The 57671-nt window shown below is 44.3% G+C and carries 55 protein-coding genes and 1 pseudogene (1 of these 56 running past the window's edge); 14 read left to right on the forward strand and 42 right to left on the reverse strand.

Translation table 11 applies throughout. From position 1 onward, the window contains the following. A pseudogene (locus AB5170_RS11355) lies at positions 1-644 on the forward strand (aspartate--ammonia ligase); the annotation flags it as partial. Positions 645-664: 20 nt separating this feature from the next. Then, the gene (locus AB5170_RS11360; protein ID WP_148461119.1) at positions 665-1075 is read left to right on the forward strand and encodes a CBS domain-containing protein; all 411 of its coding nucleotides are present in this window, start codon (positions 665-667) and stop codon (positions 1073-1075) included. A gap of 86 nt (positions 1076-1161) precedes the next feature. Here the strand turns inward: AB5170_RS11360 and AB5170_RS11365 are convergent, their stop codons facing one another. From AB5170_RS11365 to AB5170_RS11375, 3 genes are all read right to left on the reverse strand, one after another. Further along, positions 1162-1884 carry an amino acid ABC transporter ATP-binding protein gene (locus AB5170_RS11365; RefSeq protein ID WP_148461325.1) on the reverse strand — a complete coding sequence of 241 codons (723 nt, stop codon included), beginning with the start codon at positions 1882-1884 and terminating at the stop codon, positions 1162-1164. Between the two features lie 13 nt (positions 1885-1897). Further along, complete coding sequence (locus AB5170_RS11370) at positions 1898-2590, reverse strand: amino acid ABC transporter permease (protein ID WP_118578179.1); 693 nt, start codon at positions 2588-2590, stop codon at positions 1898-1900. 241 nt (positions 2591-2831) lie between these two features. After that, positions 2832-3611 carry a transporter substrate-binding domain-containing protein gene (locus tag AB5170_RS11375; RefSeq protein WP_148461118.1) on the reverse strand — a complete coding sequence of 260 codons (780 nt, stop codon included), beginning with the start codon at positions 3609-3611 and terminating at the stop codon, positions 2832-2834. A gap of 336 nt (positions 3612-3947) precedes the next feature. Here AB5170_RS11375 and dapF point away from each other — a divergent pair, with 336 nt between their 5' ends. After that, a complete protein-coding gene (dapF, locus tag AB5170_RS11380; RefSeq protein ID WP_148461117.1) occupies positions 3948-4802 on the forward strand; it encodes a diaminopimelate epimerase in 855 nt (284 codons plus the stop codon). A 43-nt stretch (positions 4803-4845) separates the two neighbouring features. On the opposite strand, the gene AB5170_RS11385 is transcribed toward dapF, so the two are convergent. The 8 genes from AB5170_RS11385 to yedE all read right to left on the reverse strand — a co-directional run bounded on the left by AB5170_RS11385 (position 4846) and on the right by yedE (position 11332). Then, on the reverse strand, positions 4846-5163 hold the full coding sequence (locus tag AB5170_RS11385; RefSeq protein ID WP_118578176.1) for an AzlD domain-containing protein: 318 nt from the start codon (positions 5161-5163) through the stop codon (positions 4846-4848). After that, positions 5153-5878, reverse strand: coding sequence for an AzlC family ABC transporter permease (locus AB5170_RS11390; protein ID WP_173716050.1), 726 nt, complete (start codon positions 5876-5878; stop codon positions 5153-5155). The genes AB5170_RS11385 and AB5170_RS11390 overlap by 11 nt, the downstream gene beginning before the upstream one ends. A gap of 121 nt (positions 5879-5999) precedes the next feature. Further along, positions 6000-8021 (reverse strand): FtsX-like permease family protein, encoded by a 2022-nt coding sequence (locus tag AB5170_RS11395; RefSeq protein ID WP_173773336.1) that lies wholly within the window; start codon positions 8019-8021, stop codon positions 6000-6002. Continuing rightward, positions 8014-8781, reverse strand: a complete 768-nt coding sequence (locus AB5170_RS11400) for an ABC transporter ATP-binding protein (RefSeq protein ID WP_173734844.1) — start codon at positions 8779-8781, stop codon at positions 8014-8016. The genes AB5170_RS11395 and AB5170_RS11400 overlap by 8 nt, the downstream gene beginning before the upstream one ends. 261 nt (positions 8782-9042) lie before the next feature. Next, on the reverse strand, positions 9043-9681 hold the full coding sequence (locus AB5170_RS11405; RefSeq protein WP_148461114.1) for a DUF3786 domain-containing protein: 639 nt from the start codon (positions 9679-9681) through the stop codon (positions 9043-9045). A gap of 31 nt (positions 9682-9712) precedes the next feature. Then, complete coding sequence (locus tag AB5170_RS11410) at positions 9713-9955, reverse strand: DUF3343 domain-containing protein (RefSeq protein ID WP_148461113.1); 243 nt, start codon at positions 9953-9955, stop codon at positions 9713-9715. Further along, a complete protein-coding gene (locus AB5170_RS11415; RefSeq protein ID WP_148461112.1) occupies positions 9955-10161 on the reverse strand; it encodes a sulfurtransferase TusA family protein in 207 nt (68 codons plus the stop codon). Before AB5170_RS11415 ends, AB5170_RS11410 begins: the two co-directional genes overlap by 1 nt. Positions 10162-10252: 91 nt before the next feature. Then, positions 10253-11332, reverse strand: coding sequence for a YedE family putative selenium transporter (gene yedE, locus AB5170_RS11420; RefSeq protein ID WP_368361310.1), 1080 nt, complete (start codon positions 11330-11332; stop codon positions 10253-10255). Positions 11333-11501: 169 nt separating this feature from the next. On the opposite strand from yedE, the gene AB5170_RS11425 reads away from it, so the two are divergent. Together AB5170_RS11425 and AB5170_RS11430 are read left to right on the forward strand one after the other, a co-directional pair. Continuing rightward, positions 11502-12665, forward strand: coding sequence for an aminotransferase class V-fold PLP-dependent enzyme (locus AB5170_RS11425; RefSeq protein WP_118578169.1), 1164 nt, complete (start codon positions 11502-11504; stop codon positions 12663-12665). Positions 12666-12722: 57 nt separating this feature from the next. After that, on the forward strand, positions 12723-13622 hold the full coding sequence (locus tag AB5170_RS11430) for a selenium metabolism-associated LysR family transcriptional regulator (protein WP_118578168.1): 900 nt from the start codon (positions 12723-12725) through the stop codon (positions 13620-13622). A 185-nt stretch (positions 13623-13807) separates the two neighbouring features. Here AB5170_RS11430 and AB5170_RS11435 read toward each other — a convergent pair whose 3' ends face one another. The 6 genes from AB5170_RS11435 to AB5170_RS11460 form a co-directional block, all read right to left on the reverse strand. Further along, positions 13808-14401, reverse strand: a complete 594-nt coding sequence (locus tag AB5170_RS11435) for a 50S ribosomal protein L25 (protein ID WP_118578167.1) — start codon at positions 14399-14401, stop codon at positions 13808-13810. 215 nt (positions 14402-14616) lie between these two features. Then, a complete protein-coding gene (locus AB5170_RS11440) occupies positions 14617-15234 on the reverse strand; it encodes an ABC transporter ATP-binding protein (RefSeq protein WP_148461111.1) in 618 nt (205 codons plus the stop codon). 175 nt (positions 15235-15409) lie between these two features. After that, positions 15410-16348: an ABC transporter ATP-binding protein gene (locus AB5170_RS11445; RefSeq protein WP_368361311.1), complete on the reverse strand. Its 939-nt coding sequence runs from the start codon at positions 16346-16348 to the stop codon at positions 15410-15412. 50 nt (positions 16349-16398) lie between these two features. Further along, positions 16399-17286, reverse strand: coding sequence for an ABC transporter permease (locus AB5170_RS11450; RefSeq protein ID WP_243879989.1), 888 nt, complete (start codon positions 17284-17286; stop codon positions 16399-16401). After that, positions 17283-18275 carry an ABC transporter permease gene (locus AB5170_RS11455; RefSeq protein WP_173769336.1) on the reverse strand — a complete coding sequence of 331 codons (993 nt, stop codon included), beginning with the start codon at positions 18273-18275 and terminating at the stop codon, positions 17283-17285. The genes AB5170_RS11450 and AB5170_RS11455 overlap by 4 nt, the downstream gene beginning before the upstream one ends. A 75-nt stretch (positions 18276-18350) precedes the next feature. Continuing rightward, positions 18351-19931 carry an ABC transporter substrate-binding protein gene (locus AB5170_RS11460; protein WP_368361312.1) on the reverse strand — a complete coding sequence of 527 codons (1581 nt, stop codon included), beginning with the start codon at positions 19929-19931 and terminating at the stop codon, positions 18351-18353. 98 nt (positions 19932-20029) lie between these two features. On the opposite strand from AB5170_RS11460, the gene AB5170_RS11465 reads away from it, so the two are divergent. After that, on the forward strand, positions 20030-20197 hold the full coding sequence (locus AB5170_RS11465; protein ID WP_368361322.1) for a DUF6783 domain-containing protein: 168 nt from the start codon (positions 20030-20032) through the stop codon (positions 20195-20197). Between the two features lie 318 nt (positions 20198-20515). Here the strand turns inward: AB5170_RS11465 and AB5170_RS11470 are convergent, their stop codons facing one another. The 6 genes from AB5170_RS11470 to AB5170_RS11495 all read right to left on the reverse strand — a co-directional run bounded on the left by AB5170_RS11470 (position 20516) and on the right by AB5170_RS11495 (position 26973). Then, a complete protein-coding gene (locus AB5170_RS11470; RefSeq protein ID WP_173734841.1) occupies positions 20516-21277 on the reverse strand; it encodes an ABC transporter ATP-binding protein in 762 nt (253 codons plus the stop codon). Continuing rightward, positions 21274-22068, reverse strand: a complete 795-nt coding sequence (locus AB5170_RS11475; RefSeq protein ID WP_368361313.1) for an ABC transporter ATP-binding protein — start codon at positions 22066-22068, stop codon at positions 21274-21276. The genes AB5170_RS11470 and AB5170_RS11475 overlap by 4 nt, the downstream gene beginning before the upstream one ends. A gap of 123 nt (positions 22069-22191) precedes the next feature. Beyond that, positions 22192-23730, reverse strand: a complete 1539-nt coding sequence (locus tag AB5170_RS11480) for an ABC transporter substrate-binding protein (RefSeq protein WP_195477660.1) — start codon at positions 23728-23730, stop codon at positions 22192-22194. Positions 23731-23876: 146 nt separating this feature from the next. Then, a complete protein-coding gene (gene nikC / locus AB5170_RS11485; RefSeq protein ID WP_347709144.1) occupies positions 23877-24866 on the reverse strand; it encodes a nickel transporter permease in 990 nt (329 codons plus the stop codon). Further along, positions 24863-25807 carry an ABC transporter permease gene (locus AB5170_RS11490; protein ID WP_173770983.1) on the reverse strand — a complete coding sequence of 315 codons (945 nt, stop codon included), beginning with the start codon at positions 25805-25807 and terminating at the stop codon, positions 24863-24865. Before AB5170_RS11490 ends, nikC begins: the two co-directional genes overlap by 4 nt. Positions 25808-26034: 227 nt before the next feature. Continuing rightward, positions 26035-26973 (reverse strand): LysR family transcriptional regulator, encoded by a 939-nt coding sequence (locus tag AB5170_RS11495; protein WP_173770984.1) that lies wholly within the window; start codon positions 26971-26973, stop codon positions 26035-26037. A 386-nt stretch (positions 26974-27359) separates the two neighbouring features. Between AB5170_RS11495 and AB5170_RS11500 the strand changes: the two genes are divergently transcribed. From AB5170_RS11500 to AB5170_RS11515, 4 genes are all read left to right on the forward strand, one after another. Further along, a complete protein-coding gene (locus AB5170_RS11500) occupies positions 27360-28220 on the forward strand; it encodes a transporter substrate-binding domain-containing protein (RefSeq protein WP_195477658.1) in 861 nt (286 codons plus the stop codon). A 70-nt stretch (positions 28221-28290) separates the two neighbouring features. Then, positions 28291-28974, forward strand: coding sequence for an amino acid ABC transporter permease (locus AB5170_RS11505; RefSeq protein ID WP_148461103.1), 684 nt, complete (start codon positions 28291-28293; stop codon positions 28972-28974). A gap of 2 nt (positions 28975-28976) precedes the next feature. Further along, on the forward strand, positions 28977-29474 hold the full coding sequence (locus tag AB5170_RS11510) for a hypothetical protein (RefSeq protein WP_173769344.1): 498 nt from the start codon (positions 28977-28979) through the stop codon (positions 29472-29474). A 141-nt stretch (positions 29475-29615) separates the two neighbouring features. Next, positions 29616-30362 carry an amino acid ABC transporter ATP-binding protein gene (locus tag AB5170_RS11515; RefSeq protein WP_368361314.1) on the forward strand — a complete coding sequence of 249 codons (747 nt, stop codon included), beginning with the start codon at positions 29616-29618 and terminating at the stop codon, positions 30360-30362. A 185-nt stretch (positions 30363-30547) separates the two neighbouring features. Here AB5170_RS11515 and AB5170_RS11520 read toward each other — a convergent pair whose 3' ends face one another. The 4 genes from AB5170_RS11520 to AB5170_RS11535 all read right to left on the reverse strand — a co-directional run bounded on the left by AB5170_RS11520 (position 30548) and on the right by AB5170_RS11535 (position 35225). Beyond that, positions 30548-32380: a methyltransferase domain-containing protein gene (locus AB5170_RS11520; protein WP_368361315.1), complete on the reverse strand. Its 1833-nt coding sequence runs from the start codon at positions 32378-32380 to the stop codon at positions 30548-30550. A 167-nt stretch (positions 32381-32547) separates the two neighbouring features. Then, on the reverse strand, positions 32548-33408 hold the full coding sequence (locus AB5170_RS11525; RefSeq protein ID WP_368361316.1) for a class I SAM-dependent methyltransferase: 861 nt from the start codon (positions 33406-33408) through the stop codon (positions 32548-32550). 166 nt (positions 33409-33574) lie between these two features. Continuing rightward, complete coding sequence (locus AB5170_RS11530; RefSeq protein WP_368361317.1) at positions 33575-34096, reverse strand: N-acetyltransferase family protein; 522 nt, start codon at positions 34094-34096, stop codon at positions 33575-33577. A gap of 130 nt (positions 34097-34226) precedes the next feature. Further along, positions 34227-35225, reverse strand: a complete 999-nt coding sequence (locus AB5170_RS11535; RefSeq protein WP_368361318.1) for an aldo/keto reductase — start codon at positions 35223-35225, stop codon at positions 34227-34229. 448 nt (positions 35226-35673) lie between these two features. On the opposite strand from AB5170_RS11535, the gene AB5170_RS11540 reads away from it, so the two are divergent. Then, positions 35674-36042: a metal-dependent transcriptional regulator gene (locus AB5170_RS11540; RefSeq protein ID WP_118578152.1), complete on the forward strand. Its 369-nt coding sequence runs from the start codon at positions 35674-35676 to the stop codon at positions 36040-36042. A 168-nt stretch (positions 36043-36210) separates the two neighbouring features. Here the strand turns inward: AB5170_RS11540 and glgB are convergent, their stop codons facing one another. Beyond that, complete coding sequence (glgB, locus tag AB5170_RS11545) at positions 36211-37992, reverse strand: 1,4-alpha-glucan branching protein GlgB (RefSeq protein ID WP_187565079.1); 1782 nt, start codon at positions 37990-37992, stop codon at positions 36211-36213. Between the two features lie 956 nt (positions 37993-38948). Here glgB and AB5170_RS11550 point away from each other — a divergent pair. Together AB5170_RS11550 and recQ are read left to right on the forward strand one after the other, a co-directional pair. Continuing rightward, the gene (locus AB5170_RS11550) at positions 38949-39497 is read left to right on the forward strand and encodes a TetR/AcrR family transcriptional regulator (RefSeq protein ID WP_148461099.1); all 549 of its coding nucleotides are present in this window, start codon (positions 38949-38951) and stop codon (positions 39495-39497) included. 114 nt (positions 39498-39611) lie between these two features. Then, positions 39612-41549, forward strand: a complete 1938-nt coding sequence (recQ, locus tag AB5170_RS11555) for a DNA helicase RecQ (protein WP_330590190.1) — start codon at positions 39612-39614, stop codon at positions 41547-41549. 343 nt (positions 41550-41892) lie between these two features. Here the strand turns inward: recQ and pflA are convergent, their stop codons facing one another. Together pflA and pflB are read right to left on the reverse strand one after the other, a co-directional pair. Beyond that, positions 41893-42621, reverse strand: coding sequence for a pyruvate formate-lyase-activating protein (gene pflA / locus AB5170_RS11560; protein WP_173736138.1), 729 nt, complete (start codon positions 42619-42621; stop codon positions 41893-41895). Positions 42622-42726: 105 nt separating this feature from the next. Beyond that, a complete protein-coding gene (gene pflB, locus AB5170_RS11565) occupies positions 42727-44982 on the reverse strand; it encodes a formate C-acetyltransferase (protein WP_294432604.1) in 2256 nt (751 codons plus the stop codon). Positions 44983-45474: 492 nt separating this feature from the next. Here pflB and AB5170_RS11570 point away from each other — a divergent pair, with 492 nt between their 5' ends. After that, positions 45475-46866, forward strand: a complete 1392-nt coding sequence (locus tag AB5170_RS11570; protein ID WP_173736136.1) for a sodium-dependent transporter — start codon at positions 45475-45477, stop codon at positions 46864-46866. A gap of 157 nt (positions 46867-47023) precedes the next feature. On the opposite strand, the gene AB5170_RS11575 is transcribed toward AB5170_RS11570, so the two are convergent. The 12 genes from AB5170_RS11575 to AB5170_RS11630 all read right to left on the reverse strand — a co-directional run. Beyond that, positions 47024-47713: a YoaK family protein gene (locus tag AB5170_RS11575; protein ID WP_118578147.1), complete on the reverse strand. Its 690-nt coding sequence runs from the start codon at positions 47711-47713 to the stop codon at positions 47024-47026. Between the two features lie 156 nt (positions 47714-47869). Further along, the gene (locus AB5170_RS11580; RefSeq protein WP_118578146.1) at positions 47870-48436 is read right to left on the reverse strand and encodes a Fe-S-containing hydro-lyase; all 567 of its coding nucleotides are present in this window, start codon (positions 48434-48436) and stop codon (positions 47870-47872) included. A gap of 2 nt (positions 48437-48438) precedes the next feature. Further along, on the reverse strand, positions 48439-49281 hold the full coding sequence (locus AB5170_RS11585; RefSeq protein WP_187565083.1) for a fumarate hydratase: 843 nt from the start codon (positions 49279-49281) through the stop codon (positions 48439-48441). Between the two features lie 39 nt (positions 49282-49320). Next, positions 49321-50934, reverse strand: a complete 1614-nt coding sequence (locus tag AB5170_RS11590; RefSeq protein ID WP_368361387.1) for an FAD-dependent oxidoreductase — start codon at positions 50932-50934, stop codon at positions 49321-49323. Positions 50935-50949: 15 nt separating this feature from the next. After that, entirely contained in the window at positions 50950-51624 is a 675-nt protein-coding gene (locus tag AB5170_RS11595) for a 2Fe-2S iron-sulfur cluster-binding protein (RefSeq protein ID WP_118578143.1), read from the reverse strand. Positions 51625-51895: 271 nt separating this feature from the next. Then, positions 51896-52750: an FAD/NAD(P)-binding protein gene (locus AB5170_RS11600; protein WP_021924662.1), complete on the reverse strand. Its 855-nt coding sequence runs from the start codon at positions 52748-52750 to the stop codon at positions 51896-51898. Continuing rightward, positions 52750-53811, reverse strand: a complete 1062-nt coding sequence (locus tag AB5170_RS11605; RefSeq protein ID WP_368361386.1) for a 4Fe-4S dicluster domain-containing protein — start codon at positions 53809-53811, stop codon at positions 52750-52752. Before AB5170_RS11605 ends, AB5170_RS11600 begins: the two co-directional genes overlap by 1 nt. 3 nt (positions 53812-53814) lie before the next feature. After that, the gene (locus AB5170_RS11610; RefSeq protein ID WP_368361385.1) at positions 53815-54789 is read right to left on the reverse strand and encodes a 4Fe-4S dicluster domain-containing protein; all 975 of its coding nucleotides are present in this window, start codon (positions 54787-54789) and stop codon (positions 53815-53817) included. Beyond that, positions 54777-55220, reverse strand: coding sequence for a hydrogenase iron-sulfur subunit (locus AB5170_RS11615; RefSeq protein ID WP_118578139.1), 444 nt, complete (start codon positions 55218-55220; stop codon positions 54777-54779). Before AB5170_RS11615 ends, AB5170_RS11610 begins: the two co-directional genes overlap by 13 nt. Beyond that, the gene (locus AB5170_RS11620; RefSeq protein WP_173718187.1) at positions 55211-57199 is read right to left on the reverse strand and encodes a CoB--CoM heterodisulfide reductase iron-sulfur subunit A family protein; all 1989 of its coding nucleotides are present in this window, start codon (positions 57197-57199) and stop codon (positions 55211-55213) included. The genes AB5170_RS11615 and AB5170_RS11620 overlap by 10 nt, the downstream gene beginning before the upstream one ends. A 7-nt stretch (positions 57200-57206) precedes the next feature. Further along, positions 57207-57608, reverse strand: coding sequence for a 4Fe-4S dicluster domain-containing protein (locus tag AB5170_RS11625; RefSeq protein WP_368361384.1), 402 nt, complete (start codon positions 57606-57608; stop codon positions 57207-57209). Then, positions 57608-57671: the end of a CoB--CoM heterodisulfide reductase iron-sulfur subunit B family protein gene (locus tag AB5170_RS11630; protein ID WP_118578136.1), read on the reverse strand. 731 nt of this gene lie beyond the right edge of the window; 64 of the gene's 795 nt are visible here — the last part of the coding sequence; the start codon falls outside the window, past its right edge — the gene reads right to left on this strand; its stop codon occupies positions 57608-57610. Before AB5170_RS11630 ends, AB5170_RS11625 begins: the two co-directional genes overlap by 1 nt.

Here is a 57671-nt window from a genome sequence, read left to right on the forward strand (position 1 = left end):
ATGTAGACCAGTGGGACTGGGAGAAGATCATCACCAAAGAAGAGAGAAATGTAGAAACTCTCATTAACACTGTCCGTACTATCTACAGCGTACTCCGCAAGACAGAGAAATACATGGCAGTACAGTATGACTACATAGAAGAAATTCTTCCAAGAGAGATTGCATTTGTCTCCACAGAAGAGCTTGTAGACATGTATCCGGATCTTACCCCTAAGGAAAGAGAATACAAGATTGTCAAAGAAAAAGGCGCTGTTTTCCTTATGCAGGTAGGTAAGAAACTGACAAATGGCGAGCGCCACGACGGACGTGCTCCAGACTATGATGACTGGGAATTAAACGGCGATATTCTGGTATACTATCCTGTACTGGACATTGCCCTTGAACTTTCTTCCATGGGTATCCGTGTAGACGAGACAGCACTTGACAAACAGCTTACAGAAGCCGGCTGTGACGACCGCAGAGAGCTCCCGTTCCAGAAGGCCATTCTGAATAAAGAACTTCCATACACAATCGGCGGCGGTATCGGTCAATCCCGTATCTGTATGTTCTTCCTGCGCAAGGCTCATATTGGAGAAGTACATGTTTCCCTGTGGCCTAAGGAAATGCAGGAAGAAGCTGCTAAAGGCGGTATTCCACTTCTGTAAAATAGAATCGAGGGATCAAATTGAATATACTTTTTTTCTTAACACCGAAAAGTGATATTGCCTACATTTTCGAGAATGAAACTTTGAGGCAGACTCTTGAGAAAATGGAACACCGGAAATTTTCCTGTATTCCTATTCTGAATCCAGATGGAAAATACGTAGGTACTATTTCTGAGGGTGATCTTCTCTGGGGAATGAAAAATCTGAACATCACGGATATGAAAACAGCCGAGGAAGTACCAGTTATGGCTATCTCCAGAAGAGCCACCTACAAACCGGTACACGTTGACTGCGACATGGAGGATCTCCTGGACCGCGCAATCAACCAGAACTTTGTGCCGGTTATAGATGATCAGGATCACTTTATCGGAATTGTCACAAGGAAAGAAATCATCAAATATTGTTATAAAGAAATGAAGAAAAACGCATAGGATTTTAAATCACCGCGTTTTTTCACACAAAAAAAAGACAACCTCAGTCCCATTTAAACCAATGGAAAAGGTTGTCTTTTTTCTTTTTACAGAACCTTAGACAAAAATTCCTTCAATCGCGGATTCTGCGGATTTTCAAAAAACTCCTTCGGCGCATTCTGTTCCTGAATTTTGCCGTCATCAATAAATAAAACTCTTGTTGCAACCTCTCTTGCAAATCCCATCTCGTGAGTAACTACAACCATAGTCATGCCGCTCTTTGCAAGCTCTTTCATCAGCTCCAGAACCTCTCCAACCATCTCCGGATCCAGTGCAGAAGTAGGCTCGTCAAAAAGCATAACATCCGGATTCATGGCAAGGGATCTTGCAATGGCAATACGCTGCTTCTGACCACCGGAAAGCATATCCGGATAAGCATTTGCCTTATCTGGAAGTCCCACACGAGCAAGAAGCTCGTCCGCACGTCTGGAAGCCTCTTCCTTTGTCATCAGTTTCAGGGCAACCGGTGCCATCATAATATTCTGCTTTACCGTCTTGTGTGGAAACAGATTAAACTGCTGGAAAACCATTCCGATCTTCTGACGATGTCGATTTATGTCAACCTTGGGATCTGTGATATCTGTTCCTTCAAACAGGATTTTACCTCCTGTAGGCTCCTCCAGAAGGTTGAGAGAACGAAGGAAAGTGGATTTACCAGAGCCAGATGGTCCAATAATGGCAACAACCTCGCCCTGACAGATATCTGTGGAAATTCCATCCAGAACCTGATTGGATCCAAACGCTTTTTTCAGATCCTGTACCTGGATCAAAACTTTACTCTTATCAACGCTCACTGGTTCTCAGTCTCCTCTCCAGTTTATTCATAAAGAAGGTCAATACCATGACCACGATCAGATAAATTGCAGCTGCTGCCAGAAGAGGCATAAAAGCATTGTAGGTACGGCTCTGGATCAGCATTGCACCCTTGGTCAGGTCCATCATTCCGATGTAACCGATAATAGAAGTTTCCTTGATCAGCACGATAAACTCATTTACCAGTGCAGGAAGCACATTCTTAAACGCCTGTGGAATGATAATAAGACGCATGGTCTGGGTAAAATTAAGTCCCAGGCTACGTCCTGCCTCTGTCTGTCCCTGATCAATTGACATGATTCCGGAACGGACGATCTCCGCAACGTAGGCACCTGAATTGATACCAAATGCCAGACTTCCTACCAGAATCTCATTGACACTTACAGAACCAAAAACTACAAAGTTCATGATCAGAAGCTGGATCACAGTAGGTGTTCCACGGATCACAGTCAGATAAACTCTGCAGATGGAGTTGGCAATTTTAAAATTCCCGGATTTATCGTGGGAAGAACGGATAATTGCCACCAGAAAACCGATACAGATACCGATCAACAGGGCGAAAACAGTGATGATCATGGTATTTTTCAAACCATCCAGCAGCCAGGTGTATCTGTCATCTTTTATAAAATTGATATAAAAATCGTGTCCAAATTTTTCAAACATATTATTTCCCTTTTTATTTGCTTATCTAATGGTGCAGTGCCTGCTTCTCTTTCGGCACCATTCCATATAGGAAAAGCTGCCAGAACTGTATGCTGGCTGTTTTCATTCTTTCAGTCAGTAACATTAGTAGGAGTCACCTTGATCTGCCTGTATCCAAAGCTTATACATTCCAAGCTTTTCCCAAACAGCATTCATCTAGGTGACTCACACTTCTCTGACAGCTTATGCTGTATTATTTCTATCAGTCAGCTTTTACAATGATAACCTGGCTTGCATTTGCATAGGTGTCTGTGAAATCAACGCTCTCCAGACGATCCTCTGTAACGGTCATTCCGGCAGCACCGAAATCAGCTTTTCCAGACTGCACTGCAGCAAGGATTGCATCAAACTCCATATCGTCGATCTCAAGCTCATATCCAAGCTTATCGCAGATTGCCTGTGCAATATCAGCGTCGATACCAACAATCTCATCACCGTCACGGTACTCATATGGCTCGAACTCAGCGTTTGTTGCCATTACAAGAGTTCCGTTGGAACGGTCTACATCTTCCGGAGACTCATATGGTGTCTCGCCAATGTTATCACCGATGTAGTTGTTCATAATATCATCAACAGTTCCGTCCTCTTTCAGTTCTTTTAATGCGCCGTTAATCTTGTCAAGAAGCTCATCATTGCCTTTCTTCAGGCAGATTGCATACTCTTCTTCAACGAATGGCTCGTCCAGGATCTTCAGTCCGTCTGCATTCTCAACAAATTTCTGAGCTGGCTGTGAGTCGATGATCACACAGTCAATCTGACCGGCCATAAGTGCCTGGATTGCTTCGCTTCCTTTGCTGTAACGCTTAACAGTTGCTCCGTCAGCCTCATATTCACTAGCTTCAATATCACCGGTTGTACCAAGCTGTACACCGATTGTTGCATTCTTAAGATCATCCTTTGACTCAACAGTTGCAGCAGATACGCCAGCAGTCATGGAAACTGCCATTACTGTGCCAAGTGCAAGAGCTACTAATTTTTTCATATTCTTTTCCTCCTCTTAATCTCATATACAGAACCAGTTCCTTATATCTTCATCCACATAGTAAGCTGTTGCTATTTATTTCTTCCACAACAACCGACTTCACAAGATGGGGACATAATTATTCATGCTTTCTGCATATTCATTCATCTATCTTTTCCTCATTTTATCAGCTTTTGGGAAAAATGCAAGAGTTTCCATAAATTTCCCCAACTTCTTTGTCATTATTTGGAAAAATTCACTTTTTGATAACAGATCTGTGTTATGATATGATTCGTGTGGAGTAATTAAATAATTGAATGACCAAGGCGTTAACCGCCTAAACAGGAGGTATTTGTTATGAAATTTACAAAAATGCATGGTATCGGCAACGATTATGTATATGTGAACTGTTTTAAAGAAACTGTGAAAGATCCATCAGCAGTTGCCAAATTTGTGAGTGACAGACATTTTGGAATTGGCTCAGACGGACTGATTCTGATTAAGCCGTCTGACATTGCAGACTGTGAGATGGATATGTACAACCTGGATGGTTCCCAGGGTGCTATGTGCGGCAATGGCATCCGCTGTGTAGCCAAGTATGCTTACGATTACGGCATTGTAAACAAGACCAGTATCAGCGTAGCGACCAAAAGCGGCGTGAAATATCTGGATCTTTCTATCCGTGACGGAAAAGTCAGTATGGTAAAGGTCAATATGGGCGCCCCTATTCTTCAGGCTTCTCTGATTCCAGTTGTATCTGAGTCTGAGCAGGTCGTAAATGCCCCTATTGAAGTAGACGGACAGATTTATCACTTTACAGCTGTTTCCATGGGAAATCCTCACGCCATCGTATACATGAATGACGTAGACGGGCTGGAAATCGAAAAGATCGGTCCATCTTTTGAAAACCATATAAATTTCCCTGACCGCGTCAATACCGAATTCGTAAAAGTCATCGACCGACACACTGTCCAGATGAGAGTCTGGGAGCGCGGTTCCGGTGAGACTCTGGCTTGTGGAACAGGTGCCTGCGCAGTTGCAGTTGCTTCTATTTTGAACGGGCTGGTTGACCGTGATCAGCCGGTTACCGTGAAGCTTCTTGGTGGCGATCTTAATATTTTCTGGGACGAAAATGACGATCAGGTTTATATGACTGGTCCGGCGACTACTGTATTTGATGGGGAAATTGATCTGGGATTTCTTGGAGAATGACTCAATAAAAAGGCCCTTGCGGACTGTAGGCATTTTGTAATGCTTACACCGCAAAGGCCATTATTCTTTCTACAATAAATACTGCACCACAGGCAAGAAGCGCCACAGTCAGCAGACTCTTCTCTTTGTACGCTGCAATCAGCGCCACTACAAATCCCACTACAGCTGAAATTACACTTGCCGTTGCCGACAAAATCGCCGGAAACGTCATAGCTGCCAGACAGGCATAGGGCACATAAAACAGAAATGATTTTATAAAAGGATTGGTAATCTCCTTCTTCGCCAGTGCCAATGGCAGCATACGGATCAAATATGTAACGCCAGCCATAACCAGGATATAAATATAAACATTAGGCTTCATGAGCTTCCTCCTTGGCATTTTCTTCATCAACCGGGCAAAGCCATGCTGCCAGTCCGGCTACCAGAATTGTAGTAATAATAATCACAAATCCGGATGAGACTTTCGATAATACAGGAACCCAGGCAAATAATGCGCTCACTGCCATTGCTCCAAGAACAACCAGAAGCACTGCTTTGTTTTTCTTGGATGGCGGAATAATGACAGCCAAAAACATTCCATAAATGGCAACTCCAAGTGCACTCATAATAAAATTAGGAAGAATACTTCCTGAAATAGCTCCAAGCAGGGTTCCAATGGTCCATCCCGGGATTGCTACACTCATTACACCATAATTATAAAACGCACTGACTTTCCCCGGTTTACTGGCACTGACTCCGAATATCTCATCTGTTACGCCAAATGCAACTCCGTAACGATGCCCCCAAGTTTCATCACGTCTTAGCTTCTGTGAAAGGGAAAACGACATCAGACAGTATCTCAGATTGATAATCAGCTGAGTAAGTGCCATTTCCCATAAGGAACCTCCTGCTATGATAATATCAAGACCTGCAAATTGTCCCGCTGACGTAAGATTCGTCAAAGAAATCAAGACCGCCTGCCAGATAGACAGTCCGCCCTGCACCGCCATCATACCAAACGTAAAGGAAACAGCCAGATACCCCAGGGCAATGGGGATTCCATCTGTAATTCCTTGTTTAAAGCTCTCTTTTTTCATGAGAGATTTCCTCCGGTTTCTTCTGTAGTCACGCAAAGAGCCTGGGAAACAGTTTTGGCCTCCCAGGCTCTCTCATTGTAGCACTTTACACTAATAAATTCAACTATTATCCCTTGTATTCTCACTTTCTCTCTACAATCTTGTAATAAACCTTCGCTGTCAGCCCATAAATCACGCCATAAACCAAAGCAAATACCAATAATGTCACCACCGTGCATCTGGCAAACAAACCGCTGTTTGTCATGCTAAACAGCGCCAGCAGTCTCTTTACCATAGGAAATGCCATAGCAATATGCAGTGCTGCCATTCCAAGAGGAAGGAAAAATACCATAAGGATCTGTCTGTGAATGGAAGATTTCACCTCTTTATGAGTCATGCCCACCTTCTGCATGATCTCGAACCGTTCCTTATCCTCATAGCCCTCTGAAACCTGCTTGTAGTAAATGATCATAGCCGCCCCCATCAGAAACAGCAGTCCAAGGAAAATTCCAAGGAACAAAATTCCACCGAACATACTGTAAAAACTGTTATACAGTTCCTGTTTTATAGTACTGTAGTTCATTCCCACTTCTATAGTTCCAGCTGCTTTTTCGGAATCCAGAAGCTCCGATGCAAGATCGCTTACTTTGATGGCAGATGCATATTTTTCTTCTTCACTTCCAGACAGATACACATCCGTTTCCAGTTCCATCAGAGACATTGCACTTTGATAAACTTCCTCCTGCTGCAAAAACAAAGCAAAAAAGTCTTCGTCATTTACAACCAGCTTCAAAGAATCCATAGAAGAAAAATTATCTCCCACATACTGATAATTTTTCAGCCATTCTTTCACCTGGTAAACCTTGTTATGAATCTCCAGAGTCTCACCGTCTGTTTTTCCATTGTGGTAAGCAAGAACTTCACCTGGCGCAAGGGAAATCTCTTCTCCCGTAACCCTGGCATACTCTTCCTGTGGAACCACGGTAAGGGTTTCCAATGAGGCTGGCATTGCCATAAGGGAACTCCCATCAACATTTGCAAATTTCCAGCTCCCATCTTCGCTTCCCACAAGCGTAGAGGAAAAAGCAATTTCGGTGTTAATTTTCTCATAAGAAACCTGGTTTTCAATTTTTCCCAGTAATTTCTCTCTCATTTTTTCCAGATCTTCATAAGAATTTCCCCGGTACAGCACATTCACATCCGCCGGACAGCGTTTGTTCATAATATCATCCAGTCCGGAATTCAGGCACACCGTAGAAGAGATCATCAGAAGTACGCCTGTGCTCAGAATGCAGATACTTGCAAGTCCAACTGCATTTTGTTTCATGCGGTACAGCATACCGGAAACAGCAGTAAAATTCTTGGTTTTATAATAAAATTTCTTATTCCAGCGCAGAACTTTGAGCACCACAATGCTTCCTGCTGTAAAAAGAAGATACGTTCCTGCCATTACCAGAACCACTGCCACAAAGAACAGCGCCAGCGCCGAAAGAGGTGACTCTGTGGTAATGGCAATATAATATCCGATAAACAGACAGATAAAACCAGCAACCGCCATCAGCCATTTTGCTTTTGGTTCCTTTTCCCCTGCATTTTGTGCCTGAAGAAGCTGAATCGGGTTTGTTTTGTAAACCTTCTTGATATTTACCAGAAGGATCAAAACAAAAATAGCTCCAAACACTTCCAGGCATATTCTGATTGCCGGAACGCTGACTTCGAACCCAAAGGACGCCGGAACCTTGATCAGTTTCAAGAGCAGCAGAAGCGCCAGCTTGCTTCCCAGAATTCCCACAAGGATTCCGCCAACAAAACTGATCAAGGCACTAAACAGATTCTCCAGCATCATAACCCTGCTGATATGCTTCTTTTCCAAACCGAGAATGTTGTAAAGTCCCAGTTCCTTTTGTCTTCTTTTCATGAGGAAACTGTTGCTGTACAACAGGAAAATAAAGGAGAAAATAACAATAACGCCAACTCCCATAGTCGTGATCATCAACACGTCACCACTGTGACGGATCGTTTTCATTCCTGCATTATGATTGATAAAAAGCATCATATACAGCATTGCCACATTGAACAGACACGCCAGAATATAGGGCACATAGATCTGTTTGTTTTTTCGGATGTTTACAACTGCCAGCCTGGCAAAAAATCCCTTACGCATGATACTCACCGCCCGTCATCAAAATAGTTAAGGTATCGGAAATCATCTGATACATCTCCTCTTTTGTTTTCTCGCCGCGATAGATCTGGTGGAAAACTTCACCATCTTTTATGAACAGAACCCTGGATGCCCGGCTAGCTGCCTGGGCGCTGTGAGTAACCATGAGAATGGTCTGTCCCTGTCTGTTTATCTCTCCGAAAACGTCCAGAAGAGCATTTGCAGCCTTGGAATCGAGAGCCCCTGTGGGTTCATCCGCAAGGACCAGGCGCGGCTGTGTAATCAGAGCCCTGGCAACTGCACATCTTTGTTTCTGTCCTCCAGAGACCTCATAAGGATATTTTTCCAGCAGCTCATAAATATGAAGAGCCTGTGCAATAGGGCGGATTTTCTGCCCCATTTCCCGGTAATCTTCACCAGCCAGCACCAGCGGCAGATAAATATTATCCCTCAGGCTGAAGGTATCAAGAAGATTAAAATCCTGGAACACAAAGCCCAGATTTTTTCTTCGAAATGTAGAAATCTCCTTATCAGAAAGGTGTCCCAGGCTTTTTCCATCCAGAAGTACGTCTCCGGAAGTAGGTTTATCCAGTGTTGCAAGAATATTCAGAAGTGTAGTTTTTCCGGAACCGCTTTCTCCCATAATTGCAACAAATTCACCTTTTTCCACAGAAAAATTCACATTGTTCAATGCCTGCACCTTATTTCCGCCAAAACGAGTGGTATATATTTTTTTCAGATTTGTAACTTCAAGTAATGACATTTTTTACTCCTCTCCTTTATCAATGAGCTTTTTCATACGCTTCCTTGCAAAAAACAGTATACTTAAAAAAGTCACTTGCTGCCATCGAATCAGATTACAAAATGCAGGCAGAATCTTACAATGTTGTAAGGTTGTCACATAAAGTTTGCAAGAAAAAAATTTCATCTGGCAAAACTCTTTATGATATAGAAGATTTGGTCAGTATTTTTTGCAATATAAAAAGGCCGCTGACATATACGACCTTTTTTATATTATAATCCCCTATTGGGCATATATCTTCTCTGGCGTCATTCCGGCAGCCAATGTAAGATAATACACCGCGTCCGCCGCCACACACACTACGTTTTCCTCATGCATGAACTCTGTGATTTCCGAATCAAAAAGCATGTTTGCCTGTGCTTCAAATTCCTCATCCTTATCCCAGAACAAAACTGCAATATTCAAAAAAGGAAATACCGGAAGCACATACCCCACATCTCCCTGAGGAAGCAAAGTTCCCCCAAGAACCTCACAGGCTTTTCTTAATTCTTCTGTTTTCCCGGCGAAAAGCTCCTGCAGCCTGGAAATAATCGTCCTTCTGTAAGCAGCCTCAAAAGGATACACTCTCTTCACCTGGCGAAAAGCCACCAGATTGCCCGATGCCACAGGATGAGCTGCTGAATAGTAAAACGTATTATAAATATTCATCACCGTATCAAATCCAGGGCTTTTCCCATCTTCTGTAATGAATCCGTTTTTTCGGTCAATTCGAAATCTTTTTGAAAAGTAGATGATATAAAGAAACTCCTCATCAGCTTCCAGCTGAAATTTGCGAATCAGTTCCTCCTGATCCATTTCCAGGAATTTCAATCTCCAGTTCTCGATTACCTGGTCATAATTAGACTGCCTGTTTTCTGGCATAATACATTCTCCTCTTATCCGCTATTTACCTTTAGCTATGCCATATAACTTGAAAGCTTCCTGTTTCAAGTATTTTTACCAGCTGCTCCACTTCATCGGAGTTCCAGTTTTGCGCAGTCTGTGCTTCCCCTGTGAATTTCACGCAGGTTCCGCAGGAAGAGCTTAAATTCCTTGGCACCGGCATGATCGTAGCCGGATATCCCTCTTTCTCACATTTTTTCTTGAAAGACATAGCTCCAAAATGGGAAAAAAATGTGGCTATGTAATCTCCCATTATTTCTCAAGAGTGAGGACAAAGTCTTCCCCATCCTCTTTTACAGACACCTTATATCCCTGATGCAGGGCGAAACGGGATACGTTTTCTTTGGCTGTTACGTTATCTACCATTACCGTATATGCCTTCTCACCGGATGCCAGCGCATTCTTAGTACGGATCACAGGTTCCGGGCAGGAAAGCCCTCTTGCATCTATTGTTTTCATACACTTAATCTCCTTAGATTTTTCATTATTTCAACTAAACGGAATTGTCTGTTTACACAGATATACTATAAATGAGCGTCCTTAATCAACTTCACGCTTCATTCTCACGCATGGAATTTACTGTCGCAATCACGATCAGAACCACAAAACCGATCACAACAGCGATCTTGCCATTTGCAGTCGGGCCTTCTCCAGAAGATGCCAGTCCGAAATTATGTGCTACAGCTGCACCAGCCATCAGACCAAATACTGTGATGGCGGAGTCTGTGTTTCCTTCACCAGCCAGAACCAGCTGACGAAGCGGGCAGCCTCCAAGAAGGACACAGCCAAATCCTGCAAGCGCCATTCCAAGTGCATTCCAAAGACCATCTGTATGTGCGACAGGTTGTCCTGCAAATCCTGGATTAAAATATCCCAGGATCATGTTTCCGATCAACGCACTTACCAGAATTGCAATAAATCCAAGAAGCAGCTTCCACTCTCCAAACAGTACCACGTCACGGATTCCTCCAACCATACACAGGCGGGTTCTCTGTGCAAGTGCACCTACCAGAAGCCCTGCGATCAGGGAGATTGCAATTGCAGCATGCTTTGCTCCAGGACCACCGTCAGCTTCTGTGAAGTGGATGAATGCAGGTGCTGCAATGAGAAGCAGAAGAATTCCGATTTCCACTACTGGGAAAATGCCGCCTTCAACCGGCTGCATTTTATAGGAACGTTTCAGAGTATAGCCTTTTTTCAGGAAAAATACTCCGGCAAGGATTCCAGCAATAAATCCGATCAAACCAAAGATGGCGTTGAAATCGCCGCCAGCCAGACGAAGGATCATGCGGAATGGGCAGCCAAGGAACATCAGGCAGCCGATCATAACGAACATTCCGATCACAAAACGGGTAACAGGTGCGGAGCCGCCTCTTGGCTTAAATTCTTTGGTTGCAAGAGCAAGAATGCAGGAGCCAAGTACCAGTCCTACAATTTCCGGGCGGATGTACTGAACCGCAGCTGCACTGTGGAATCCCAGTGCTCCTGAAGTATCACGCAGGAAGCAGGCAATGCAGAAGCCCATATTTGCAGGGTTTCCGAAATATACCAGAGCCACTGCAATGATTCCGATGATGACACCGGCTCCGATGATTATGGGTGTTTCTTTCTTTGACAATGTTTCTTTCATACTCTTTCCTCCTTAGATAACTGTCAAATCTTTCCTCTATTTTAGCATTTTTTGTCAGAAAACTCTAATTGATTATGTGGGATTATTTTAAGTATTTATAGATATTGTCGATAAATCGTGGTATTATAGATATATTAAATAACCATTTTCCAAGCGAAAGGATATAATCATGAACCGAATTTACCTCGACCAGGCCAGCACCTCTTTTCCAAAGGCTCCAGGTGTGGCACAAGCTATGATGGATTACCTGACTATGAACGGAGTTAACGTGAACCGCGGCTGCTACTCCAGTGCTTACTCAGCAGAAGAAGTTATTTATGAGACACGCCAGCTGCTGGCAGAACTTTTCCACTTTTCCAAATGCAAAAATGTAATTTTTACACCGAATGTCACCACCAGTCTCAATTTTATTTTAAAAGGATTCTTAAAACCAGGAGACCATATTCTGGTATCCGCCATGGAGCACAATGCAGTTATGAGACCTGTAGTACAGCTGGCTTCCTCAGGGATTTCCTTTGACCGGATTCCTTGCAGAACGGACGGCTCTATGATTCTGGAAAAAGTAGAAGAACTGATCCGCCCTGAGACGAAAGCTATTGTCACTTTACATGCTTCCAATGTATGCGGAACCAGGATGCCCCTTGATGCCCTTGGGGAAATCTGTCAGAGGCACCAGCTTTATTTTGTTGTGGATTCTGCACAGACGGCTGGGATCGTACCAATTAATATGGACAAAATGCATATTGACGCGTTAGCTTTTACCGGACATAAAGGACTTCGGGGACCACAAGGGACAGGTGGTTTCCTGGTTTCCCAGGAATTGGCAGAACAAATGGAACCACTGATTTCCGGCGGTACCGGAAGTGTATCTCATACGGAAGAAATTCCGGATTTTATGCCGGATCGCTTTGAATCCGGGACACCTAATCTGCCTGGAATTTATGGACTGCATGAAGCACTTTTGTACTTGAAAACGCATTCTTTGCAGGCGATAAATGAAAAAGAATTGTCTCTCACTGGTTATTTTCTGGAACAGCTGCAGGCACTGGACGATACTGGCAGACATATCCGTATTATTGGAAAAAAAGATCTCACTGACCGAAATGCAGTTGTTTCGATCCAGACACCAGAAATCGACATGTCACAGGTGGCGTGGCAGCTGGACAATGAGTATGGTGTTATGACCAGAGTCGGACTCCACTGCGCTCCAAACGCCCACAAGACGCTTGGTACTTATCCTGCCGGAACTATCCGGTTCTCCTTTGGACCGGAAAATACAAAGAATGAGCTGGATTTTGCCATCCAGGGATTAAAGAAAATTTTAGACTTATAAATTCAGCATTAGTAACACTTAATTAGTCTTTGAGAAAGGAACCAGTATTTTTATCCTATGGAATTTAAACAATTAGAGGCCTTCGTAGCCGTAGTCGAAAATAAAAGCTTCTCCGAAGCCGCCCGCCAGCTGAACCTGACCCAGCCCACCATCAGTGCCCACATCAATTCTCTGGAACAGGAATTGAACTCGCGGCTGCTGATCCGCACCACCAAGAAGCTGAACATCACCCAGCGCGGTCTTCTGCTCTATGACTGCGCCTCCAATATGCTGAACATGCGCAGCAACATTATAGAAGAGTTCACCGGACAAAATAAAAAGATCATTGACCTGGCTGTTTCCACCATTCCTTCCTCCTACCTTCTGCCAGGTATTCTCAGTGCCTTCACCTGCCAGATTCCAGACGTATATTTTCACTCCTGGCAATCCGACAGTCTCGGCGCTGTGGCAAGAGTTCTAGATGGCAGCGTGGATCTGGCTCTGGTGGGAAATACCTTTGACGAACCAGACTGCTGTTTTATTCCTTTTTGCAAAGATAAACTTGTAATTGCCACCCCGGTCAACCAGCATTACCTGCAATATCAGCAAAAAATGGATTCCGGTACCCTTGATTTCTCTGATTTTCTAAGAGAACCCTTTATTATGCGCGAAACTGGTTCTGGAACCAAAAAGGAAATTGACCGCTATCTGGAAAAACGAAATATCCCGGCTTCTTCCCTGCACATTGTAGCCCGCATGAACGATCTGGAGGCCATCCGCAAGTCTGTAGCCGGCGGCCTTGGAATCTCCATCCTCTCTGCCTGCTCTGCCAAAGATCTGGCCGACACCCACCAGATTCTCATGTTTCCCCTGAATCACGAATCCGCCATGCGAACCTTCTACATTGTGTACAGTAAGAACCGGATTCTGAAGCCACATGTGAAGCAGTTTTTAAAATTCGTAACAAATTTTTATTAGAGCGTGTTTAAAAAAGGCTTTCTGCACGATGTGCGTCACAATTTATGGGAGATTTTTCAAACACACTCTAATAACCGCCTTTTAGAAATACCAGACAAAAGGAAGCTGCCCACCAATTTCCCAGTGAACAGCTTCCCATTTCATTCCCACATATTCAAAATTCAATTTCAGCAACTGCCGCCAGCTTATTTCTCCTCAGCAGTCTCTTCAGCCTCTGTCTCAGTCTCCGGAACTACGTTGTGAACTGGTGTTACAGTTGCGACAACTGCTTCCGGATCAGTTGTGATGTGGATATTCTTATTCTTGGCGATTTCAAGGTCTTTCACACGAAGCGTATCACCAATCTTCATACCAGCCACATCAACCTTGATCTTGTCAACCAGATCTGCCGGAAGTGCTTTGTATGCAACCTCTTTCAACTCATCCTGCAGAACACCGGACATAACCTTCTCTTCATTTTCCAGAATGATCTCAGCAGTGGAATGAACCATCTCATTGCTTACCAGTGCCTGGAAATCAACTTCCTCTACTGTATGTGCAAGTGGATTATAATCAACTTCCTTGATCAGCGCATCATAGGTTTTACCATCCAGTTCCAGCATTACCTGGCTTCCTTTATTGTTGTTCTTCAACAGAACTTCAATTTCTTTCTTAGTAAACTTAAGGGGAATGGAACCTTCAATTTCTCTGCCGAACAGGTTACCTGTTACAAATCCTTCTCTTCTTAATTTCTTTGCTTTGACATCCATGCTTCTTTTTTCAGCTTTTAAAGTATTCATTTATCTTTTCCTCCAAAATTCTGAAACGCTTAGCAGCCTTCAACAAAGAGGTTTTGTTAAGTACTTCTTTTTTCTTTTTACGTCCCTTATTATAGTCACTTGTTTCAATTATGATTAACCAAACATAACTTTTTTTTAAGGGATTTTTTTGTTAAAATCTGCTCTTGTTTTTCTTGGAAAATGGAAGTATAAAATAAATGAATCACTCAAAATTTTCAGGCAGTTGTCTTCTCTGCCGTAAAAGGCAGTTTTCGCTCTGCAACCTGCTTCAATAATGCCTCACTATGAGATACCACGATCAACCCGATTTCCCGCCTTTTTACTTCATCCAGCAGAAAATTCCAGATCTGGCTCTGCGTGATGAGATCCAGCATGGTACTGATCTCGTCTGCAATCAGAAACCTTGTCTCTTTTCCCAGTGCTCTTGCAATACAGAAACGCTGCAATTCCCCACCGGATAATTCCTGAGGATACCGGTTCAGCCAATCTTCTTCTATCCCCAGCCCCTCTATGATCCGATTTTCAACCTGCCCTCCATCAGACAAAATTTTTTCCATTTTCAGTCTGGGATTCACAGTCCTTTCCGGATGCTGCCAGATCATCTGCACCGGACAATACCCTTTCTTCGGCAAAGGCTTTCCATCCAGCAAAATCTGTCCTTTGCAAGGTTCCAGGTAACCCGCCAGAATTTTACACAATGTGGTTTTTCCATAGCCACTTGGTCCTGGCACCCACACTCTTTCGTTGTTTTCCACTTTAAATTTTATATTTGAAAAAAGTTCTGCACCTTTTCTCTCATAAGAAAATGAAATATCTCGTGCTTCCAGAATCATTTTATATCTCCTGTTATAGCTATTCAGTAGGCAATATACATTAAAGTCATTCCATATCTGACTTTACTATGAAAGTCCCGGATTACGAATGCTGTCTGTAGCTGTGGGAGTGCCACAGGCACACAACCGCTGACTTTCCTATATAGTAATGTCGCCGATAGGTGGTATTTCCGTTTTACATGCAATACCGGATACACCTGACACTTCCGCATCCAGCCTCCAACATAGGTATTTCCCCCTTGCATTCTTCCCGATACCAGCTGCACCTTGGTCCAAAAGGACATCCCTGCGGCATATCTTTCACATAAGGCTGGGTTCCGTCAAGAGGAGTAAAGCCATTCTGCGGAAGTGCCCGCCACAATGCTTTTGTATAAGGATGGCGCAAGGTCTCTTCTGAACGAAAATCTGAAACCGGGGCCTCTTCCACTGTTTTTCCTGCATAAAAAACAACGATCCTGTCAGCAACTTCCAGTGCCAGCTCAATCTCATGAGTAATCAGAAGAACTCCATTTCCTTCATCTGCAAATTTTCTGAAATCCTCCATAGACTTTTTTGCAAGTGTCAGGTCCATGCCAGGCGTAGGTTCATCCGCAATAATAAGCTTTGGATTTTCCATTAATGCAGTAGACAGCAAAATTCTTCTGGTCATTCCTCCAGAACACTCGAAAGGATATTTCGTTTCAGTTTCCTTAGGCAGACCATACCTGCGGAACAATTCCGATTGCTTTTCTGCCCCTTTTCTTCCTCTTTTTCCCCAGACCTGTTTCCCCACTTTCATAAGCGGATCCAGATATAAGGTGCTCTGAGGCACAAAAGCAATTTCCTTTCCACGAAGTTCACTGATCTTCTTTTCGTCCATCAATTCACCCTGGAACTTCATAGTTCCGGATACATTTGCATTATAAGGCAGAATTCCCAAAATCGCATGTGCCAGAAGACTTTTTCCGGAACCGCTGGAGCCGACTACAGCCACCAGTTCCCCTTCCCTCACTGCAACAGATAAGCCTGAAATCACGGGAAGCCAGCTCTGTCTGCTGGTTTTCCCTTTATATTGGAGAAAGGAAACGGAAAGCTCTTCTATTTCCAGTATTTTTTTCTTATTTGTACAACTCATATTTTTTCATACGCTGCTGTCTCTTACCGGACAGTCCCTCCTGCTATTCTCTATTTGTGAACACTTCCCGGATCCAGAAGCTGACGAAGAGCTGTACCGCCTTTTTCAAACAGCACAACCGTAAGAACCAGCATCATTCCAGGAAATACAGCCAGCCACCATTTGCCCATGATCAGATAGCGCATACTTTCTGATAAAATAACTCCAATCGCCGGCTGCTCCGTGGAAAGCCCGAAGCCCAGAAATGTAATACTGGACTCATGAAGAATTGCGTGTGGGAAAAGCAATACCAATCCAACAATAAACTGGGGCAGAACATGGGGAACTATGTGTTTTTTCGCAATCTCCCATTTGCCCAGCCCAAGCTTTCCTGCGATCTGAATATATTCACTTTCCCGAAGCTGCATAACCTCTCCTCTGATCAGCCTTGCCAGAGATGTCCAGTGCGTCAGCGCCACACCTGCAATCACTCCCTTCAGCCCTTTTCCCATAGCATAGGAAATCAGAAGCAACAGCAGAATATGCGGAATTCCCATAACAGTGTCAATTGCAAAAGAAATGGCAGAGTCCACCTTTTTTCCAAGAGTTGCTGCACAAATTCCAAGAATCAGTGCCATAACTGCGCTTACACCTGCTGCCAGCACGCCAATAAGAATACTCATAGATAAACCTGTAAGAGTACGGTAAAACATATTTCTGCCCAGCCAGTCCGTACCAAAAGGATATTTCAGACAGGGGGCAATATTTTTTCTGGAAAAATCGGTCACCATAGCGGCATCATGAAGCACCACCCCAAGTATGGCTGTCACCGCCAGAAAAGCTACAGAAAAAATCAGCAAAAGCCTTGCTTTCTGCCGCTGGTTCAGCCTTGTCCTCTGCTTTTCCACGGCTCCCGGGCTGCCCTTTGAACAACTGTTTTTCATTACACCTTCGCTCATAGTCCCAGCCCTCCCTTCCGGATTCTGGGATCAACAACTCCATACAGTACATTTGCCAGGAAATTTCCCAGAAAAACAATGGCTGCTGTTATCAATGTAATTCCCATAAGAAGAGGCACATCACTGCCAGTTCCCGCCGCTACAGCCGCCTGTCCCAGTCCCGGATAGGAAAATACCTGCTCCACAAGAACCGAGCCTCCTATGATCTCACTAACAGATGCAAACTGCAGGGTCATGGCCGGAAGCAGCACATTACGAATGCCATGGCGAAGAATGATGCTTCCGGTTTTCTCTCCCCGCGCCTTTGCAAAAAGGATGTAATCGCTTTCCATTATATCAATCATTTTTTCCCTGGTATGTAATGTGATATTCGAAATTCCGGTTATGCTTAAAGTGACTGCCGGAAGAATGGCATGGCGCACTCTGTCCAAAAAGGTAACACCGCTGGCTTCTACTCCAATAGGAACACTAAGTCCAATGGGAAGGATTTTCATCCAGACTCCAAAAATGATCAACAGCAAAAGCGCCAGCCAGAAAGAAGGAGTACTGGCAATCACCAACGAATAACCTTTTATGATCTTATCCGGCAGCCTGCCCTGAAACACCCCTGCAATTACCCCCAGAAGGAAACCCACCAGGCCGGAAACCACCCACGCCAGTCCCATAAGAAAAAGAGAATTTCCCAGCTTCACTGCAATGACCTTTGTCACCGGCTGCCGGTATAACAGAGAAATTCCCCCATCTCCCTTTATAAATGCATTCAGCCAGTTCAGATATCTCTGCACTGGCGGTTCATCCACGCCCCAGTAGGAGCGCAGCTTTTCTTTTTGTTCTTTACTCATACTGCCCAGGGCAGCCTGCCCCACATTGGCCTGTAACGGGTCAATGGGGGAAGCTGATACAAGGGCAAAGGTAAGAATGCTTACTGCAAAAAGCAGTAATATGATTCGTAGCAAGTTCTTTCCTGCGTAAATACCTATACGTTTCATCTTAATTTATCCGTTTCGTTTTTTCCTACTCTTCATACCTGATATATGTACAAAAAGCATTCCTTATTGCTTTCTTTATTCCCACTCCCACTGGTCAACGTTGTTTACAATAGACCAGCCATGGCCATGAGGATGTAATTTCTGATCTGCCACTTTCAGACCGTCACGTACAAAATAAAGATGGTCAATATTGCACAGCCAGATCCACGGAATATCCCCTTCCTGTGTAATTCCTGTGTTTCCGTCCCACTGGGCTTTTTTCCAGAGATCGTAGGATTCTTCCAGATTGCTGCTTGCAAGTGCTTCGTCCATGTATTTGTCAACTGTCTCATTTGCATATGGAGAATATTCCGCACTTCCGGTATCTTTGATGGTGTGATAAATATTGTAAAGCTCCATAGGGCTATGTGCTCCCCATCCCCATATAAGCGGTTCTGACTGTGCCTGATCGTAGGCGGTATCCCAGCCAACACCAGAAGTAGTTACATCAATTCCAAGCTCACGCAGCTGATTCGCAGAGTCTTCTGCAAGTGCCTGGCGCACAGAATCTCCATTTGAAAACATAATGGTAAGCTCTGCTTTTTCCCCATCTTTTTCTCTTATTCCGTCATCGCCTTCTATCCAGCCTGCTTCTTCCATCAAAGCCTTCGCTGCATCAAGGTCATACTCTGTAACAGCATCCTCGTTGTACCATGGCATTTTGTCGCAAACGCTATAGGCTACTGTTCCATAACCATTGAGTACATTTTCAATCATCTCCTCGCGATCAATAGCAAGATTAATTGCACGTCGTACCTTCACATCGGAAGTCAGACTGTTTCCATATGTGATACCGTCCTTTTCTTCTGGTTCTGTACATGGAAGATTAAAGCCACGGTTATCCACAGTTGCCACACTCAGGAGTTCATATCCGTCAATTTCCTGGTCACTGTAAGAGGCTGCTGTGTGAGCTACATCTGCCTGTCCGGACATTGCCGCTGCCATGGCTGCATCTTCTTCCATAAACAGCACCGTCAGTTTTTTGATCTTTGGTTCTTCTCCGTAGTAATCCGGGTTTGCTTCAAAAATAACCTGCTGGCCTTTGTCCCACTGCTTCATAATATAACGTCCGGAACCAATTGGATTCTGTCCATAATTTTCATCATAGGCATGCTCTGGTACGATTCCTACAATTGCCATGGTGTATGGCCAAATGGAATATGGCTCATTCATATGAAACTCTACTGTTGTATCGTCCACTGCAACCGCTTCCTTCAACATGGTAAAATCGTTTACAGAGCTTTCATCACGACAGGTATTAAAGGTAAAGGCAACATCAGAGGCGGTCAATGGCTCTCCATCTGTAAACTTCACATCATCACGAATTTTTACTGTCCAGGTAAGACCATCGTCACTGCAGGAATACTCTGTGGCAAGATCATTTTCAATTCCAAGGTCCTTGGTGGTACGAACCAGGGTACTCTGGATCAATGGCTCATGAACATGCTCTCCGGCTCCCCATCCGTAAGCCGGATCAAAACCGGATTCCGGTTCTGATGTGGTTGGCATTGTAACTACCACAGACTGATCCTCCGCACCAGCATAAACATTCCCGGCTGGTACAGCCAGCAGCATGGCCGCTGTACATAATAAACTGATTACTTTCTTGATTTTCATAGCAGTTCTCCCTCTTGTTTTTATTATCATCAGAAATATTATTTTCTGAAGATTACTGACTCTTTTTTCTCCATCCCTCATTTCTTCTCAGAGCGTGTCTGAAAAAGGCTTTCTGCAAGATGTACATCACAATTTGTGGAGATTTTTCCCGAATCCGAGTGAAATATACCGCAAAGTGGAGCGTGCAGACTGCGGAATTTTTTTCAAATACGCTCCAGATAAGAAAGGCAGTTATAAGCTTTTGTCCTATAACTGTCTTTCTATAGAAGGTCTGTATTTACATGTAATAATGAGTGGAGGTGTTACATGTAACTATGTATAAAAATTCGCATTTCAGGCATTTTCTGCCTTGCTGCTGAAACCTATTGTACCAGAATCAACAGGTATCACAAGCTCCCCAGGGGGATATTTACCCATTCCCATTTTGCATATTTTTCTGCTTTTATGGAATATCTTACAAGGAAATTTCAAGAAAAAAAAATCCTGCTTGCAGGATTCTCCGACTGCGGTGGGGCGCCTCGAGCGGCAACTCCCCTATCGTCGCAGTGCAATCCTGCCCGGCAGGGCTTTCTTCTGTGCTTATTTTACTCAAATACTGCATCCACCAGCTTCTTTGTATACGCCTCTTTCGGCTCATTGATAATAGCATCCGGCTTCCCGCTCTCCACCACTTTTCCGTCATACAGAACCAGCACCTTATCGCAGAAGCTCTGTACAAGTGCAAGATTATGGCAGATAAATATAAAGGATAAGCCATGTGTATCCTTCAGCTCTTCCAGAAGCTCCATGATCTGCTTCTGAATGGTCACATCCAGTGAGCTGGTAGCTTCATCGCAGATCAGCACCTTCGGTTCCACTGCCAGTGCCCTTGCAATTGCAGCTCTCTGGCACTGTCCTCCACTGACCTCATGTGGATATCTTTTAGCCAGCTCTTCTTCAAGTCCGCACTGTTCCAGCAGTTCTTTCACCCTTATTGCAATATCGGCCTTCTTCATGCCGCGATTTCGAAGGCTCTCTCCGATTCCGTCTCCCAAAGTTCTTCTCGGATCAAAGGAACCTGTCGGATTCTGAAAAACCATCTGGATATTTCCATATACATCCCTTAACTGGCTCTGTTTTAATTTCGTAATGTCTTTTCCCTGGAATTTCAAAGTACCATCGGTAATATCCGTCAGCCTTGTGATCATCTTCGCCAGTGTACTTTTTCCGGAGCCGGATTCGCCAACAATTCCAAGTGTTTCTCCTGCCTGCAAAGAAAAGCTTACGTCATCCACAGCTTTAAAAGGCTCTTTTCCCCTCTGCGCAAATACCTTCGTTAAGTGTTCAGCTTCCAAAAGTGTGTTCATGATCTTTCCTTTCTCTTAAGCCTTGGAACTGCTGCCAGCAGCTTCTTCGTATAGGGATCCTGTGGATGGTTCAACACCTTTTTTGCCTCTCCATATTCCACCATTTTTCCATTCTTCAGAACCAGAACGGTATCCGCCATTGCCCGAACTACACCAATATCGTGGGTTACAATTATAATTGCTGTTCCAAACAATTCCCTGAGCTTTAACATTTCTCTTACTACCTGACGCTGAACCGATACATCCAGTGCACTTGTAGGTTCGTCTGCCAAAAGAATCGGTGGATTCATCAGCATGGAAATGGCAATCCCTGCTCTCTGGTTCATTCCGCCGGATAATTCAAAGGGATAGCTGTCCCACACGCGCTGACTATCTTTAAAATTCAGCTTTTCAAACAATTCCATGGCACGATCCTTTGCTTCATTTCTGCTCACTTTCTTATGGGCGCGCATACTCTCATAAATCTGGTCACCAATCGTACGGATAGGGCAAAGAGAGGCTCCTGCATCCTGAAAAATCATGCCGATTCCTGCTCCCCGGATTTTTCTTTTTTCCTTCTCTGAAATATCCAGAATATTCTGTCCCATATAACAGATGTCGCCTCTGGTTACCAGGCCTCCTGAACCAAGAAGTCCCATAGCAGCTTTGATCAGTGTACTTTTACCACTTCCGGATTCTCCTACAAGCCCCAGGATTTCGCCCGGTGTAAGCGAGAAGCTTACATCATGGACTACCGCTTCCCCATCAAAGGATATCTCCACCGAATCATAGATCAGTATTTTATTCTCCATTGTCGCGCAAACTCCTCCTTGATATCCCAAAAATATTTCTGCCAGCTGCGTGTATTATCCATACAGGGCAGCTGGCTCTCATTTGCACCATAGGCAGGTCAGACTCACAAAGCGTATTTTTCCTTAGTTAATATCCAGATCTGCTGTCAGCTCATAATAATCACAAGGATGGGCCACAAGACCGGTTACATTTGACTGCATGATCATACTCATTTTAAGATGAGAACAGAACACATAAGCATTGTCATCCAGAACGGTCTGTTGCATCTGAATTCCCAGTTCAGAACGTTTTTCCACATCAAATTCTTTTCTCAGCTCTTTTGCAAGCTCTTCCAGCTTATCACTGTGATAATGTCCATTATTGGAAACAGAGTTATCCAAAGCACAGGTTGTGAAGAAATTCTCCGGATCTCCTGTTGGGGCTGTTACCATGGCACTTGCGTATACGTCCCACTGTGCAGGATCTTTACGGATAGTATTACTGTCAGATGTGCAGTTAACCTGAACATCCATACCAATCTCTTTCAGAGTTGCCTGGGCTGACTCAGCCAGCAGCGGAAGCTCCTGACGGCTTGGATAAGTAAGCCAGCGGATCACAAGCTTCTCGCCATCCTTTTCACGGATTCCGTCACCATCTGAATCAACCCAGCCTGCATCTTCCAGAACCTTTTTGGCTCCATCCGGATCATAGCTCTCTGTAGTCAGATTCTGTCCGCCAAATGAAAAAGTATCCGGGAATGCACCAACTGCAGGATATCCGTATCCATTCAGAAGTACGGATACGAAGCTCTCTTTGTCAATTCCCATGGCAATTGCCTTGCGGACTGCCGGATCAGAAGTTACCGTACTTTCAAAATTCATCCATGCATAGAATGCGCGGCTTGTTGCAGCACTGGAGAACGTAAAATCATCATTCTCAAATAAAGGATAGCTTGCATATGCCATACCATAGGCAGCATTGATTTCACCTGCCTGAAGTGCAAATGCCAGTGTATCACCATCGGAAATGGTGCGGACGGTAATTTCATCTACGTTTACATCGCCATTCCAGTAGTTTTCATTTTTTACAAGATCAACATGATCGTCTGTTACAAGGTCTGTAGCCACATAAGGACCTGTACCGATTACAATGCCATTGTCGGTAATTCCCGCCTGCACATCAATAATACATCCATACGGGTCACACAGATAATTGATCAATGCCGGTTTCGGCTCTTTGGTCTTAATGGTAACCACATTTCCATCTGCCTCAATACTGTCAATGCAAAGGTCCCCCGCTGCTCTTTCATGATTTTCAATCAGAGACTCCAGGCTTTCCTTTACCGCCTGTCCATCACAGACACGCCCATTGGAAAATACAACACCATCGTTCAAAGTAATTTTCCAGGTCAGCTCATCTACATTTTCATATTCTTTGGCAATCCATGGTTCAATTTCCATGGTATCGGAATAGCGGAACAGGGTTTCGCCGACACCATAGCGGATGCAGGCCCAGCCGGCGTAGGTGTTCTGTGGATTGATATCCGCTTCTTCATTCTCCGCATTAAAGGTGGTATCACCAAATACAAATGTTTTCTTTTCTTCAGCCATTGCAGGCACTGTAGTTAATCCCATTGTCATACAGACAGCCAGTGCAATTCCAAGAATCTTCTTTGTTTTCATTTACATTCCTCCTCGTGTTTATTCATACTCTTATATTTAACATGCTTTTTTCCAAAGCTTACATATTTCATTTCCGCTTTGACAGCACAAAAGAGTTCAAAATTGTGTTTTGGAAGCCGCGTATTTCAGCCTCTGACTGTCTCGCATCACTTGATCCGGCTATTCTTCGGATCCAGGTAATCCCGGACGGTATCTCCCAGCAGATTAAAAATAACCACCGATATAAAAATCGCAATTCCCGGCGACAGAACCACCCATGGATATGTCTGGATCATACTTCGTCCACCGCTCATCATGCTTCCCCACTCAGCCATTGGAATCTGCGCTCCAAGACCCAGAAAGGAAAGTCCTGCCAATTCCATCATCATGGTCCCAATATCCAGCATAGCTGTTACCAGAACCGGTCCGATCATATTTGGAAGAACATGTCTAACAAGTATCTGAGCAGAGCTGTCCCCAGCCAATATCGCCGCATGGATGTAAGGTTCCTCTTTCAAAGCCAGTGTCTGACTTCTGGCTATACGTGAATACTTTGGCCAGCTGACCACTGCCAGCGCAATAATAGCATTTTGGATACCTCCCCCAAGAATGGCCGCGATCGCCATTGCAAACACCAGCCCTGGAAATGCCAGACAGACATCAGAAATTCTCATCATAACAGAATCCAGAATTCCGCCATAATAGCCACAGCATAATCCCACAATCGTACCAAAAATGGAAATCACAGCCACCAGTATAAAAGTGGAAAAAATACTGGCTCTTGCTCCGCTGATCACCCGGGACAGCATATCCCTGCCATAAGTATCTGTCCCCATTGGATGCTGAAGACTGGGTGCCTGAAGGGCGCTGGAAAGATCCTGGGCGTAAGGGTCATAAGGACAGAGATGGTCTGAAAAAACTGCCAGGACTACAAGACAGCCAGCCAGAACGCTGAAAATTATCAGCTTTTGTTTTATATGGATCTTTCTAATCCTCTGCACACGCACGGTTACGTGCTTTCCATTATCTGTGCTTTGCCCATTTTTCAGCACTACACTTTCTTTTTGACATCTACCTTGTTCTTTCTTACCCATCTTTGCCAGTATTTTACTTTCCGTTTTCTTTTCTGGCACTTCGTCCATTTTTTTTACACTCACTGCTTCGCACCTCCCAGACGGATTCTCGGATCAAGGAACCGGTAAGACAGGTCTGTGAGCAGATTTACCAGCACATAAATGATCGCCATCCACATAACATACGCCTGAATAATGGGATAGTCGCGCATGGAAATAGCATCTACTGCCATTTTTCCAACACCGTCCCACATGAAGATGGACTCCACAATTGCCGTACCGCCAAGGAGGTTTCCCACTGACAGCATTAACAGGGTAATGACCGTAACCAGGGATGCTTTCATAATACTTTTCCATAGGGTAACAGAAAACTTCACCCCACGGGCACGGGCACCTGTTACATAATCCTTACTCAGCTCATCTAACACAGTAGCCCTTACCTGCCGCAGATATTTCGCAGACATGGCAATGGCCAGGGTTATGGCCGGCATTGCAACACTTTTCAGACTCACATCCTTGGCAATAACAGGAAAAATCCTGACTTGGATTGCAAGAAAATACATAAGCAAAAGTGATACAAAGAAATTAGGAAGACTGTTTCCTATAAAACTGCAGAAACGAATCAGGTAATCAACAATTGTATTCTGCTTCACCGCAGACAAAATTCCCAAAGGAATCGAAATAATAATAGTAAGCAGAATGGAAGTAGCCGTAAGAAGCAGGGTTGCCGGCAGTTTTGATATAAAAGTATCAAAGACCGAAACTCCTGATACATAGCTGTTTCCCATATCTCCACGCAGCAGTTTTCCAAACCATACAAAATACTGGGTTAAAAATGGCTTATCCAGCCCCAGCTCTTCTCTTGCCGCATCCAGTGCAGCTTCTGACACTACCCCTCCTGTATTCTCCATTTTCCGCGTTACAACATCACTTCCTGCAATGCGCATCATTCCATAAGAAAGAAAAGTAATTGCAAACAGAATGGGAATCAGCTGAAGGATACGTTTGATTGCATATTTTTTCATTTAATTGTCTCCATTCCATACTGTACAAGTAGGTTTTCACTCATTCTTTCATCCCTTGGTGTAGTTTAGCAAAATAAAAAACAGCCTACAACCCGCCCAGGGGGTTATAAGCTATTCTTATTTGGAATATATTTTCAATTTTCAGGAATACCTTTTCTCTATTTATGCAGACCGTCACACGTTCCTTTAGCCGATTCTGCTTCGTTTTTCTTTTATCCCTCTCATATTCAGCTGCCATTCTCCAGCTTCAATTTTTCCCTTAAAAATCCCAGCAATTCCTCCATCAGCTCATCCGTCTCGTCATTCTTTCTTCTGATGTATCCGAAAACCACCTTATTCTTTTTGAATTCCAGCGGAATGCCTTTGTTTGCTGCCTGTTTATCATTGGAAAGATAACTGCCGCTGATATTGCAAAGTCCGGTCTCTTTCAACATCTTTTCCATAATGTAGTCGCTGTTTGTAATAATGGAAACATTCAGATTTTCCCAGCTGAACACACTACGTTTTTCTTTCTCTCCCAATTCCAGAAACTCATCACGGAAGTTCTGGATAAATCGGAAGTTCTTCATCGCTTCCATATTTACGGTCTGTGCTTTCTCTCTGTCAGCTGCTTCCTGATCCAATATATTCAACTTTCCCGGATAAAATGTCGCCGTACTTTCCTGCATAACGGTAAAAACCAGCTTGTTTTTCGCCAGCTCATACTGGAATTCCTTTTTTTGCTGTTCCATCACGTATACAAAGCCAATGTCTGAAAGGTAATCCCGAACACGTTCCATGACCGTGCGCACACCGGCTGTATAGATTTCAAAATGATAATCCTTGTCATAATTTTCCTTATAAAACTCCACAAACTGATTCGTAAACCAAGAACTGGGATTCAATGAAATCCGTAGATATTTTGCCATATTCCCATGGCTCATCTCTTCCAGTATCCGGGAATCATTTATGATCCTGCACGCATATCGGTATGCCTCCCGGCCTTTCGCCGTAAGCGCAATTCCCCTTGGCATACGCTCAAACAATACAATTCCCATTTCCTCCTCCAGCGCTTTGATTGCCTTGCTCACACTGGGCTGAGTCGTATAAAGAAGCTTGGCAGCCTCGCTGATAGAGCCAGTTTCAACACACACTATAAAATATTTCAGTTTCTTCAGATCTAACATAGCTATTCCCTCTCTGGCGAAAACTTCAGTCTTTTTACATCTGCTTTCGTTCTGTTTTTATGTTTCCTCATCTACATCCAGCGCAAATCTGCAAAAATCCCCTCCACTGACTGCAAGATCAATGTCACTCGTCCTTTTGAAATCTCCACGCGCCCTTGCCCTAAAGAGAATTATCAAGCCTCACTCCCACCAGATTTCTTTCTTCCACTTTACCATATCTTCCTATTAAGTCAAGCTGTGTACTTTCAATTTAAGCAGGTTATAGGAATTCCCTATAGCCAGCTATCTTTATTCCATATTAGACAAGGTCAGATTTCTATGCTATCATTCAATCCATATTAATCCTAGTTATTAAATAGGGAATAGAATAAGAGGAGGATACAATTATGAGAAAAAGCATCTTGACTTTAGGAATTGCAGCAGTATTAACAGGAGTTCTGGCAACATGCAGTATGGCTTATGCAGCTGATGACGAGCTTGCGCAGATTCAAGAATCAGGAAAACTGAAAGTCGGTGTGGAAGGAACCTATCCTCCATACACCTATCATGACGACAACGGAGAGCTTACCGGATTTGACGTGGAGGTAGCAAAGGCAATTGCAGACAAGCTTGGTGCGGAAGCAGATTTCACAGAATCTGACTGGGATTCCCTTCTTGCAGGAATTGACAGTGGACGTCTTGATACAGTTATCAATGCAGTAAGTATCACACCTGAGCGTGAAGAGAAATACGATTTCGCAGGACCATATTTCTACATCACACAGCAGATCGTAGTAGCCAAGGACAATGATGATATCGTAGATATGGCTTCTCTGAATGGAAAAAAAGTAGCAAACACTGCCACAACCGCTTACCTTGATATTCTGGAAGACGCCGGTGCATCTCTTGTACAGATCAGCACAGCTGACGAAGCGGTTTCCCTGATTGAATCCGGACGTGCCGACTTCACAACCTTTAACTCTGTTGTATTCAATGAATACCTTCAGCAGCACCCGGATGCAAATCTGAAAGTTGCTTTCGTAATCCCGGACGTTGTGGATACCTACGCTGTCCCGATCAAGAAAGGGGAAACAGCTTTATATGATGCAGTTCAGAACGCTATTGACGAACTGAAAGAAGACGGAACTTTAAGCAAGCTTTCTGAGGATTACTTCGGCACAGACTTCACACAGCCACAGGATGAAAATGCAGCAAATACAGACACCGCTTCTGAGGATGCAACAACAGAAAGCACTGATGAAAACTAATTACTTTTCCACAGCTGTTGTCCAGAACAACAGACAATCATCCAACAATTGAAAGTAAAAGGAAACAATTATGAGTGAACGTTTAGCAGGGATTCTGGTATCTTCTTTCACCAGAATCCTCATACCCGGAATAAAAGTTACAATCCCCCTTACCTTATTATCCTTTGTTTTTGGCTGCATCATCGCCCTTTTTCTGGCCCTGGTACAGATTGCCAATGTAAAAGGCCTGAAGCAGTTCGCAAGATTTTACATATGGGTCTTCCGCGGAACCCCACTTATTGTACAGCTATTCATCATCTTCTTTGGCCTGCCGTCTGTCGGAATTATCCTGGACGCTTTTCCATCCGCTGTGATTGCCTTTGCCCTGAACCTTGGCGCTTACAACGCTGAGATTTTCCGATCTGCAATCCAGGCGGTACCAGAAGGACAGACAGAAGCTGCTTATATGGTGGGTCTGAGTTACCGCCAGACCATGACCAGGATTGTAATGCCCCAGGCATTCCGAATCGCTTTTCCACCACTATTTAACTCACTGATCGGACTTACCAAGGACACTTCCCTTGCCTCCAGTATCACAGTTGTGGAGCTGTTCACCACCGCACAGCAGATTGCCGCCAGAACCTACGAGCCCTTCGCCCTGTACTGCGAGGCTGCTGTTATTTACCTTATGATCTGTACCGTACTTACATGGGTACAAAACTATTTTGAGAAAAAGCTGGTATGGAATGCTCCTGCGCCAGTGAAAGGAGAATAATCATGTCTTATATTTCAAAAATTGACCCGGAAACAGCAGGCGAAAAAGAGAAAGAAGTAATCAGGAACCATCTTGCACAAGGATACAGGCTCACTAATGAAAAGCTTACTCTTCTCCATAATGCAGAAGCCTTTAAAGCCATTGAAGACAGCTCCTACTCCCTCGACCGGGAACTGCAGAGACTGATTGGAAAAAGAGCTGGTGACTTCTTTGAATATGCAATTTCCGAAGAAAATGACTGCCTGGTATGCAGTACTTATTTCAGAAAGCTTCTGAAAGATAATGGTATTGATTTCGACAATTTTCAATTTACAAAGAAGGAAGAATTACTTATTTCTTTTGGCCGCGCTCTTGCAAAAGATCCGAAAAATATTCCGGATGAAATCTATACTGAATTAAAAGAAGAATTTACAGAAGAAGAAATCGTAGTTATCACAGCTATGGGTGTGCTGATGGTTGCCAATAACTACTTTAATGATATTTTAAAGATCGAAGTATAATCAATGTCGCCTTCGGCAGCATCACCATATGTGAACAACTCGTATTTTATATCATTTGCTACAGAAGAAAGACTTTTAAGTTTCTTCATAATACCCTGTTATCAATTACCAAATTTCTATATAAGAATGTGAGAAAAAAATATGCTGGAAGTAAAGAATATCCATAAAAAATTCGGGACAAACGAAGTATTAAAAGGTGTTGATTTCAAAGTTGAAAAAGGTTCTGTGATCGCAGTTCTGGGAAACAGCGGTTCTGGAAAGACAACCCTTCTCCGCTGTATCAGCTTTCTGGAGCAGGCAGATAAAGGAGAAATCACCTTTGATGATTTCCATAAAGATATCACTGCTGTGACCAGGAAAGAGATCCGGCAGTTACGAATGAAAATGGGCTTTGTCTTCCAGGGATACAATCTTTTCCGCAACAAAACAGCACTTGACAATGTACTGGAGGGTCTTACCATTGCCCGTAAGATTTCTCCCGAAGAAGCGAAGAAAAAAGCTATGGAAATGCTGGAAAAAGTAGGCATGGCAGACCGCGCCAACTTCTATCCAGACCAGCTTTCCGGTGGGCAGCAGCAGCGTGTGGCTATCGCAAGAGCCATTGCCTACAATCCGGAAGTAGTTCTCTTCGACGAACCAACCTCCGCCCTTGACCCAAGACTTACCGGCGAGGTTCTGGATGTTATGAGAAAGCTTGCCAACGAAGGAGCCACCATGGTCGTAGTCACCCACGAAATGGATTTCGCCAGAAAAGTTGCCAACTGGGTAGTCTACATGGAGGACGGTGTTATCGTAGAAGAGGGACCATCCAAAGAGTTCTTCTCACAGCCCAAGAGTGAGAAAACGATGGCATTCCTCCATATGACAAGTTCGGATTATGTGATTTGATAACTTTCTTTTTTTGATATCCCTTTTCCCCCAAAATGTGCCTGGGAAATAAATTCCGGGCACATTTTTTATGTCATCATATATTTTTCAGGCTTGTATAACTATGATACCTACGGATTGTTTCGTGCGCTGCACTCCCACAAGCCTGCTCAATATTCGCATATCGTGAAGCATACGCTCCATTTTTATGCTTTCTTTGCTGCAATGGCAAACATCGGAGTTGGATTATAAAATTCATCCTTCTCTTTATAAACCCGTCTGCTCAACCCCAGATCAATGGAAATCTGTTCCATTCCTGTTTTTCCAAGCTCTTCCACGTCCCAGGCCGGGCGGAGGTAGGAGCTGATGGGCAACTGACGCTTGATATCTTCGCACTCCTGCATCAGGGAATTTCCAAGCTGGTTGTGGGCGTGATTTTCTGGGAGATCAGAGGTTTCAGCAAAGTTTGTGGCACCATAGTTGGCGTCAAAATTCAGGAGAAGTCCACCTGGTTTTAACACTCTTGTCCACTCCTTATAGGCCTGTGCTGCTTCCGGTAAAGTCCAGGTCAGGTTCCGGGAAATGACTACGTCGAAGCTTTCGTCCTGGAAGCTTAAATGCTCTGCATCCATCACCTGGAAGTCACAGCTTACCTGCTCTTCTTTGGCAAGAATCCGGGAGTTTGCAATCATGTCCGGAGTAAGATCTGTACCGGTTACATGGTGTCCCTGTTTTGCAAGAAGAATGGTAAAAAAGCCGGTTCCGCAGCCCACATCTAAAATTCTAAGCTTACCATTATCAGTCTCTTTTTCCTTAATTTCTATGACTGCTTCTTTTCTTTCTTTGCTTTCATCCTCAATTACAGGTTCTGTATTTTTTCCGTTATTCAAATATTTTTTATCAGTAAGTTTCTGAGCTTTTTCTTCAGAGCTTAACGCCTTTTTGGGAAGATATTTCTCAATTTCTTCCAGCCATCTATCCGCTAATGGACTATGTAATTCCGCTCTTCTCTGCTCCAGGAAACTGTCGCTTCGCTTTGTCCAGTAAGCTGCAATTTTCTCTTTTCGGTCGTCTTCCTCGTAGCTGATCCGACCGTAAGCTACCATCGGACCATCCTTAATTACCTGCAAAGAGCCCGTCTGATACAGGATCACTCCATCTCCATAGGAGGTACAGGTTTCCAGAATATTATCCTCATAATCCTTTACATATCCAAGGATTTCGCCTTCTGTAAACAGGTCTCCTGCCTTCTTCTGGGGATACCAGAGTCCCGTATAAGAGGCGGATTGATACTGCACATCCGTTACGTTTAATGGATAATATTTCCGCATACTTCTATGTCCGTCATAAATACCGAGGAACCGTAAAATACTGCGTACATCACGCTTCATAGAACGCACTTCCTCTGTCTCCCAGGCTCCCATTCCGCCCCGTTCCAGAAGCACGGAAGGGATGCCGCAGGATGCTGCATAATTATAGCTTCCACCAGACGATACCTCAGATTTTACCATGTAAGGAACATCCACCTGCTCTGCCATCTGACGGGAAATTTTCATCACTTCCGGGGCTGCTTTCCCTGCATAATACACATAAGGAGTCAGCTTCTCATAGTCGTCACCGCTGTGAAGATCAATGTAATAATCTGCCACTTTCTGCAGTTCTTCTACCACTGCTGAAGCCAGTCTTTCATACTTTGTACCATCTTTTTTTCCTGGAAAAACCCGGTTCAGATTCTCGCCGGTTGCTCTGCAAAGAGAACCGTGACGGTTCTCAAATTCTTCTTTCGCCACTACCTTTACAATAATTACCGTTCCGGTCATTTTCTCAATTTTCAAATCTCTTCCAAGCTCTACTGCACTCTGGATTCCCACATATTCTCCTGCATGGATACCAGCTGTGATAAGAGCTGTTTTCCCTGTTTTTTCTCCCCTTATAATGGTTGCAGGAAGAGAAAATTCTCCATTTCCAATGGAAACAAAGCCATGGACACGCTGCCCTGGTGCCGCACTTAAGCCACCTATATTTATTATTTCACTCATTATTTTCTACCTTTTCCAATAATATCTTTACAAATAATTTTCCTTACAATCCAATAAAAACTTATCTTATTTTTCAAATACTCTAATACTTCATTCTTACAACCAATACCGCTTTACTTCTCTTTAAATTCGTACAAATTTCTGCATATCACTGATAATATCTTTTTCTATTTTACAGCCTCCACCATAAACATGGGTGTAGATTCATAATTCAGCTTCTCTTCCTCACTCCACACCTGCTGCCAGATGTCCTCATTCACCTGAATCTGCGCTGCTCCAAGCGCTTCCAGTACCTTCACATCCCATCCCGGACGCTTGGTCTCAGACAGTGGAACCTGCAGTGCAATTTTCTCCATTCGATCAATATCTGTGCACAGATAATGGTCATCCAGGCTTCCTTTTTCCACATTTTTGCGGTCGTTCTCGTAAGCCTCACGCTTCTTATCATCATAGAGATATCCATACCAGTTGGCATCAAAATTCAAAAGCTTTCCACCTTTTTTCAGAACCCGAAGCCACTCTTTATAAGCCATTTCCGGATGGGGCAGATTCCAGGTCAGGTTTCTGGAAATGATCACGTCAAAGCTCTCATCTTCAAACTCCAATGCCTGGGCATCCATTCTTTTAAATTCAATATTCCGGCTCTTTTCTCCGATAAATTTCACAGCATTTTCTGCAGCCTTTTCCAGCATTCCCGGAGTGTAATCTATGGCTGTTACATGATATCCTGCTTCCGCAAGGATCATAGGGAAAAAGCCTGGTCCAGTACCGATATCCAGAATTCTCAGGTGATCCTTATATTTGTCTGTATGTTGTTTTTCAGAAAATTCTTCTTCGAAAGCTTCTTTTTCCACAGAATTGTTTTCTGAATCCTCATTTTTCCCAGACCTTTTTCCAAAAAATCCGCGTTCCAGAGTATCCAGCCATGCCCTTTTCTGCATCCCATTCAACTCTTTTTCATTCACCTCAGAATACCCCTCCGCCCGGGTACTCCAATAGCTCTCTATTTCATCCAATAATTTGTCCAATTTCAAATCCTCCGCATTTAACTCTAATGTTAAAATTTTATCAAAACCAGTTTTCTTCCGCAAGCCCCCCGGGGGGATGGAACTCTATATAAAAAAACAGACAAATCTGTATCTCTACAAACTCGCCTGCTCTCTTTTCTTTTTTCCTAAAAGGGAATTTCAACTATTACAAATGCTTCTCCAACAATACCAGCTGCACATCCGGTATCCCGTTAAATTCTGTAGGCACAATCCCGATTTCCTTATATCCAAGCTTCTTATACAGCCCTCTTGCAGCGACATTTCTTGCATTAGTATCCATCCGAAGTTCCGGACAGCCGTGACTTAAAGCGTAATCCTCATAGAACTTTACAAACTTCTTGCCATAGCCTTTTCCAGATGTGGAGGGGGAAACTACCAGAGTGTGAAGGACGCAGACCTCCTCATCCCTGGCTGAAAATTCCCAAGCGCCTTCTGCATAAGAATCCACCTGCGCTTTATTGATTCTGGCCGCTCCCAGGATCTCCCCTGCATCCTCCAAAACAAACAAGTCATTGGCATCTAATGCAGCCTGTGCCGTAGCTCTTGTAGGATACACGCCACGGATCCATCCAATGGTCTGCTGACCTGTTTCTTCTGCCGTATGAATGTCATTGTAAAGCTGTTCCACTGACGCAAGGTCAGCCTGCGTTCCCTTTCGAATTATCATTTTCTGTCACTCTCCTTATGCAAAATATAATGTTTTTCTTCGTCTCGTAAAAAGCCCTATCTGCTTCTTTTTAATACTGTTCATAGCTGTCAGGCTCCTGGATATATCTGGGATTTCATGAGCATACTGGCTATATTTTTTCAGCCGCAATTTCATCAATTCTCACAAGCTCTTCCTCCGTAAATGGTGCACAGTGGATTGCTTTTATGTTATCAAGGATCTGCTGTGGTCGTGATGCTCCAATGAGTACACTGGTCACCTCCTGCTGTGCAAGCAGCCAGCCAAGAGCCATCTCCGAAAGCTTCTCGCCACGCCCTGCAGCCATATCATTCAGCTCCCGGATCTGCTGCAAACGTTCTGGCGTCAGATTGCTTTCCTTCAAAAATCTGCCGTCTGTACGGATACGGCTGTCTTCCGGAATACCATTAAGGTAGCGGTCTGTAAGCTGTCCCTGCGCAAGAGGACTGAAGGTGATCAGACCTTTTTTCAGAATTCCTGTGGTCTTTTTCAGTCCATTTTTCTCCACAGTTCTGTCAAAAATAGAATAACGATTCTGATTAATTACAAAAGGACAATGCATTTCCTGCAAAATCGACGCTGCCTGTGAAAGTGTTTTTCCATCGTAATTGGAAAGTCCCACATACAGGGCTTTTCCGCTCTGCACTGCACTGGCCAGCGCTCCCATGGTCTCTTCCAGAGGGGTCTCCGGATCCATTCTATGATGGTAAAGAATATCTACATATTCCAGTCCCATACGCTTCAGGCTCTGGTCAAGACTTGCCAGAAGATACTTGCGGCTGCCCCAGTTCCCATAAGGACCATCCCACATTTCATATCCTGCCTTGGTAGTAATGATCAGCTCGTCCCTGTATTTTCCCAGATCTTCTTTCAGAATCCTGCCGAAATTAATCTCTGCACTCCCCGGCTCCGGTCCATAATTATTGGCCAGATCAAACTGGGTAATTCCATTGTCAAAAGCAGTAAAGCACAGCTGTCTCATATTCTCAAAATTCGCTGTATCTCCGAAATTATGCCACAATCCCAGTGACACCTTCGGCAGCATAAGTCCGCTGTCACCACAACGGTTGTATTCCATTATGGTGTAACGTTCCTTTGAAGCAATGTACATAATAAAAACCTCCCTGAAAACGATAATTAGTTTTAGTATACTACCCGGAAAATAATTTGTCATTGGAAAATATGACTGTTTATGGTATTACTGTTCGGAACGTGTTACTGTTCACTGGTAATATTCCGCGAGGTGTTTTTGAGAACAAAGTTCACAGAAAACCCGAGAATTAAGTTTGCGCAGCAAACGCTACTTCTTGTGCTTGTCACAAGAAGGTTCGTCTTTCTGTGCATTGCGAAGCGCGTTACTGGTCACGGAGTGAACAGTAACCGGAACGTTACCAATAAGCAATAACAAACAACTGGTAGATTGTTGACTACAAACCGCAACACAGAATTGAACAGCAGGGATTATTTCAAAAAAATAATTGCCCCAAACGGTAAACTATGGTATTCTATAGGTATTATACTTGTACTGCTACACAAGCAAGAAATTGAGGTGATTTATCGTGAAATCTAATGAATCTGCTGAGAACTATCTGGAGACCATTCTTATTCTCAGCAAAAAGAAACCTGTTGTGCGTTCCGTTGATATTGCTGATGAACTTGGATTTAAGAAGTCAAGCGTCAGTGTTGCTATGAAGAACCTTCGTGAAAAGAACCATATCACTGTCACTCCAGAAGGATATATTTATCTTACCGAATCCGGACAGAAGATTGCAGATATGATTTATGAGCGACATGAATTTTTATCCTCCTGGCTGATCAGTCTGGGTGTTGATCCGGAAACTGCAACCTCCGATGCATGCCGTATCGAGCATGTCATCAGTCCAGAGAGCTTTACCGCTATCAAGGAGCATCTCTCTCCTGGTAAATAAATTATACGCATTGCGTTTTTGCATTGCATTTTCTTACAATTACAGAAGCTCATTGACTGCTGTACGCAGCAATCATAAAGACCTGTACTCCAGATAAAACCAATGACAAGGTTCCATCATTGTATAATTTTATCCGGATACAGGTCTTTTTTATTTATATACTTTTCCTTATTTCACCAGATAATATCTGGCAGAAAATGGTCCCATTTTAAATACTGCTTTTCCGCCTGTAATTACCTTTTCTTTTTTCGTGTAGCGCTTTTTACCGCCATATTTCACCATATCACTTGCAAGGAGAAGCTCATATCCGGCATAATCTTTTTCCAAAGTGTATTCCTGGATTTCGTCGGAGAAATTGAACACAGCCAAAATTTTCTGATCCCCACTGATTCTTTCAAACAGATACATGCACTTCTGCTCCTGATGGCAATCCACCCATGAGAAACCATCCTGGCTGAAATCTCTCTGGGAAAAAGCACTGTTCTTCAGATAGCATTGGTTCAGATCTGCCATGAATTTATGAAATGCTTCATGAACAGGGAATTTCAGCAAAATCCAGTCCAACTCATCCTTTTCGCACCATTCTTTCAGCTGTGCCAGCTCATTTCCCATGAAATTCAGCTTTGCACCCGGGTGCGCATACATATACATATAGAAAGCTCTTGCCTGTGGAAATTTCCCATCATAACCACCGTTCATCTTCTGGGCGATGGTTGCCTTTCCGTGGACAACCTCATCATGGGACAGCGGCAGGATATAGCGCTCATTGTAAAAATACATCATAGAGAATGTCAGCTTGTGATATTTTTCCTGTCTTTCTTTTGCATCTGCCTGAAAATAAGACAGAGTATCATGCATCCATCCAAGATCCCATTTGTAATCAAATCCAAGTCCGCCCTCCCATACCGGCTTTGTCACACCCTGATATGGAGTGGAATCCTCGGCAAAAAGGAGGCAGTCAGGGATTCTTTCCTTTAAGCCCTGATTCATGGTACGGATAAATTTCAGAGCTGCCAGGTTTTCTCCACGGCTTGCGTCCCCCTGCCAGTAAATCAGATTTCCTACTGCGTCCATGCGAAGGCCATCGAAATGGAATTCATTCATCCAGTAATAGGCAGAGGACTGCAGAAAACTGCAAACTTCTCCTCTGGAATGCATAAAATTGCAGCTTCCCCATTCGTTGCGGCCAACTGCCATGTTTGGATATTCATAAAGGGCTGTTCCGTCATATTCTGCCAACGCATAATCATTCACTGCAAAATGCACTGGAACAAAATCCAGAATGACCCCAATTCCAGCCTGGTGGCACTGGTCTACAAATGCTTTCAATTCTTCCGGCTTGCCATAGCGGGAGGTTGGACTGAAATATCCTGTATCCTGATATCCCCAGGATTCGTCGCATGGGTACTCACAGAGAGGCATGATCTCCACATAATTATAGCCGTGTTCCTTCAAATAGGTGATAAGGATCGGTGCCAGTTCCTCATAGGTGTACCAGTCTTCCTGTCCTTCGCCTCGTTTTTTCCAGGAGCCAAAATGCATTTCATAAATGTTTACTGGTTTGTCGTAGCTTGCTTTGCGGTTTTTCAGCCATTTGCTGTCGCCAAATTCATAACCGCCAAGAGCATAGGTCTTTGAAGCAGTGCCTGGACGCATCTCGCTATAAAAAGCATAGGGGTCTGCGTGGTCCACGAAGGAGCCGTCCTGACGGTAAATTCTGTATTTATACATCAGGTCAGAGCCTACATTATTCATGGTGCATTCCCAGAAATTGCCATCATGAACGCGGTTCATAGGAGTCTCTGTCCAGCCGTTGAACTCACCAATTACAGATACTCGCTGCGCTGCCGGGGCAAATGTACGGAAGGTGGTTCCGCCATCCCATACGTGAGCACCAAGGTACTGATATGCTTCAAATTCTTTTCCTGTATAAAAGTTGTAAAAATCCATGTTTTTGCTCTCCCATTCATTATAAAAAGATATTAGACAGTAGTTGTTTTTCTCTGTATAATAAGTATAATTGTGTAAATAAAAAATTGCTACCGACGAAAAAAGACATTAGTTGGATTTCCAACGTTTTTTGAAATGTGTCGGATTTCTTTATAACCTATTTAGTGTGTTGAAAGTTGTTCAAGGCGGACGCACTCGGACAATGGTGATTGCTCACTCGCCGGCGCAACGCTCCAGCGAACTAACTGCTAACTGCGACTAAATCGTTCAGGAGAGCCTTCACGATTAAGTCGACCTAAGCAGTGGATTTCGCCTACGCTAAAACCGCGCCTGAAATGGCTCGCTGGAGCAATCACCATTGCCCGAATGCTGTGTACTGGCTGGACTTATTTGTACATAGTAACTTTCAACAGGTGGGGTGAGTGAGTGATTGGTTTCCCTATACTGTATCGGAAACGAAAGTTTATGGAAATCTTGCCGGAAATTAGCGGCTTTTATAATTTCTATGAAGTATTTGCACATTCTTAGGGCTGTTTTGCAAACAAAGAACTTGACATATTATTTTATGTGTCTTCGATACCCCATTTAGATGGTTGATACTTCGCAGCTTTATTGGTTTTACCTAATCTATCATTGGCAAGAAAGTTTCGGGAAAACAATCACTCCCCCTCCCCTCGTTAAAAGTTCCTAAATAACCTCAGTTCCAGCCGACACACAGCATTTGGGCAATGTGTATTACTTCAGCGAGCCATTTCAGGCGCGTTCTTAGCGTAAGCGAAATCCAGCGCTTACGTAGACTTATGCGTGAGGGCTCTCCCGAACGCATTAGTCGCAGTTAGCGATTAGTTCGCTGGAGCGTTGCGCCGGCGAGTGAGTAATACACATTGTCCAAATGCGTCCGCATTGAAGAACTTTTAATCAACTAAATAGCAAATTAAAATAAAGGATAACGCTATATGGATATTAGAATTGAAAAAACCAGACAGAGTATTATAAATGCTTTTATAGAGTTGCGTTCTCATAAGGAGCTGGAGAGGATTACGATTAAGGAGTTGTGTGAGAAAGCGCAGATTAATAAGTCTACATTTTATGCACATTATCAGGATATTTATCATCTCTCGGATACATTGGAAACGGAAGTTGTGGTATCAATTATGGAGAATCTCACTCATCCGGAGAGAGTACTGGACGATACTGCTTTTTTTTCCAGGGAACTGTTTATGGGGTTTCTGGCAAAGGATTCGCTGATCGGGATTTTGTTTTCGGGAAGCAGGAGTAAATGCCTGGTGCAGAAAATTGAAGTTGCTTTAAAGGAGCTGGTGTTTAGAGCTTACCCTCAATATCGGGAAGACAAGGACATTAATATTATGCTCACTTACATTCTATATGGATGTTATTATGCGTTTTATGAAAACCGAAAATATGGAGATGTGCCAGTGCTTTCCAGTATTACAGAACTTACAGGCAAGACGGCGCAGGCAGCATTAAAAATGATAAAAAAATAAAAGCACCTCAATGCACGCAACATTAAATATGATAAAAAACTAAAAGCACCCTCGAAGTGTGCAACTTTGCAACTACTAAACAGTCACCTATTTTCATCGCAGGAGGTCAATAAATTGACAACAAACAATTCGAATATACAAGAAATGAATTCTGGTACTCCAACAGTAACTCCCTTACAAATTTTAAAAACTTACTTCGGATATGATTCCTTCCGGGAAGGGCAGACGGAAATTATAGATACCATTTTAAGCGGACGGGATGCGCTGGCGATCATGCCCACGGGGGCCGGAAAGTCTCTTTGTTATCAAGTTCCCGCGCTTCTTTTGCCAGGAATTACGCTGGTGGTTTCACCGCTGATTTCTCTTATGCAGGACCAGGTGAAGTCACTGAATGAAGCGGGGATCCATGCTGCTTATATCAACTCTTCGCTGACTGAGGGACAAATCAATAAGGCTCTTTCTTTCGCTGCGCGAGGTGTCTATAAGATTATTTACGTAGCACCAGAACGACTGGAAACAGCTTCATTTCTAAGCTTCGCACTCCATACTCCTATCTCCATGGTAACTGTAGACGAGGCCCACTGTATCTCCCAATGGGGACAGGATTTCCGTCCAAGTTACTTAAAAATCATAGATTTTGTGGAACAGCTGCCTGGCAATCCAATCATCAGTGCTTTCACCGCTACTGCCACAGAAGTCGTAAAAAATGACATTGCAAGAATACTGAAACTGAAAAATCCCAACATAGTTGTAACTGGCTTTGACAGAGAAAATCTATACTACCAGGTAGAGCATCTCACTGGAAAGCAGAAGGACATCTTTATCCAAAATTACATAGAAACCCATCCAAACGAAAGCGGAATCATCTACTGTGCCACCAGAAAAAACGTGGATACTTTGTATGAGAAATTATTGAAACAAGGCGTCTCTGTAACCCGTTACCACGCTGGAATGAGCAACGATATCCGCAAAAAAAGTCAGGATGATTTCATCTATGACCGCGCTCAGGTTGTGATTGCCACCAATGCTTTTGGCATGGGAATCGACAAATCCAATGTGCGTTTCGTCATCCACTACAACATGCCTCAGAGCATGGAAAACTATTACCAGGAAGCTGGCCGCGCAGGACGTGATGGTGAACCTGCAAAATGTATCCTTCTCTTTTCCACCCAGGATGTGATGATCAGCAAACTCCTTCTTGGAAGCAAAGACTTCGAAGGTATGGATTTTCAGGAAATTGAACAGGTAAAACATCAGGATTCCCGCCGTCTCCAGCTTATGGAAGGCTACTGTATGACCACCTCCTGCCTGCGCAATTACATCCTGGAATACTTCGGAGAAACCACACATCAGCCTTGTGATAATTGCGGCAACTGCCACCAGGAATTTGAAGAACTGGATATGACCCTGGATGCCAAATGGGTAGTCGGCTGCATCACCGAAATGCGCGGCCGCTATGGCCAGGCTCTGGTAATCGGCACTCTCCTGGGCTCAAAAAAAGCCCGTCTGAAGGACATTGGCGCCACCTCCTACAACTGCTATGGTCAGTTAGAGAACCGCACTGAAGCCGATCTCCGGCTCCTTATTAGCCAGATGATCCGTATGGGTTATATCACCCAGACAGAAGGAGAATACAGTGTTTTAAAAGCAGGAAATATTGCAGATTTACAAAATAAAAATACAAAGATCATAATAAAGAAATTCAAAGAAAAAGAGAAAATATCAACTACAAAGAAACACAAAACTCCATTCAAAAAGGACAGTTTTTCCGCTTCCACCGAAAGCTCATCCACTGATTCCACCGCCACAAACTCCAGCCACAATTCTGCCCTTTTTGAAGCCTTACGTCAGCTCCGTCTCCAGATTGCCAAGGAAGAATCTGTCCCTCCCTACATCGTCTTCACCGACAGAACCCTTATCGATATGTGCAGTAAACTTCCTCAGAATGAGGATGAAATGCTCAATGTATCCGGTGTAGGACAGAACAAACTTAAGAAATACGGACAACGATTTTTACAGGAAATATCCGCATTTCAGTCTGCTGATCACTAAACATTATTGCTATTTAGTGTGTTGAAAAGTTCCAGCCGACACACAGCATTTGGGCAATGTGTATTACTCCAGCGAGCCATTTCAGGCGCGCTCTTAGCGTAAGCGAAATCCAGCGCTTACGGAGACTTATGCGTGAGGGCTCTCCCGAACGCATTAGTCGCAGTTAGCGATTAGTTCGCTGCAGCGTTGCGCCGGCGAGTGAGTAATACACATTGTCCAAATGCGTCCCTCCTGATGAACTTTTCAACCAATTAAATAGCAACTTAAAAGAGACCATCGCAAACTCATTTCCAGTCCGCAACGGCCTCCCCTTAAGGAGTTTTATTTACTTTCTTTCACGCTCTTAAATCGCCCCAAGAATCCGTCTGGCATTGTCAATCCTCTCCTGCGTCGGAGGTTTCACGCCCTCCAGAGGATAAGGAATCCCCAGCTTTTCCCATTTAAAGGTTCCCAGCGTATGATACGGAAGAACTTCCACGCGCTCAACGTTTTTCAGTGTATGGATAAAATCCGCCAGCTGGTGCAGATACTCATCCTTGTCACTGCCCCCCGGTACTAACACATGCCGGATCCAAACAGGCTTCCCCATATCCGAAAGCTCACGGGCCATGGCAAGAATATTCGTATTGGTCTGCCCGGTAAGCTTCACATGCTCCTGCTCATTGATCTGCTTGATATCCAGAAGCAGAAGATCTGTATACTTCATCAGCTCCAGCCACTTAGAATGCCACGGCTCCTTAGTCGTATAAGGATTTCCGCTGGTATCCAAAGTAGTATGGACTCCCGCTTCCTTTGCCTTACGGAAAAGCTCTGTGAGAAAATCCATCTGCAAAAGTGGTTCCCCGCCGCTCACCGTGATACCACCCTTATCTCCCCAATAAGACTTAAACCGAAGTGCTGTCTTCAAAAGCTGATCCGTAGTGTACTCTTTTCCATCTGTCATATTCCAGGTATCCGGATTATGGCAGAACTGACAACGCATAGCACAGCCAGAAAGAAAAATCACATATCTCACTCCAGGTCCGTCCACAGACCCGAAGCTCTCCAGAGAATGAACATAGCCTTTTAACATTTCTAATTCCTTTGCATTCATATTTATAAAAAGGACATGCAACCTCTAACATATATTATATTGCATGCCCTTTTGTTTCGCCGATACTATTTTAAAATATCAGACTTACATTCTGTCGTGGCAGGTTCTGGCAATAACATCCAACTGCTGCTCTCTTGTCAGATCGATAAACTTAACTGCATAACCGGAAACACGGATAGTGAAGTTTGCATACTCCTCTTTTTCCGGATGCTCCATAGCATCGATCAGTTTCTCTTTGCCAAATACATTTACGTTCAGGTGATGTGCACCCTGGTTGAAATATCCGTCCAGTACATGTACCAGATTATCTGTACGCTCTTCATCACTATGTCCAAGAGCTTCCGGATTAATGGTCTGTGTATTGGAAATTCCATCCAGTGCATCCTCATAGTCAAGCTTTGCAACAGAGTTCAGGGAAGCAAGAAGTCCGTTCTGCTCTGCGCCGTAGGATGGGTTTGCACCAGGTGCCAGAGGCTCTCCAGCCTTTCTTCCATCCGGAAGAGCTCCGGTAGCTTTACCATAAACAACGTTAGAGGTAATGGTAAGAATAGAAGTGGTTGGCTTGGAATCACGGTAGGTATGGATGTGTTTCAGTTTATCCATGAAGGTGGAAAGCAGATTTCTTGCAATCTCATCTGCTCTGTCATCATCATTACCGTAGCGTGGGAAATCACCCTCAACCTGGAAATCAGTGGTAATTCCATCCTCATCACGGATAGCTTTTACCTTCGCATACTTAATAGCAGACAGAGAATCTACTACATGTGAAAATCCAGCAATACCTGTTGCAAAAGAACGCTCAACCTTGGTATCGATAAGCGCCATCTCAGCTGCCTCATAGTAATATTTATCATGCATATAGTGGATCATGTTCAGGGTTCCTACATACAGATGAGCCAGCCAGTCCATCATCTGGTCATATTTCTGCATAACCTCATCATAATCAAGATACTCGGAAGTGATCGGCTTGTACTCCGGTCCTACCTGAGTTTTTAACTTCTCATCTACACCACCGTTGATCGCGTAAAGGAGGCATTTTGCAAGGTTTGCACGAGCTCCAAAGAACTGCATTTCCTTACCGGTCTCAGTTGCAGATACACAGCAGCAGATAGAATAATCATCGCCCCATACCGGACGCATAACATCATCGTTCTCATACTGGATAGAACTTGTTGTAACAGAAATATTAGCAGCATATTTCTTGAAGTTTTCCGGCAGCTTGGAAGAATAAAGAACAGTAAGGTTTGGCTCCGGAGCCGGTCCCATATCCTCAAGAGTATGAAGGAAACGATAGTCATTCTTGGTAACCATGTGGCGTCCATCAACACCAATACCTGCAACCTCAAGAGTTGCCCATACCGGATCACCGGAGAACAGCTGGTTGTAGGACTCGATTCTTGCAAATTTAACCATACGGAATTTCATTACCATGTGGTCAACAAGCTCCTGTGCCTCTTTCTCAGTGATCACGCCATTCTTAAGGTCTCTTTCAATATAAATATCAAGGAATGTGGAAATACGTCCAACACTCATTGCAGCACCGTTCTGGGTCTTGATCGCAGCAAGATATCCAAAGTACAGCCACTGGAATGCCTCATGAGCATTCTTTGCCGGCTCTGAAATATCATAACCATAGACCTTTGCCATCTCTTTCATTCCTTTAAGAGCGCGGATCTGATCTGCGATTTCCTCACGAAGCTGGAAATCATAACGTCTCATACCCTGGCGGTCGCTGTCTGCAAAGTCTTTCTCCTTGCCTGCAATCAGAGCGTCAATACCGTACAGAGCCACACGTCTGTAATCGCCAACGATACGTCCACGTCCATAAGTATCCGGAAGTCCGGTAAGGATGTGGCTGTGACGTGCTCTTTTCATTTCTGGTGTATAAATGTCAAAAACGCCCTGGTTATGTGTTTTGAACTCATATTTTGTAAACATATCGTGGATCTGAGGATCTACCTTGTAGCCGTACATTTCGCATGCCTGCTCAGCCATTTTGATTCCGCCGTATGGCATAAATGCACGTTTCAGAGGCTTGTCTGTCTGAAGTCCTACAACCTTCTCAAGATCCTTCAGGTCTTCAGCAATATATCCTGGTCCGTATGCGGTCAGGCCTGTGACAACCTTTGTCTCCATGTCAAGCACACCATTGTTGGCACGCTCAGCTTTCTGCAGCTCCTGCAGCTTTCCCCACAGTTTGTCGGTAGCCTCGGTCGGTCCTTCCAGGAAAGAATCGTCTCCGTCATAAGGGGTATAATTGTGACGGATAAAATCACGAACGTTAATTTGTTCTTTCCAACGACTTCCTTCGAAGCCTTTCCACTGTGCAAAATCTTTCATTCTTGTACCTCTTTCTTTATTTTATAGTTCTCCGCGTATATTGAAGAATTGTTATTGGTTTAACGATTGTAGTATACGAGATTGTTTTTTCGCCGTCAATCAGTTTGATCCATGCTTTTAATAAAGTACAATTTATCTGGTAAAAAATGGATTTCCCTATATATAAGTCCTATATTCTGTACTTTAATTCATTTTTCCATTTGTAAGTCCCATTTTCACTGTAGTAAATACAGAGAAATATTCTCGATATACTTTGTTAAATTTTATCAACTTAATTGAAGGGGGCTATCGCTTAACGAATGAATTTTCGTGAAGCTCTCGATGGTCTTATCTGCATCGCCATGTTCAATGCCATCACGGAGCGTGTTGCTGTGAACGAAGTGGACAATAACTTATACTCCTTTCTGCTTGCTAAAAATTTAAGTATTTGTTTTACTATTATCTTGTCATATGTTATCCTATTCTTACAACATTAAGGGGGAAACAAATGTAATGGAAAAGAAATCAAACCATTTTTCAGGACAGCTTGGTTTTGTCCTGGCTGCAGCCGGAAGTGCTGTAGGAGTGGGAAATTTGTGGAGATTCCCATACCTTGCCGCAAAAGACGGAGGCGGCTTATTTTTAATTATCTACCTGATTCTGGTACTTACCTTCGGATTTACTCTTCTCACCTCGGATATTGCGATCGGACGGCGTACACAGAAGAGTGCCATCGGAGCCTATACCCAGATGCATCCCAGATGGAAGTTTCTGGGAATCCTTACATTCCTTGTACCAGTGCTTATTATGACCTATTACGCGGTAATTGGCGGATGGATCACCAAATATGCGGTGGTATACATAACCGGTCAGGCACAGGCAGCTGCCGCAGATGACTATTTTACAGCCTTTATCACATCTTCCACTTCACCGGTGATCTTCGCACTGCTTTTCATGGGTGTTACTGCTTTCATTGTATACAATGGCGTGGAAAAGGGGATTGAAAAAGTATCCAAATGGATGATGCCGGTCCTGCTAGTTCTGGTCGTAGTGATTGCAGTGTATTCTCTTACGATTTCACATACGGATGCTTCCGGTCAGCTTCGCACCGGCTTACAGGGATTTCTTTACTACCTGACGCCTGACCTTGAAGGACTGACTGTGCATCGTTTTCTGCAGATTCTGCTGGATGCCATGAGCCAGCTGTTCTTTTCACTCAGTGTATCCATGGGAATTATGATCACCTACGGCTCCTATGTAAAACCTGAAGTGAACCTGAACAAAGCGATCAATCAGATTGAAATTTTTGACACAGGTGTTGCCTTTCTTGCAGGTGCCATGATCATCCCGGCTGTATATGTGTTTTCCGGCACTGAAGGAATGGGTGCCGGACCAAGCCTGATGTTTATTTCCCTGCCAAAGGTATTTTCTGCAATGGGAAAAGCTGGTACCTTCGTAGGAATCCTGTTTTTCGTAACTGCTATTTTTGCAACCTTGTCTTCCTGTATTTCCGTACTGGAATCTATTACTGCAAACTGCATGGAAATTTTTCATACCAGCCGTAAAAAAACAGTTCTTGTTTTATCTGTGATCTACCTTGCAGCTTCCGCAGTTATCGCTTTGGGATACAGCATTTTCTATGTGGAAGTGAAGCTTCCGAACGGTTCTGTGGGACAGCTTCTTGATATTATGGATTACATCAGCAACAGTGTTATGATGCCGTTTATTGCACTGCTTTCCACGATTCTCATCGGCTGGGTCGTAACGCCGGATTATGTGATTAGCGAAATGGAAAGAAGCGGGGATAAGTTCCGCAGGAAAAAATTGTACCGTGTCATGATCCGCTTTGTTGCACCGGTTATGATGTTTATTCTGTTTTTACAGTCTACAGGGATTTTATCTTAAACTGCGGAGCATGTTTGAAGAAGACTTTCCGCAAGATGTGCCTCACAATTTGCGAAAGATTATATTGTAAAAAAACATCCAGCCTGCCATCGTTGTATGGAGACTGGATGTTTTTTATAATTTGTAATTGTAAAGATACTGAAGCTTTATTAATTTCTCACTGCCAGCGGTGTTCTGCCTCTTCGATTTCCTCAATAAACATTAAAAGGAAGCTGATGAGAAGCAGGATGCTGGATACCCAAATGGCTCTTTCGCCGTAAGCCATTGAAAGTCTGCCGCCAATTCCTGCGCCAATGGCAAACAGGAAAATAATGGCGAAGTAGCATAAGGCCTGACGAAGCAGGCGTGGCTTTCTTTCACGCATGTAAGCGGAAAGAGCGGCAGTGCCGCTTCTCAGATTTCCGATACACATGGTGCTGGCATAGGCATTTCCTTCAACCTTTCGGAAGGTCTGCACCTGAAGGGCGCAGGAGAAGGATACCAGGGTGGTGGCAAGCACGTTCAGGTTCCCTGGGATGAAGCCAACCAGAAACAGCAGGATGATCTCTACCAGAAGGATTCCCTGGCGCCAGTGAAGGCGTCTGGCATAGCGGAATTTTTCCTGAATGCGTTCCGCTAACAGAACTCCAAGAAAGAATGCGGTCAGGGGAATGAGATAATGCAATCCTGCTTTCACTTCGCCGTTCATAAACCGCTCACTCATCAGTACCACGTTTCCGGTCTGGGCGTTGGAGAAAACGCCATCGCGGGTAAAATAGGTATAGGCATCCTGAAATCCTCCTGACACTGCAAGGAATGCACTGTTTATGAATGCTTCTGAGGTCTGTACCCTTTTATGATGGTCCATAATAAGCTCCTTCTTTCGTCTTTCGTATACATATCTTCAGATTATAGAATAAATAATGCTTTCTGTAAACATCTATTTTGATATGTGGAGTATATATATCTTATATGCCTGGAGCGTATTTGAAAAAGACTTTCTGCTGGATTTCCGTCACAATTATTAGTTTTCTTTATGCGCTTCCAGATACTCTTTTCTTCCCTCTTCATAAAGATTGTTGCCTTCGCTGTCAATAATGACTACAAGGGGCATATCTTCTACGTAAAGCTTACGGAGAGCTTCTGCGCCCAGATCCTCGTATGCGATAAGTTCCGCTTTTTTGATACATTTGGCAAGAAGGGCGCCGGCACCGCCGATGGCTCCGAAGTAAACACCGTGATATTTTTTCATGGCTTCTACTACTTCAGGCAGACGCGCTCCTTTGCCGATCATTCCGCGGGCTCCTACAGACATCATGGTTGGTGCGTAGGCATCCATACGGCCGCTGGTAGTTGGTCCGGCAGATCCGATGACCTGACCTGGTTTTGCAGGAGTTGGACCTACATAATAAATAGTTGCATCTGTTGGATCAAAAGGAATCTTTTCGCCTTTTGCAAGAGCCTCACACATACGCTTGTGACCTGCGTCACGGGATGTGTAGATGGTTCCGGTAAGGAGAACCTGATCTCCTGCGTGAAGGGTTTTTGCCAGTTCTTCCGTCAGAGGCAGTGTAATATGTCTTCTTTCCATGATCAGATCACCTCCGTTTTGTGGCGGGTAACGTGGCAGTTGATGTTGACTGCACATGGCATTCCCGCAATGTGAGTAGGCATTGTCTCAATATTCAGACCGATGGCTGTGGTCTTTCCGCCAAAGCCCTGTGGTCCGATTCCAAGCTTGTTTACTTTCTCCAGCATTTCATCTTCCAGCTCTGCATAGAATGGATCCGGATTGTGGGAATCCAGAGGACGCATCAGTGCCTTCTTTGCAAGAAGAGCACATTTGTCAAAGGTTCCACCGATTCCAACCCCTACAACCATCGGAGGGCATGGATTCGGGCCTGCTGTCTCAACAACTTCCAGAATGAAATCTTTGATTCCCTGAAGTCCTGCAGATGGCTTGAACATACGAATCATACTCATATTCTCACTTCCGAAGCCTTTCGGGCCCACTGTGATCTTCACTTTATCGCCAGGAACGATTTCTGTATAAATCATAGCCGGTGTATTGTCTCCTGTGTTTCCACGACGTACAGGATCTTTTACAACAGATTTGCGAAGATATCCGTTTGTATATCCGCGGCGTACACCTTCATTGATTGCATCCGTGAGATCTCCACCTGTGAAATGTACATCCTGTCCGATTTCCAGGAACACACATGCCATTCCTGTATCCTGACAGATCGGTACATTTTCGTTATCTGCAATATCAAAATTCTCGATAATATTGTCAAGAATACCCTTGGCAATCTCTCCGTCTTCGCATGCGCGGCATGTTTTGATAGCGCATTTTACGTCTTCCGGAAGATGTTCGTTTGCTTCGATACAGAGTTTTTCGATGACATCTGTAAGTCTGCTTACTTCTACTTCACGCATTTTGGTAAGCTCCCTTCTTTTATAATATTTATTTCATTTTTATCTCTGCTCGTGGCGGGCGTAGTTTGGAAGCAGTAATGGAGATACTTTATCGGTCTCTGCTCCTGCTGCTTTTAACTCTTTCTCATATGCGTAAATATGATCCAGATTCATTTTTCCAAGCTCTACCTCTTTGCATTTTGCAGCAGCCTTTTTACCGGCATTTCTTCCAAATACGATTACGTCCAGAAGAGAGTTGCCCATCAGTCTGTTTCTTCCGTGGATTCCGCCTGCAGCTTCTCCTGCAACCAGAAGGTTCGGGATTTCTTTTGTAAATCCGTCTCCATCAATTTCCAGACCACCGTTCTGGTAGTGAAGAGTAGGATAGATCACGATCGGCACTTTTCTCATATCAACGCCGTAGTTCATGTACATACGGAACATTGCCGGGATTCTCTTCTCAATAGTTCCCTCGCCTCCAAGGATCTCGATCATCGGAGTATCCAGCCATACACCTTTCAGTCCGCCAGGAACCTCTACGCCACGGCCTTCCTCACACTCACGGATAACACCGGAAGCATTGACATCACGGGTTTCCAGAGGGTGAATATAGGCTTCTCCGTTTGCATTTACAAGCTGTGCGCCAACGGAACGAACCTTCTCTGTTACCAGCGCGCCAAGAATCTGTGACGGATAAATGGCACCAGTTGGATGGTACTGGATGGAATCCTGATAAAGAAGGGAAGCACCTGCTCTGTAACCAAGTACAAGACCATCTGCGGTTGCGCCGTAGTGGTTAGAGGTAGGGAATCCCTGATAGTGCATTCTTCCTGCCCCGCCAGTTGCAATGACAACTGTTTTTGCTCTTGCGACGGAGTAATCGCCGGTTTCCATGTTAAGAAGAACAGCACCTGCTGTCTGTCCTTTTTCATCTTTCAGAAGCTCCACAGCGGAAGTAAATTCTACTACCGGAATGCCAAGGTTCAGAACCTCGTCACGGATAGTACGCATGATTTCAGATCCGGAATAATCCTTTGCAGCGTGCATTCTCTTTCTTGATGTTCCGCCGCCGTGTGTGGTGATCATGGTTCCATCGTCTTCTTTGTCGAACTCAACGCCAAGATCATTCAGCCATTTAATTGCATCCGGAGCTTCCATTACAAGTCTCTTTACCAGCTCTGGTTTTGCAGCAAAATGTCCGCCGCCGAAGCAGTCCAGATAATGCTGTATAGGAGAATCGTTTTCTTTGTCAGCTGCCTGGATTCCGCCTTCTGCCATCATGGTGTTGGCATCACCGATACGAAGCTTGGTCACGATCATAACGTTGGCACCTGCATTGTGTGCTTCGATGGCACAGGAGGAGCCTGCACCGCCGCCGCCGATTACAAGTACATCTACATCATAATCGATTTTGTTAAGGTCAATTTTTTCATTCAGAAGACGGCTTTCGGAGTGAAGCATTTCTGCCAGCTCCAGTGGTGCCTTCTGTCCTTTGTTTGGTCCTACTTTGATTTCTGCAAATGCATCCGGGTTATAGTCTGGATGGAATTTCTTAAGAAGAGCATCTTTCTCATCAGCGCTCAGACGTCTTGGCTCTGTTGCCATACGCTGTGCTCTTGTAGCCTCTACCTTTTTGATGGATTCCATCATATTTTCTGGATATGGTGCGTACATGTTTTTATGCCCTCCTTATTTCTCAATTTCTCTGTTGTTATAAAGTTCTTCCATGTCTGTGATCGGTTTCTGCATGATCTGCTCGATCAGATCATCGTATTTGCCTTCATGGATCTCTTCTACACGTTTTTCAAGATGCTCACTCTTAGGAGCAATGTATTTTCCTGTAAGACGTCTTGCAAGAAGACCTACCATCGGATGGGAGATACCTGCCGGACATCTTACGGAACAGCATCCGCAGCTTACGCAGTCAAAGGATTCTTCTGCGCATTTCTCAAGCTCACCTCTCTGCGCATATGCGATGTACTGCATTACATTTAAGCCCTGGGTACATGCTTTTGTACACGCGTTACAGCCGATGCAGCTGTAAATTTCCGGGTAGAGCTCCATCATGACCTGCTGGTTTGGCTGAAGGTCTTCGATGTTGTAGAGTCTCTTGTCTGTAGGGAAGAACGGGATGCTTGCTACATACATGCCTTCCTGTACCTGTGTCTGACAGGCAAGACAGGTTTTCAGTTCGTTGTCGCCTTTGATTCTGTAGATTGTGGCGCAGGCGCCGCAGAAGCCGTGACGGCAGCCGCAGCCGCGTTTTAAAGTGTATCCGGCGTATTCCATGGCCGTCATAATGGTCAGGTCAGCTGGTACGGTGTATTTTTTACCGAAGAAATATACGTTTACCATATTTTCCATGTTGTGGGGTCCTTTCTTCTACTTATTCAACCCGTACGACTTGTGAAATGGGTATCCCGCACGTGCCCGTCGCAACGCTCTGCTGAACTAATCGCTAACTGCGACTAAGGAGTTCAGGAGAGCCTTCACTTCTAAGTCTTCGTAAGCGCTGGATTTCAGCGCCGCTAAAACCGCTCCTGAAATGGGCATCTTAGCGAGATACCCATTCCCCAAGTCTGTGTACTGGCAATAACTGATTCATTTATTCGAAAGTTTCTTAAGATTAAAAAGTTTAGTACTCGTCAGGTAATTGATCGATCTCGTCCATTCTAAAAACCGGACCATCTTTACATACGTACTTAGATCCGATATTACAACGTCCGCATTTACCAATACCGCACTTCATACGAAGCTCCAGTGTTGTATAAACCTGAGTTCTTGTAAATCCAAGCTCCTCAAGGCCCTGAAGTACGAATTTGATCATGATCGGCGGTCCACAGACTAATGCGACTTTGTTGGTATCAAAGCCGATTTCTTTTAAATAAGTCGGTACGAAACCTACATGTCCGTCCCAGCCTTCCTGCTCACGGTCGATGGTCAGATAGACGTTTACGTCTTTTGCATTCATCCACACTTCCTGGATCTCTTTTAATTTTACAAGATCGTCTGCGGAACGGGAACCGTAGAGGATGTCTACAGTGCCGTAGTCATCACGGTTGTCCAGCACGTAATTGATCACGGAACGAAGTGGTGCAAGACCGATACCTCCGGCGATAAAGAGAAGATTTTTGCCTTTCAACTTATCCTCTACCGGGAAATGGTTTCCGTATGGTCCACGGACTGTGATCTCATCTCCCACCTGAAGGCTGTGAAGATAAGAGGTCAGCTCACCACATTTCTTAATACTGAATTCCTGATACTCTTTATTTGTAGGAGAGGAAGTAATGGAAAACATACCTTCGCTTACACCAGGAGCACAAACCATGGCACACTGTCCAGGCATATGTTCAAAAAGCTTTCCTCCATCCGGTGCTGTTACACAGAATGTTTTTACATCCGGAGTCTCCTCATGAATATCTGTGATCACGCCAACCTGCGGGATCAGAGTATCCAGAGTATAATTTTTATGACAGGTACACTCGCTCATTACTTTTCACCTCCATGCTTTTCAAAAGCCTTGATCACCTTTACGATATTTAAAGATGACGGACATTTTTCCACGCAGCGGCCACAGCCTACACAAGAGTACATACCGTCGTTATTAGCAGGGAAATATACAAGCTTGTGCATAAATCTCTGACGGAATCTCTGCATCTGGCTGGTACGGTTATTTCCGTGAGCCATCATTGTGAAATCGGAATACATACAGGAATCCCAGCAGCGGTAACGCTTTACACCGTGTCCTGTGTCGTAATCCTTAATGTCGTAGCACTGGCAGGTCGGACATACAAAGGTACAGGTTCCGCATGCCAGACATGGTTTATATAAGGTCTCCCAGACAGGAGAATTAAACTTCTCATCTGTGGCGTTTCCATCCCAGCCTTCCAAGGAAAGATGTGTATATGGAAGCTTTTCTACAATGTTATGGATTGCTTCTTTTTCAGCATCCACTTTTGCCTGATCGCCGTCAGCCGGGGTAAGAAGTTCTTTTACAGCTTCTGTAAGAGCCTCTCCTTTTTCCGTAAGGGCTTTCCAGTAAAGGTTTCCCTCCACCATCCAGGCTGCTACATCGGCAATTCCTTTTACATCGGCGTCTGCTTCCGGATTTGCTGCATCTGTTCCAAAAACCTTACAGAAACAGGATTCCTCCGGCTCATGACAAGCCAGGGCAACGATGGTTCCATGATCTCTTCTTGCTGCATAGAAGGTATCAACAGGATCAGCAAGAAAAACCTTATCCAGAACTGCAACACCTTTTACATCGCAGGCTTTCATGCCAAATACAACGAACGGACGGCTTCTCAGCTCTTCCGGCTCTACGGTCAGCTTCTTTCCATCACGAACACAGGTGTAAAGTGTTTCGCTCTGTGGGAAAAAGGCATCTTTGCCGGATTTTACGGTTTTCAAGGTCTCAAGGTCTGCCTCTTCTCCTTCATTCCAAAGGCCGAAGTTGGTCTGTCCTGCCTTTTTGACCGGAAGGATCAGATCCTGGCTTTCTGCGATTTTCCGGAATAATGCTTCCAGATTTTCTTTTTCAATCTTATACATACATTATCCCCTTTCTGCCACTACACCTGGCTCTACATCATCAAATGTAAAGCTGGTCAGCGGGCCTTTTGACTCAGCATCTGCTCCTGCCTGATATTCACCGTAGAAAGTATCAATATCTTTGATGAACTTACGGTTAAACAGATGAAGCGGAATACCCTGCGGGCAGACACGGCTGCACTCACCGCAGTCTGTACATCTTCCTGCAACGTGGAATGCACGGATAATGTGGAACATTTTTTCTTCAAAGGAATCCACATTTGCCTTCTGTGCGCTGTCAAACTTGGTGCTGTCGAACACACATTTACGGCAGCTGCAGGCCGGACATGCATTACGGCATGCATTACAGCGGATACATTTACTAAGCTCCTTCTGGAAAAATGCGAAGCGCTCTTCCGGGCTCATTTTCTCAATTTTCTCAACTTCTGCGAAACGGTCTGCATCCTTTGTATCCTTGGATTCGCCGATGATCTCGTCGTAGATCATGTGCTCTTTTCCTTTGCATACATGGCAGCGCTCCAACATAGCATCTTTGTAAGCTACTGTCTTGTCTCCGTAGATTGTGGAAACGTTAAGTGTTTCACAATCATCGATAAGCTCAGCGCCGGAAATGCTCTGGATTCCCTTGATGCCCATTTTACGAAGCTTTTCCACATCCAGCTTTCCTTTACAGCCAACACCGATAATGTAGGCTTTTTCGCGATCTACACGGTGCTCCTTGATCAGCTGGTTGAAGCTGTAGGTATCACAAGGCTTCAGACAGACAAGAGTTTTTCCCTCTAATTTGGAAGCCTCGATCATCATTTTACTTAAATTCTGTCCGCAGAAACCATTGTAGACAAATTCATCCAGGCTTTCTGCAGTTTCGAAATATGCTGCTTCCGGATTGTAAGGCAGGTCTCCGGCTTTCCAGCCAAGAACACGTGCTACGGTTCCATCAGCCAGCAGTTCTTTTGCACGAGCGATCAGTTCCTGCATCTTAAATCCTCCAATCTGACGTTTTTACCCAGAGAATGGATTTTTTCCACAAATTCATTCATAGTCTGGGAGAATTTTACACCTTCTGCGGCAGATACCCACTCAACACGGGTACGGCCGTTTTCCACACCGATGAAATCCAGCATGGAGAAAAGAAGGGTCATACGTCTTCTCGCGTAATAGTTTCCGGTTGTGTAATGGCAGTCTCCCGGGTGGCAGCCGCACATGATCACGCCGTCAGCACCTTTTTCAAAGGCACGGAGGATAAACATTGGATTTACACGGCAGGAGCATGGTACGCGGATGATCTTTACATCAGCCGGATAAGAAAGACGGCTGCTTCCTGCAAGGTCTGCACCTGCGTAGCTGCACCAGTTACAGCAGAATGCCACGATCTTCGGTCTGAATTCTTCTTTTGCTTCTATCGACATATTGCATCTACCTCCGCTAAAATCTGTCTGTTGGAGAATCCCTGGAGATCCATTGCTCCGGACGGGCAGGTTACGGTACATGCACCACAGCCCTGGCAAAGAGCATTGTTTACAACAGCAATTCTTCTTGTCTCACGGATTCCGTGGTCATTTACCTGTTTTTCCTCATAGGAAATCGCACCATACGGACACACATTTGCACACTGGGAGCATCCGTTGCAAAGAAGCTCGTCAGAATGTGCCGTACATGGGTTGGTGGTCAGCTTGTCTTTTGCAAGAAGGCCGATTGCCTTCACTGCTGCTGCGCCAGCCTGTGCAACGGTCTCCGGAATATCCTTTGGTCCCTGGCAGACACCGGAAAGGAAAATACCAGCTGTAGGGGACTCTACCGGACGAAGCTTTGCATGTGCTTCTGTGAGGAAGTTGTTGGTATCAATACTTGCGGTAAGCATAGTTGCAATTTTTCTTACATCCTTGTTTGGCTCGATGGCAGCTGCAAGAACCACCATATCAGCCTCCATAAGGATCTGTTTATTTTCAAGCAGGTCAGAAGCCTGAACCATAAGAGTTCCATCCGGCTGTGGGATTACCTTTCCAACCTGGCCTTTTACATAATTTACACCGTAATCTTCAACAGCTCTTCTGTAGAACTCATCGAAGTTTTTGCCTGGAGTACGAACGTCAATGTAGAAAACAGTTACATTTGTATCCGGGTATTTGTCACGGATCAGCATTGCATGTTTTGCAGTGTACATACAGCAGATCTTGGAGCAGTAGCTCTTTCCTCTTTCATCAGAGCAACGACTTCCCACACACTGTACAAATACAATGTTTTTCGGAGCTTTTCCATCGGAAAGTCTCTCAAGATGACCCTTTGTAGGTCCTGCTGCATTCATGATACGCTCAAGCTCAAGAGAGGTGATAACGTCCTTACTCTGGCTGTAAGCGTACTCATCATATTTATCCAGCGGAATCACGTCAAAACCGGTTGCAACCACGATTGCACCGTATTTCTGTGTAACGATCTCATCCTTCTGCTCATAATCAATTGCACCTGCGGCACAAACCTTGGAGCAGACACCGCATTTTCCGGTTTTAAATTTGGTACAATGCTCACGGTCGATTACCGGAACATTTGGGATAGCCTGAGCGAACGGAATGTAGATAGCACTTCTGTTATTCAGACCGCGGTTAAATTCGTTTGGATTTTTCTTGGACGGACATTTCTCAGAACAAACGCCGCATCCGGTACATTTGCTCATATCCACGCTTCTTGCTTTCTTGCGGATATCAACGGTGAAGTCACCTACAAAGCCGCTTACCTTCTCAACTTCACTGTATGTATAGATGTTGATTTTCTCGTGTGCTGCTGCCTCTACCATCTTCGGTGTAAGGATACACGCGGAGCAGTCCAGAGTTGGGAAGGTTTTGTCCAGCTGGGACATTCTTCCACCGATACTTGGAAGCTTCTCCACAATATCAACCTCATAACCAGCCTCTGCAATGTCAAGGGCTGACTGGATTCCGGCAATACCTCCGCCGATTACAAGAGCTCGTTTGGTTACAAGGCTCTCGCCTGGCTGAAGAGGAGCATCCAGATTTACTTTTGCGATTGCGGCTCTTGCAAGGATCACTGCCTTTAAGGTAGCCTCTTCCATATCCTTGTGGATCCAGGAGCAATGCTCACGGATATTGGCAATCTCTACCATATATGGGTTTAATCCCGCTTTCTGTGCTGCCTTTCTAAAGGTAGCCTCATGCATACGCGGGGAACAGGAACAGACTACGATTCCTGTCAGATTTTTTTCATGGATGGCGTTGATGATCTTGGCCTGTCCTGCTTCGGAGCACATGTACTGATAATCTTCCGCATGAACAACACCTGGCTCTTTTGCTGCCATCTCTACTACTTTTTTCACATCAACTGTGGCTGCAATGTTTGTACCACAATGACATACGAATACACCTATTCTCTGCACCTGTTTCTCACCTCCTGTATCTTCTGAATGCACTTACCAGCAGCTGCTGCGGTGTGTCTTCATCAAGCAGCTCCGGAATTTCGTCTGCGGTCAGATAGTTCTGCCCACGCTCGCGGACAACCAGCTGTCTGGCTGCGTCGATCAGTTTTCCCGGTTTAACATCTCTTGGACAGCGTTCTACACACGCAAAGCAGGAGAGGCATTTCCATAAGGATTTTGACCGTGCAAGAGCTTCAATGTCGCCGTTCTGTACATAAGTTACAAACTGGTGAGGCTTGATATCCATCTCGTTAAATGCAGGACAGGTTGCGGAGCATTTGCCGCATTTCATACATTTCAGGGGATTTACTCCGGAAATTTCTTTGATTCGCTCTGCTGCATTCTGGGTATTTCCATATGTATAAGCCATTACTTCGCCACCTCCTCTTTTACTCCAAGAGCTTCTGCAAGAAGTTCTGTAAAATAGTAAACA

This window comes from Ruminococcus sp. RTP21484sp1_RTP21281st1_A8_RTP21281_210402 (genome assembly GCF_040914025.1).
GTDB lineage: Bacteria > Bacillota > Clostridia > Lachnospirales > Lachnospiraceae > Blautia_A > Blautia_A faecis.

What these genes read in the sequence shown, in the direction of transcription:
- AB5170_RS11535 (WP_368361318.1), bottom strand. Translation starts at nt 35,225, where the DNA reads ATGTACATTGCTTCAAAGGAACGTTACACCATAATGGAATACAACCGT.
- AB5170_RS11450 (WP_243879989.1), bottom strand. Translation starts at nt 17,286, where the DNA reads ATGAGCGAAGGTGTAATGAAAAACAGTTGTTCAAAGGGCAGCCCGGGA.
- dapF (WP_148461117.1), top strand. Translation starts at nt 3,948, where the DNA reads ATGAAATTTACAAAAATGCATGGTATCGGCAACGATTATGTATATGTG.
- AB5170_RS11470 (WP_173734841.1), bottom strand. Translation starts at nt 21,277, where the DNA reads ATGAACACACTTTTGGAAGCTGAACACTTAACGAAGGTATTTGCGCAG.
- AB5170_RS11415 (WP_148461112.1), bottom strand. Translation starts at nt 10,161, where the DNA reads ATGAAAACAATAGATGCAAGAGGGCTTTCCTGCCCGGAACCTGTGATC.
- AB5170_RS11370 (WP_118578179.1), bottom strand. Translation starts at nt 2,590, where the DNA reads ATGTTTGAAAAATTTGGACACGATTTTTATATCAATTTTATAAAAGAT.
- AB5170_RS11390 (WP_173716050.1), bottom strand. Translation starts at nt 5,878, where the DNA reads ATGAAAAAAGAGAGCTTTAAACAAGGAATTACAGATGGAATCCCCATT.
- AB5170_RS11615 (WP_118578139.1), bottom strand. Translation starts at nt 55,220, where the DNA reads ATGTCGATAGAAGCAAAAGAAGAATTCAGACCGAAGATCGTGGCATTC.
- AB5170_RS11590 (WP_368361387.1), bottom strand. Translation starts at nt 50,934, where the DNA reads ATGTACGCACCATATCCAGAAAATATGATGGAATCCATCAAAAAGGTA.
- AB5170_RS11375 (WP_148461118.1), bottom strand. Translation starts at nt 3,611, where the DNA reads ATGAAAAAATTAGTAGCTCTTGCACTTGGCACAGTAATGGCAGTTTCC.
- AB5170_RS11395 (WP_173773336.1), bottom strand. Translation starts at nt 8,021, where the DNA reads ATGCGTAAGGGATTTTTTGCCAGGCTGGCAGTTGTAAACATCCGAAAA.
- AB5170_RS11585 (WP_187565083.1), bottom strand. Translation starts at nt 49,281, where the DNA reads ATGCGTGAAGTAGAAGTAAGCAGACTTACAGATGTCATCGAAAAACTC.
- AB5170_RS11455 (WP_173769336.1), bottom strand. Translation starts at nt 18,275, where the DNA reads ATGAAACGTATAGGTATTTACGCAGGAAAGAACTTGCTACGAATCATA.
- AB5170_RS11610 (WP_368361385.1), bottom strand. Translation starts at nt 54,789, where the DNA reads ATGCAGGAACTGATCGCTCGTGCAAAAGAACTGCTGGCTGATGGAACC.
- AB5170_RS11500 (WP_195477658.1), top strand. Translation starts at nt 27,360, where the DNA reads ATGAGAAAAAGCATCTTGACTTTAGGAATTGCAGCAGTATTAACAGGA.
- AB5170_RS11385 (WP_118578176.1), bottom strand. Translation starts at nt 5,163, where the DNA reads ATGAAGCCTAATGTTTATATTTATATCCTGGTTATGGCTGGCGTTACA.
- AB5170_RS11490 (WP_173770983.1), bottom strand. Translation starts at nt 25,807, where the DNA reads ATGAAAAAATATGCAATCAAACGTATCCTTCAGCTGATTCCCATTCTG.
- AB5170_RS11480 (WP_195477660.1), bottom strand. Translation starts at nt 23,730, where the DNA reads ATGAAAACAAAGAAGATTCTTGGAATTGCACTGGCTGTCTGTATGACA.
- AB5170_RS11530 (WP_368361317.1), bottom strand. Translation starts at nt 34,096, where the DNA reads ATGATAATTCGAAAGGGAACGCAGGCTGACCTTGCGTCAGTGGAACAG.
- glgB (WP_187565079.1), bottom strand. Translation starts at nt 37,992, where the DNA reads ATGGATTTTTACAACTTTTATACAGGAAAAGAATTTGAAGCATATCAG.
- AB5170_RS11445 (WP_368361311.1), bottom strand. Translation starts at nt 16,348, where the DNA reads ATGAGTTGTACAAATAAGAAAAAAATACTGGAAATAGAAGAGCTTTCC.
- AB5170_RS11440 (WP_148461111.1), bottom strand. Translation starts at nt 15,234, where the DNA reads ATGATTCTGGAAGCACGAGATATTTCATTTTCTTATGAGAGAAAAGGT.
- AB5170_RS11550 (WP_148461099.1), top strand. Translation starts at nt 38,949, where the DNA reads ATGGATATTAGAATTGAAAAAACCAGACAGAGTATTATAAATGCTTTT.
- pflB (WP_294432604.1), bottom strand. Translation starts at nt 44,982, where the DNA reads ATGAAAGATTTTGCACAGTGGAAAGGCTTCGAAGGAAGTCGTTGGAAA.
- pflA (WP_173736138.1), bottom strand. Translation starts at nt 42,621, where the DNA reads ATGTTAAAAGGCTATGTTCATTCTCTGGAGAGCTTCGGGTCTGTGGAC.
- AB5170_RS11605 (WP_368361386.1), bottom strand. Translation starts at nt 53,811, where the DNA reads ATGTATAAGATTGAAAAAGAAAATCTGGAAGCATTATTCCGGAAAATC.
- AB5170_RS11515 (WP_368361314.1), top strand. Translation starts at nt 29,616, where the DNA reads ATGCTGGAAGTAAAGAATATCCATAAAAAATTCGGGACAAACGAAGTA.
- AB5170_RS11405 (WP_148461114.1), bottom strand. Translation starts at nt 9,681, where the DNA reads ATGCCAGAAAACAGGCAGTCTAATTATGACCAGGTAATCGAGAACTGG.
- AB5170_RS11570 (WP_173736136.1), top strand. Translation starts at nt 45,475, where the DNA reads ATGGAAAAGAAATCAAACCATTTTTCAGGACAGCTTGGTTTTGTCCTG.
- AB5170_RS11575 (WP_118578147.1), bottom strand. Translation starts at nt 47,713, where the DNA reads ATGGACCATCATAAAAGGGTACAGACCTCAGAAGCATTCATAAACAGT.
- AB5170_RS11520 (WP_368361315.1), bottom strand. Translation starts at nt 32,380, where the DNA reads ATGAGTGAAATAATAAATATAGGTGGCTTAAGTGCGGCACCAGGGCAG.
- AB5170_RS11495 (WP_173770984.1), bottom strand. Translation starts at nt 26,973, where the DNA reads ATGTTAGATCTGAAGAAACTGAAATATTTTATAGTGTGTGTTGAAACT.
- AB5170_RS11430 (WP_118578168.1), top strand. Translation starts at nt 12,723, where the DNA reads ATGGAATTTAAACAATTAGAGGCCTTCGTAGCCGTAGTCGAAAATAAA.
- AB5170_RS11625 (WP_368361384.1), bottom strand. Translation starts at nt 57,608, where the DNA reads ATGGCTTATACATATGGAAATACCCAGAATGCAGCAGAGCGAATCAAA.
- AB5170_RS11595 (WP_118578143.1), bottom strand. Translation starts at nt 51,624, where the DNA reads ATGGAAAATATGGTAAACGTATATTTCTTCGGTAAAAAATACACCGTA.
- AB5170_RS11410 (WP_148461113.1), bottom strand. Translation starts at nt 9,955, where the DNA reads ATGGGAGATTACATAGCCACATTTTTTTCCCATTTTGGAGCTATGTCT.
- AB5170_RS11580 (WP_118578146.1), bottom strand. Translation starts at nt 48,436, where the DNA reads ATGGAAAGAAGACATATTACACTGCCTCTGACGGAAGAACTGGCAAAA.
- AB5170_RS11400 (WP_173734844.1), bottom strand. Translation starts at nt 8,781, where the DNA reads ATGTCATTACTTGAAGTTACAAATCTGAAAAAAATATATACCACTCGT.
- AB5170_RS11475 (WP_368361313.1), bottom strand. Translation starts at nt 22,068, where the DNA reads ATGGAGAATAAAATACTGATCTATGATTCGGTGGAGATATCCTTTGAT.
- AB5170_RS11425 (WP_118578169.1), top strand. Translation starts at nt 11,502, where the DNA reads ATGAACCGAATTTACCTCGACCAGGCCAGCACCTCTTTTCCAAAGGCT.
- AB5170_RS11505 (WP_148461103.1), top strand. Translation starts at nt 28,291, where the DNA reads ATGAGTGAACGTTTAGCAGGGATTCTGGTATCTTCTTTCACCAGAATC.
- yedE (WP_368361310.1), bottom strand. Translation starts at nt 11,332, where the DNA reads ATGAAAGAAACATTGTCAAAGAAAGAAACACCCATAATCATCGGAGCC.
- AB5170_RS11600 (WP_021924662.1), bottom strand. Translation starts at nt 52,750, where the DNA reads ATGAGCGAGTGTACCTGTCATAAAAATTATACTCTGGATACTCTGATC.
- AB5170_RS11460 (WP_368361312.1), bottom strand. Translation starts at nt 19,931, where the DNA reads ATGAAAATCAAGAAAGTAATCAGTTTATTATGTACAGCGGCCATGCTG.
- AB5170_RS11435 (WP_118578167.1), bottom strand. Translation starts at nt 14,401, where the DNA reads ATGAATACTTTAAAAGCTGAAAAAAGAAGCATGGATGTCAAAGCAAAG.
- AB5170_RS11510 (WP_173769344.1), top strand. Translation starts at nt 28,977, where the DNA reads ATGTCTTATATTTCAAAAATTGACCCGGAAACAGCAGGCGAAAAAGAG.